At 72.9% G+C, this 57,671-nt stretch carries 45 protein-coding genes, 2 tRNA genes and 2 pseudogenes (1 of these 49 only partly in view); 28 read left to right on the plus strand and 21 right to left on the minus strand.

What is annotated here, in order from left to right; all coding sequences use genetic code 11:
- The 9 genes from HB370_RS15620 to HB370_RS15660 all read left to right on the plus strand — a co-directional run.
- Positions 1-889, plus strand: partial view of an acetyl/propionyl/methylcrotonyl-CoA carboxylase subunit alpha gene (locus HB370_RS15620; RefSeq protein ID WP_030782409.1) — the 3' portion only. It extends 1,028 nt beyond the left edge of the window; the window shows 889 of its 1,917 coding nt (coding positions 1,029-1,917); the start codon falls outside the window, past its left edge; its stop codon occupies positions 887-889.
- Positions 886-1,827: a hydroxymethylglutaryl-CoA lyase gene (locus tag HB370_RS15625; RefSeq protein ID WP_030782411.1), complete on the plus strand. Its 942-nt coding sequence runs from the start codon at positions 886-888 to the stop codon at positions 1,825-1,827. Before HB370_RS15620 ends, HB370_RS15625 begins: the two co-directional genes overlap by 4 nt.
- A 5-nt stretch (positions 1,828-1,832) precedes the next feature.
- Entirely contained in the window at positions 1,833-2,993 is a 1,161-nt protein-coding gene (locus HB370_RS15630; protein ID WP_030782412.1) for an acyl-CoA dehydrogenase family protein, read from the plus strand.
- A 1,510-nt stretch (positions 2,994-4,503) separates the two neighbouring features.
- The gene (locus tag HB370_RS15635; RefSeq protein WP_030782415.1) at positions 4,504-5,556 is read left to right on the plus strand and encodes an ABC transporter substrate-binding protein; all 1,053 of its coding nucleotides are present in this window, start codon (positions 4,504-4,506) and stop codon (positions 5,554-5,556) included.
- 52 nt (positions 5,557-5,608) lie between these two features.
- The gene (locus HB370_RS15640) at positions 5,609-6,454 is read left to right on the plus strand and encodes a siderophore-interacting protein (RefSeq protein WP_030782417.1); all 846 of its coding nucleotides are present in this window, start codon (positions 5,609-5,611) and stop codon (positions 6,452-6,454) included.
- 122 nt (positions 6,455-6,576) lie between these two features.
- Entirely contained in the window at positions 6,577-8,019 is a 1,443-nt protein-coding gene (desA, locus tag HB370_RS15645) for a lysine decarboxylase DesA (protein WP_030782428.1), read from the plus strand.
- Positions 8,003-9,289 (plus strand): lysine N(6)-hydroxylase/L-ornithine N(5)-oxygenase family protein, encoded by a 1,287-nt coding sequence (locus tag HB370_RS15650; RefSeq protein WP_030782431.1) that lies wholly within the window; start codon positions 8,003-8,005, stop codon positions 9,287-9,289. Before desA ends, HB370_RS15650 begins: the two co-directional genes overlap by 17 nt.
- Entirely contained in the window at positions 9,286-9,810 is a 525-nt protein-coding gene (locus HB370_RS15655) for a GNAT family N-acetyltransferase (RefSeq protein WP_030782434.1), read from the plus strand. Before HB370_RS15650 ends, HB370_RS15655 begins: the two co-directional genes overlap by 4 nt.
- Positions 9,807-11,576: an IucA/IucC family siderophore biosynthesis protein gene (locus tag HB370_RS15660; RefSeq protein WP_030782437.1), complete on the plus strand. Its 1,770-nt coding sequence runs from the start codon at positions 9,807-9,809 to the stop codon at positions 11,574-11,576. The genes HB370_RS15655 and HB370_RS15660 overlap by 4 nt, the downstream gene beginning before the upstream one ends.
- A 65-nt stretch (positions 11,577-11,641) precedes the next feature.
- Here HB370_RS15660 and HB370_RS15665 read toward each other — a convergent pair whose 3' ends face one another.
- Positions 11,642-13,243 carry a beta-N-acetylhexosaminidase gene (locus HB370_RS15665; RefSeq protein WP_030782440.1) on the minus strand — a complete coding sequence of 534 codons (1,602 nt, stop codon included), beginning with the start codon at positions 13,241-13,243 and terminating at the stop codon, positions 11,642-11,644.
- Positions 13,244-13,328: 85 nt separating this feature from the next.
- On the opposite strand from HB370_RS15665, the gene HB370_RS15670 reads away from it, so the two are divergent.
- The gene (locus tag HB370_RS15670) at positions 13,329-14,204 is read left to right on the plus strand and encodes a DUF4429 domain-containing protein (RefSeq protein WP_030782442.1); all 876 of its coding nucleotides are present in this window, start codon (positions 13,329-13,331) and stop codon (positions 14,202-14,204) included.
- A 21-nt stretch (positions 14,205-14,225) separates the two neighbouring features.
- On the opposite strand, the gene HB370_RS15675 is transcribed toward HB370_RS15670, so the two are convergent.
- Complete coding sequence (locus HB370_RS15675) at positions 14,226-15,791, minus strand: metallophosphoesterase family protein (RefSeq protein ID WP_208974400.1); 1,566 nt, start codon at positions 15,789-15,791, stop codon at positions 14,226-14,228.
- Between the two features lie 165 nt (positions 15,792-15,956).
- Between HB370_RS15675 and HB370_RS15680 the strand changes: the two genes are divergently transcribed.
- The gene (locus HB370_RS15680) at positions 15,957-16,214 is read left to right on the plus strand and encodes a hypothetical protein (protein ID WP_030782447.1); all 258 of its coding nucleotides are present in this window, start codon (positions 15,957-15,959) and stop codon (positions 16,212-16,214) included.
- 75 nt (positions 16,215-16,289) lie between these two features.
- Positions 16,290-18,107 carry a glutamine--fructose-6-phosphate transaminase (isomerizing) gene (gene glmS / locus HB370_RS15685; RefSeq protein WP_030782450.1) on the plus strand — a complete coding sequence of 606 codons (1,818 nt, stop codon included), beginning with the start codon at positions 16,290-16,292 and terminating at the stop codon, positions 18,105-18,107.
- A 69-nt stretch (positions 18,108-18,176) separates the two neighbouring features.
- On the opposite strand, the gene HB370_RS15690 is transcribed toward glmS, so the two are convergent.
- Both HB370_RS15690 and HB370_RS15695 read right to left on the minus strand, forming a co-directional pair.
- Entirely contained in the window at positions 18,177-18,737 is a 561-nt protein-coding gene (locus HB370_RS15690) for a GPR1/FUN34/YaaH family transporter (RefSeq protein WP_030782453.1), read from the minus strand.
- Positions 18,738-18,864: 127 nt separating this feature from the next.
- Positions 18,865-19,392 carry a universal stress protein gene (locus tag HB370_RS15695; protein ID WP_030782457.1) on the minus strand — a complete coding sequence of 176 codons (528 nt, stop codon included), beginning with the start codon at positions 19,390-19,392 and terminating at the stop codon, positions 18,865-18,867.
- Positions 19,393-19,708: 316 nt separating this feature from the next.
- On the opposite strand from HB370_RS15695, the gene HB370_RS15700 reads away from it, so the two are divergent.
- From HB370_RS15700 to HB370_RS15715, 4 genes and pseudogenes are all read left to right on the plus strand, one after another.
- Positions 19,709-19,978 (plus strand): hypothetical protein, encoded by a 270-nt coding sequence (locus tag HB370_RS15700; RefSeq protein ID WP_030782460.1) that lies wholly within the window; start codon positions 19,709-19,711, stop codon positions 19,976-19,978.
- Between the two features lie 379 nt (positions 19,979-20,357).
- Positions 20,358-21,418 (plus strand): annotated as a pseudogene (locus HB370_RS15705) (helix-turn-helix domain-containing protein); the annotation flags it as partial.
- 320 nt (positions 21,419-21,738) lie between these two features.
- Positions 21,739-22,341, plus strand: a complete 603-nt coding sequence (orn, locus tag HB370_RS15710) for an oligoribonuclease (RefSeq protein ID WP_030782466.1) — start codon at positions 21,739-21,741, stop codon at positions 22,339-22,341.
- A 96-nt stretch (positions 22,342-22,437) separates the two neighbouring features.
- Positions 22,438-22,510: transfer RNA gene (locus HB370_RS15715), tRNA-His, on the plus strand.
- Between the two features lie 123 nt (positions 22,511-22,633).
- On the opposite strand, the gene HB370_RS15720 is transcribed toward HB370_RS15715, so the two are convergent.
- From HB370_RS15720 to HB370_RS15740, 5 genes are all read right to left on the minus strand, one after another.
- Positions 22,634-23,689, minus strand: a complete 1,056-nt coding sequence (locus tag HB370_RS15720) for a LacI family DNA-binding transcriptional regulator (RefSeq protein WP_030782469.1) — start codon at positions 23,687-23,689, stop codon at positions 22,634-22,636.
- An 87-nt stretch (positions 23,690-23,776) separates the two neighbouring features.
- Positions 23,777-25,219, minus strand: a complete 1,443-nt coding sequence (locus tag HB370_RS15725) for a GH1 family beta-glucosidase (protein WP_030782474.1) — start codon at positions 25,217-25,219, stop codon at positions 23,777-23,779.
- Between the two features lie 419 nt (positions 25,220-25,638).
- The gene (locus HB370_RS15730) at positions 25,639-26,562 is read right to left on the minus strand and encodes a carbohydrate ABC transporter permease (RefSeq protein WP_030782477.1); all 924 of its coding nucleotides are present in this window, start codon (positions 26,560-26,562) and stop codon (positions 25,639-25,641) included.
- A 14-nt stretch (positions 26,563-26,576) separates the two neighbouring features.
- Positions 26,577-27,569, minus strand: a complete 993-nt coding sequence (locus HB370_RS15735; protein ID WP_030782480.1) for a sugar ABC transporter permease — start codon at positions 27,567-27,569, stop codon at positions 26,577-26,579.
- 411 nt (positions 27,570-27,980) lie between these two features.
- Complete coding sequence (locus tag HB370_RS15740; RefSeq protein WP_030782483.1) at positions 27,981-29,303, minus strand: ABC transporter substrate-binding protein; 1,323 nt, start codon at positions 29,301-29,303, stop codon at positions 27,981-27,983.
- Between the two features lie 484 nt (positions 29,304-29,787).
- Between HB370_RS15740 and HB370_RS15745 the strand changes: the two genes are divergently transcribed.
- Positions 29,788-30,837 carry a LacI family DNA-binding transcriptional regulator gene (locus tag HB370_RS15745; RefSeq protein WP_030782486.1) on the plus strand — a complete coding sequence of 350 codons (1,050 nt, stop codon included), beginning with the start codon at positions 29,788-29,790 and terminating at the stop codon, positions 30,835-30,837.
- Between the two features lie 152 nt (positions 30,838-30,989).
- A complete protein-coding gene (locus tag HB370_RS15750) occupies positions 30,990-32,414 on the plus strand; it encodes a GH1 family beta-glucosidase (protein ID WP_030782489.1) in 1,425 nt (474 codons plus the stop codon).
- A 148-nt stretch (positions 32,415-32,562) separates the two neighbouring features.
- Here the strand turns inward: HB370_RS15750 and HB370_RS15755 are convergent, their stop codons facing one another.
- Positions 32,563-32,787 carry a hypothetical protein gene (locus tag HB370_RS15755; RefSeq protein WP_244405536.1) on the minus strand — a complete coding sequence of 75 codons (225 nt, stop codon included), beginning with the start codon at positions 32,785-32,787 and terminating at the stop codon, positions 32,563-32,565.
- 307 nt (positions 32,788-33,094) lie between these two features.
- Here HB370_RS15755 and HB370_RS15760 point away from each other — a divergent pair, with 307 nt between their 5' ends.
- Positions 33,095-36,016, plus strand: coding sequence for an AfsR/SARP family transcriptional regulator (locus tag HB370_RS15760; protein WP_030782494.1), 2,922 nt, complete (start codon positions 33,095-33,097; stop codon positions 36,014-36,016).
- Positions 36,017-36,074: 58 nt separating this feature from the next.
- On the opposite strand, the gene HB370_RS15765 is transcribed toward HB370_RS15760, so the two are convergent.
- The 3 genes and pseudogenes from HB370_RS15765 to HB370_RS15775 all read right to left on the minus strand — a co-directional run.
- On the minus strand, positions 36,075-37,532 hold the full coding sequence (locus HB370_RS15765) for a cellulose binding domain-containing protein (RefSeq protein WP_030782497.1): 1,458 nt from the start codon (positions 37,530-37,532) through the stop codon (positions 36,075-36,077).
- 112 nt (positions 37,533-37,644) lie between these two features.
- A complete protein-coding gene (locus HB370_RS15770; RefSeq protein WP_030782499.1) occupies positions 37,645-39,048 on the minus strand; it encodes a HAMP domain-containing sensor histidine kinase in 1,404 nt (467 codons plus the stop codon).
- A 362-nt stretch (positions 39,049-39,410) separates the two neighbouring features.
- Positions 39,411-40,094 (minus strand): annotated as a pseudogene (locus tag HB370_RS15775) (response regulator transcription factor); the annotation flags it as partial.
- 143 nt (positions 40,095-40,237) lie between these two features.
- Between HB370_RS15775 and HB370_RS15780 the strand changes: the two are divergent.
- Positions 40,238-40,771 (plus strand): hypothetical protein, encoded by a 534-nt coding sequence (locus HB370_RS15780; RefSeq protein WP_030782502.1) that lies wholly within the window; start codon positions 40,238-40,240, stop codon positions 40,769-40,771.
- Positions 40,772-40,791: 20 nt separating this feature from the next.
- Here the strand turns inward: HB370_RS15780 and HB370_RS15785 are convergent, their stop codons facing one another.
- Both HB370_RS15785 and HB370_RS15790 read right to left on the minus strand, forming a co-directional pair.
- The gene (locus HB370_RS15785) at positions 40,792-41,655 is read right to left on the minus strand and encodes a fused MFS/spermidine synthase (protein WP_030782504.1); all 864 of its coding nucleotides are present in this window, start codon (positions 41,653-41,655) and stop codon (positions 40,792-40,794) included.
- Positions 41,656-41,749: 94 nt separating this feature from the next.
- Positions 41,750-42,157 carry a hypothetical protein gene (locus tag HB370_RS15790; RefSeq protein ID WP_030782507.1) on the minus strand — a complete coding sequence of 136 codons (408 nt, stop codon included), beginning with the start codon at positions 42,155-42,157 and terminating at the stop codon, positions 41,750-41,752.
- Between the two features lie 274 nt (positions 42,158-42,431).
- On the opposite strand from HB370_RS15790, the gene HB370_RS15795 reads away from it, so the two are divergent.
- Positions 42,432-43,892, plus strand: a complete 1,461-nt coding sequence (locus HB370_RS15795) for a hypothetical protein (protein ID WP_030782510.1) — start codon at positions 42,432-42,434, stop codon at positions 43,890-43,892.
- Positions 43,893-43,950: 58 nt separating this feature from the next.
- Here the strand turns inward: HB370_RS15795 and HB370_RS15800 are convergent, their stop codons facing one another.
- Positions 43,951-44,547, minus strand: a complete 597-nt coding sequence (locus HB370_RS15800; RefSeq protein ID WP_030782514.1) for a histidine phosphatase family protein — start codon at positions 44,545-44,547, stop codon at positions 43,951-43,953.
- Between the two features lie 248 nt (positions 44,548-44,795).
- On the opposite strand from HB370_RS15800, the gene HB370_RS15805 reads away from it, so the two are divergent.
- The 5 genes from HB370_RS15805 (at position 44,796) to HB370_RS15825 (ending at position 51,021) form a co-directional block, all read left to right on the plus strand.
- Entirely contained in the window at positions 44,796-45,740 is a 945-nt protein-coding gene (locus tag HB370_RS15805; RefSeq protein WP_030782518.1) for a phosphatase PAP2 family protein, read from the plus strand.
- Between the two features lies 1 nt (position 45,741).
- Positions 45,742-46,872 (plus strand): hypothetical protein, encoded by a 1,131-nt coding sequence (locus HB370_RS15810; protein WP_051815678.1) that lies wholly within the window; start codon positions 45,742-45,744, stop codon positions 46,870-46,872.
- A complete protein-coding gene (locus HB370_RS15815) occupies positions 46,863-48,452 on the plus strand; it encodes a hypothetical protein (protein WP_030782524.1) in 1,590 nt (529 codons plus the stop codon). The genes HB370_RS15810 and HB370_RS15815 overlap by 10 nt, the downstream gene beginning before the upstream one ends.
- Positions 48,449-49,786, plus strand: coding sequence for an AAA domain-containing protein (locus HB370_RS15820; protein WP_030782526.1), 1,338 nt, complete (start codon positions 48,449-48,451; stop codon positions 49,784-49,786). The genes HB370_RS15815 and HB370_RS15820 overlap by 4 nt, the downstream gene beginning before the upstream one ends.
- 137 nt (positions 49,787-49,923) lie before the next feature.
- On the plus strand, positions 49,924-51,021 hold the full coding sequence (locus tag HB370_RS15825; RefSeq protein WP_030782529.1) for an LLM class flavin-dependent oxidoreductase: 1,098 nt from the start codon (positions 49,924-49,926) through the stop codon (positions 51,019-51,021).
- Here the strand turns inward: HB370_RS15825 and HB370_RS15830 are convergent.
- Positions 51,000-52,805: a bifunctional diguanylate cyclase/phosphodiesterase gene (locus tag HB370_RS15830; RefSeq protein ID WP_030782532.1), complete on the minus strand. Its 1,806-nt coding sequence runs from the start codon at positions 52,803-52,805 to the stop codon at positions 51,000-51,002. The two genes, HB370_RS15825 and HB370_RS15830, sit on opposite strands and share 22 nt — an antisense overlap.
- 367 nt (positions 52,806-53,172) lie before the next feature.
- Here HB370_RS15830 and HB370_RS15835 point away from each other — a divergent pair, with 367 nt between their 5' ends.
- Entirely contained in the window at positions 53,173-54,387 is a 1,215-nt protein-coding gene (locus tag HB370_RS15835) for a M6 family metalloprotease domain-containing protein (RefSeq protein ID WP_051815680.1), read from the plus strand.
- Between the two features lie 100 nt (positions 54,388-54,487).
- On the opposite strand, the gene HB370_RS15840 is transcribed toward HB370_RS15835, so the two are convergent.
- From HB370_RS15840 to HB370_RS15855, 4 genes are all read right to left on the minus strand, one after another.
- Positions 54,488-54,561, minus strand: a tRNA-Lys gene (locus HB370_RS15840).
- Positions 54,552-55,133 carry a bifunctional DNA primase/polymerase gene (locus HB370_RS15845; protein ID WP_167512987.1) on the minus strand — a complete coding sequence of 194 codons (582 nt, stop codon included), beginning with the start codon at positions 55,131-55,133 and terminating at the stop codon, positions 54,552-54,554. Before HB370_RS15845 ends, HB370_RS15840 begins: the two co-directional genes overlap by 10 nt.
- Positions 55,134-55,267: 134 nt before the next feature.
- On the minus strand, positions 55,268-55,636 hold the full coding sequence (locus tag HB370_RS15850) for a hypothetical protein (RefSeq protein ID WP_030782538.1): 369 nt from the start codon (positions 55,634-55,636) through the stop codon (positions 55,268-55,270).
- A gap of 128 nt (positions 55,637-55,764) precedes the next feature.
- Positions 55,765-56,493, minus strand: a complete 729-nt coding sequence (locus HB370_RS15855) for a decarboxylase (protein ID WP_030782541.1) — start codon at positions 56,491-56,493, stop codon at positions 55,765-55,767.
- A gap of 201 nt (positions 56,494-56,694) precedes the next feature.
- On the opposite strand from HB370_RS15855, the gene HB370_RS15860 reads away from it, so the two are divergent.
- On the plus strand, positions 56,695-57,648 hold the full coding sequence (locus HB370_RS15860; protein ID WP_030782543.1) for a D-2-hydroxyacid dehydrogenase: 954 nt from the start codon (positions 56,695-56,697) through the stop codon (positions 57,646-57,648).
- Positions 57,649-57,671: the final 23 nt, after the last annotated feature.

Consider the following 57,671-nt stretch of genomic DNA (forward strand, 5'->3'; position numbering starts at 1 on the left):
CGGCTTCCTGCCCTCCGGCGGCACGGTCCTGCTGCTGGACGAGCCCGAGGGCGACGGGGTGCGCACCGACTCCGGGCTGAGCGAGGGCACCGAGGTGGGCAGCCTGTACGACCCGATGCTGTCCAAGGTGATCGCCTACGGCCCCGACCGCGCGACCGCGCTGCGCAGGCTCCGGGCGGCCCTGGAGCGGACGGTCACGCTGGGCGTGCAGACCAACGCCGGGTTCCTGCGCCGGCTGCTGGCCCACCCGGCGGTGGTCGCGGGGGACCTGGACACGGGGCTGGTGGAGCGGGTGGTGGACGACCTGGTCCCCGCCGAGGTGCCCGAGGAGGTGTACGAGGCGGCGGCGGCCGTACGGCTGGAGGCGCTGAAGCCGCGCTCGGAGGGCTGGACCGACCCGTTCTCGGTGCCGAACGGCTGGCGGCTCGGCGGCACCCCGAAGCCGCCCGTCTTCCACCTGCGGGTGCGCGAACCCGTCGCCTACTCCCCCCGGGGCGCCCACACCGTCACCGGTGACCGGGTGAGCGTCACCCTGGACGGCGTCCGGCACACCTTCCGCCGCGCCGGCGACTGGCTCGGCCGGGACGGTGACGCCTGGCAGGTGCGCGACCACGACCCGGTCGCCGCGTCCCTGAACCGCGCGGCCCACGCGGGCGCCGACTCCCTCACCGCGCCCATGCCGGGCACGGTCACGGTGGTCAAGGTGGCCGTCGGCGACGAGGTGACCGCCGGGCAGAGCCTGCTGGTGGTGGAGGCGATGAAGATGGAACACGTCATCTCCGCCCCGCACGCCGGCACGGTCGCCGAACTGGACGTGACCCCGGGCAGCACGGTCGCCATGGACCAGGTGCTGGCCGTCATCGCACCACTCGAGGAGGCGGCCGGATGAGCACCGAGGGACTGCCCATGACCGTACCGGCCGAGGGCCTGCCGGCGCGGGTGCGGATCCACGAAGTCGGCGCGCGCGACGGACTGCAGAACGAGAAGACGGCCGTCCCGACGGCGGTGAAGGCCGAGTTCATCCGCCGGCTGGCCGGCGCGGGCCTGACCACCATCGAGGCGACGAGCTTCGTCCACCCCAACTGGGTCCCTCAACTCGCCGACGCCGAGGAGCTGTTCCCGCAGGTCGTCGGCCTGGACGCGGCCCTCCCGGTCCTGGTCCCCAACCAGCGCGGCCTGGACCGGGCGCTGGCCCTGGGCGCCGAGTACGTCGCCGTGTTCGCCAGCGCCACCGAGTCCTTCGCCAAGGCCAACCTCAACCGCACCCTGGAGGAGTCCCTCGCGGTGTTCGAGCCGGTGGTGCGGCGCGCGAAGGACGAGGGCGTACGGGTGCGCGGCTATGTCTCCATGTGCTTCGGCGACCCGTGGGAGGGCCCGGTGCCGCTCGCCCAGGTGGCACGGGTGTGCGGGGCGCTGCGGGACATGGGCTGCGACGAGCTGAGCCTCGGCGACACCATCGGGGTGGCCACCCCGGGCCAGGTCCGGGCGCTGCTCGCCCTGCTGAACGAGCGGGGCGTGCCGACCGACGCGATCGGCGTCCACTTCCACGACACCTACGGCCAGGCGCTCGCCAACACCCTGGCCGCCCTCCAGCACGGCGTCACCACCGTGGACGCCTCCGCCGGAGGGCTCGGCGGCTGCCCGTACGCCAAGTCCGCCACCGGCAATCTCGCCACCGAGGACCTCGTCTGGATGCTGCACGGGCTCGGCATCGAGACCGGGGTCGACCTCGGCCGTCTGACCGCCACCAGCGTGTGGATGGCCGAACAGCTGGGCCGGCCCAGCCCGTCCCGTACCGTCCGCGCTCTCTCCCACAAGGACCAGTGATCAGCATGGACCACCGTCTCAGCCCCGAGCTGGAGGAACTCCGCCGCACGGTGGAGGAGTTCGCGCACGATGTCGTGGCGCCGAAGATCGGCGACTTCTACGAGCGGCACGAGTTCCCGTACGAGATCGTGCGCGAGATGGGCCGCATGGGCCTGTTCGGGCTGCCGTTCCCGGAGGAGTACGGCGGGATGGGCGGCGACTACCTGGCACTGGGCCTCGTCCTGGAGGAACTGGCCCGGGTGGACTCCTCGGTGGCGATCACCCTGGAGGCCGGTGTCTCGCTGGGCGCGATGCCGCTGCACCTGTTCGGCACGGAGGAACAGAAGCGCCAGTGGCTTCCCCGTCTGTGCGCGGGCGAGATCCTGGGCGCGTTCGGCCTGACGGAGCCGGACGGCGGCAGTGACGCCGGGGCGACCCGTACGACGGCCCGGCTGGACCCGGACACCGACGAGTGGGTGATCAACGGCACCAAGTGCTTCATCACCAACTCGGGCACGGACATCACGGGGCTGGTCACGGTCACCGCGGTCACCGGCCGCAAGCCGGACGGCCGCCCGGAGATCTCGGCCATCATCGTGCCGTCCGGCACCCCGGGCTTCACGGTGGCGGCGCCCTACTCGAAGGTCGGCTGGAACGCCTCCGACACCCGCGAGCTGTCCTTCCAGGACGTCCGGGTCCCGGCCGCCAACCTGCTGGGCGAACGGGGCCGCGGCTACGCCCAGTTCCTGCGCATCCTGGACGAGGGCCGCATCGCCATCGCCGCGCTCGCCACGGGCCTGGCCCAGGGCTGTGTGGACGAGTCGGTGAAGTACGCGAAGGAACGTCACGCCTTCGGCCGGCCGATCGGTGCCAACCAGGCCATCCAGTTCAAGATCGCGGACATGGAGATGAAGGCGTACACGGCCCGCCTTGCCTGGCGCGACGCGGCGTCCCGCCTGGTCGCGGGGGAACCCTTCAAGAAGGAGGCCGCCCTGGCCAAGCTCCACTCCTCCACGGTCGCCGTGGACAACGCCCGCGACGCCACCCAGATCCACGGCGGGTACGGCTTCATGAACGAGTACCCGGTGGCCCGCATGTGGCGCGACTCCAAGATCCTGGAAATCGGCGAGGGCACGAGCGAGGTGCAGCGGATGCTGATCGCGCGGGAGCTGGGGCTGGCGGGCTGAGCCGACGCCGCTCGCGTGGGTTACGTGGGTTGGGCTGGGCCGGGGTTGCCATGGTTGCCGTGGGGCCGCCCGCTTCTCGGTGAGTGTCGTGCTTCCGTGAGCTGAGTCAAGGACGCGTTCCGCGTCGGCTGCGCCGATGGCCCTTCGGGCCACCCTTGACACACCTCACTCCAGCACGGGGGAGAAGCGAGCGGGCGGCCCGGGGGAAAGTGGCCGGCTCAGGTTCTTCGGCCCCTGGGGCAGGCTGCGTCGCATCGTGGGTCGGGGGATGCGCGTCAGCGCCTCGCCTGCACGCCGGGTGGGCTTAGCGGCTTCCGGGCGGGTGGCGGGTCCGCGCTCGCGTCCGACCTGCACGCCGGGCTGGCCAAGCGGCTTCCGGGTGGGTGACGGGTACGCGCTCACATCTGGCCAGCACGCCAGGCCAGTTCGGCGGCCTGCGGGACGGTGACGGGCACGCGCCCGCACCTCGCCTGCACGCCGGGTCGGCCAAGCGGCCTGCGGGCAGGTGGCGGGCACGCGCCCGCATCTCACCAGCACGCCGGGACAGCCAAGCGGCCTGCGGGCAGGCGGCGGGTGCGCGGTCGCATCTCGCCAGCGCGCCGGGCCCCTTCAGCGGCCTGCGGCCCGGTGCAGGGTGCGCGGTCGCGCCTCGCCAGCACGCCGGGACGGTTCAGCGGCTTGCGGGGCGGTGGCGGGTACGCGGTGGGGGCTTGGGCGGGTGTGTGGGGGGGCGCTTCGGTGTCTTGGTGGTCGGGGGGCGGGCTTGCCGGGGTGCTTGGTGGGTGGTGGGCCTGGTGGGTTGTTTTGGAATGCCTGTCCATAACTAGCCCCCTCCTCCCCTCGCCCCTCGCCCCCTTGCCTTCTCGCCCTCTCTCCCCCTCGTCCCGCCACCCCTTTTCGTCGGCCGTCCACCATCGTCTGGAGGACCCGCCACCGGGGCGCAAGTCGCTTGGCCCACCCGGCCTGCAGACGAGGCGCGAGCGCGCACCACCCGCCGGGCCGAAGACCGCTGAACTGGCCCGGTGTGCTGGCGAGATGCGATCGCGCACCCTCCACCGGGCCGGAGGCCGCCGAACGGGCCCGGTGTGCTGGCGAGGTTCGAGCGCGCACCCATCACCTGCCCGCAAGCCGCCAAGCTGGCCCGGCGTGCTGGTGGGGCGCTGTTGCGCTCCCCTGCCTACGGGAGGGTGCAGCCCACCTATGGGTCCGGTCCCGGGCTGGGCCACTGTTCTTTCGGCCGCTCGCTCGCTTCTTACCCGTGCTGGAGCGGGGTGGGTCAAGGGTGGGCCGGAGGCCCATCGCCGAAGGCGACGCGCAGCGCCCTTGAGGCGGCCCGTGGAAGCACGACACTGGCGCAGAAGCGAGCGGCCCGGCGGCCACTTGAGGGAAGAGGTGAACGCGACTTACGCAACAGGGCAACCCCACCCCCTGGACATCAGCTGAGGTTAGGCTAACCTACCTTCGAACTTGTCCGGCGGGCGCTTCGCCCCGGTCGAAAGCAGTCATACCCATGTCCCATGCCCGTGCCACCCACCTCACCCGCCGCGGACTGCTCGCCGCGGGCAGCGCCCTCGGCCTCGGTGCCGCACTCGCCGCCTGCGGGGACGACAAGGGCAAAGACGGTGGCTCCGACGGGAGCGCGGGCACGGGCAAGTCGGGCCCTTGGTCGTTCAAGGACGACCGCGGCACGACCGTGAAGCTGGACAAGGTCCCCGCGAACATCGTCGCGTTCACCGGCGTCGCCGCCGCGCTGTACGACTACGGCATCCAGGCCAAGGGCGTCTTCGGCCCGACGAAGACCACCGACGGCAAGCCCGACGTCCAGGCCGGCGACATGGACATCAGCAAGGTGACGATCCTCGGCAACACCTGGGGCCAGTTCAACATCGAGAAGTACGCCTCGCTCGCCCCGGACGTCCTCATCACGACGATCTTCGACGGCGTCGGCACCCTCTGGTACGTCCCCGAGGAGTCGAAGAAGAAGATCTCCCAGCTGGCCCCCAGCGTCGGCATCTCCGTCTACGACCGCCAGCTCACCCAGCCGCTCCAGCGCATGTGGGACCTGGCCGAGTCGCTCGGCGCCGACATGAAGGCCGCCAAGGTCACCGACGCCAAGAAGCGGTTCGAGGACGCCGCCGCCCGGCTGCGCGCCGCCGCCAAGGCCAAGCCCGACATCAAGGTGATGGTCGGCAGCGCCAGCGACCAGCTGCTCTACGTCTCCGGCACCAACCTCTCCATCGACCTGGAGTACTTCAAGTCCCTCGGCGTGAACTTCGTCGAGCCGCCCGAGGCCGCCAAGCAGAAGAACGGCGGCGGCGGCTGGTACGAGTCGCTGAGCTGGGAGAACGTCGACAAGTACGACGCCGACATCATCATGATGGACGACCGCTCCCAGGCGATCCAGCCCGCCGACATCACCAAGGCCACCTGGAAGAAGCTGCCCGCGGTGAAGGCGGGTCAGGTCATCCCCCGCTCCCCCGAGCCGATCCTCTCGTACGACAAGTGCGTGCCGCTGCTCACCAACCTGGCCGAGGCCCTGGAGAAGGCCAAGAAGGTCAGCTGACGCCGGTCCAGCCCTCCCACAAAGCCCTGAACCCCGCCCTCAGGAGCCACACATGACCACGGCCGTAGCCGCCCCGTTCCGTTTCTTCTCCCTCCAGGTCGTACGGACGAGGCGGCTCGGCCCGTCTCTGGTCCGGGTCACCTTCACCGGTACCGACCTGCACGCCTTCCACTCCGACGGACGCGACCAGTCCCTGTCGCTGTTCCTGCCGCACCCCGGGCAGAGCGAACCGGCGGTCCCGCTGGAGCTGGGCGACGGCTGGTGGCAGGGCTGGCGCGAACTGCCGGACGACATACGGGCCGTGATGCGCTCGTACACGCTGCGGGCGCTGCGCCGCGATCCCGACGAGATCGACATCGACTTCGCCCTGCACGGCGTGGAGCCGGGTGCCGCCACCCCGGCCGGCCCCGCCTCCCGCTGGGCCGCGCGGGCCGCCGCCGGCGACCGGGTGCTGCTGCTCGGACCGGCCGTCGCCGACAACCGGGCGATCCGTTTCCGCCCGCCCGAGGACACCGACCTCGTCGTCCTGTGCGGCGACGAGACGGCCGTACCCGCCGCGACCGCGATCCTGGAGTCCCTGCCCGCCGGCACCCGGGTCCGGGCCTGGCTGGAGGTGCCGCACAGCGGTGATGTGCAGGTCGTGCGCACACAGGCGGACGCGGAGATCACATGGCTCGTCCGGCACGACGGGTCCCCCATGGCCGTCGACGCCGTACGGGCCGCCGAGTTGCCGGCCGCCGAGCGGCCGTATGTGTGGCTCGCCGGGGAGTCCGGCCAGGTCAAGGCCCTGCGGCGGCACTTCGTCGGGGAACGCGGGGTGGACCGGCGGCGCGTGACGTTCGTCGGCTACTGGCGCCAGGGCCTGACGGAGGAACAGCTCCGCGCGACGGGCGAGTAGCCCGGCAGTCCTCCCTCTTTGGCCTGATCCGGCCTTGGGTGAGGCATGCCCCCCTCCGCGAAACTTAGGTTAGGCTAACCTAAGATCATCCCGCACGGACCGTCCCCTCGGAGGACCCCCACATGCGCTCGCACCTGCTCAATGGCCTCACCGCGGAGCACTACCGCCGCTCCGTGACCGAAGGAGTCGAGCGGGTGGCGGCCAAACTCGCCACCACCGACCGTCCGTTCACCGGCGTCACCGTGGACGCCCTCTCCCCCACCATCGACGCGATCGACCTCGACCGTCCGCTGGGCGACACCACCGCCGTCCTGGACGAACTGGAGGACGTCTACCTGCGGGACGCGGTCTACTTCCACCACCCCCGCTACCTCGCCCACCTCAACTGCCCCGTGGTCATCCCGGCGGTGCTCGCCGAGGCCGTGCTGTCCGCCGTCAACTCCTCGCTGGACACCTGGGACCAGTCGGCCGGCGGCACCCTCATCGAGCGCAAGCTCATCGACTGGACGGCCGCCCGCATCGGCCTCGGCCCGGCCGCCGACGGCGTCTTCACCTCCGGCGGCACCCAGTCCAACCTCCAGGCGCTGCTGCTCGCGCGGGAGGAGGCCAAGAGCGACTCGCTCGCGAAACTGCGGATCTTCGCCTCCGAGGTCAGCCACTTCAGCGTCAAGAAGTCCGCGAAACTGCTCGGGCTCGGCCCGGACGCCGTCGTCGTCATCCCCGTCGACCACGACAAGCGCATGCAGACGGTCGCCCTCGCCCGCGAACTGGAGCGCTGCGCACGGGAGGGCCTGGTGCCCATGGCCGTCGTCGCCACCGCCGGCACCACCGACTTCGGCTCCATCGACCCGCTGCCGGAGATCGCCGGGCTGTGCGCCCAGTACGGCGTGTGGATGCACGTGGACGCCGCCTACGGCTGCGGGCTGCTGGCCTCCCTGAAGTACCGGGACCGCATCGACGGCATCGAGCGCGCCGACTCCGTCACCGTCGACTACCACAAGTCCTTCTTCCAGCCGGTCAGTTCCTCCGCCGTGCTGGTCCGGGACGCGGCCACCCTGCGGCACGCCACCTACCACGCCGAGTACCTCAACCCGCGCCGCATGGTGCAGGAACGTATCCCCAACCAGGTGGACAAGTCCCTCCAGACCACCCGCCGCTTCGACGCCCTCAAGCTGTGGCTGACCCTGCGCACGATGGGCGCCGACGGCATCGGACAGCTCTTCGACGAGGTCTGCGACCTGGCGCGCGAGGGCTGGGAGCTGCTGGCGGCCGACCCCCGCTACGACGTCGTGGTCGAGCCCTCGCTGTCCACCCTCGTCTTCCGCTACATCCCGGCGGCCGTCACCGACCCGGCCGAGATCGACCGGGCCAACCTCTACGCCCGCAAGGCCCTGTTCGCCTCCGGTGACGCCGTGGTCGCGGGCACCAAGGTGGCCGGCCGCCACTACCTGAAGTTCACCCTGCTCAACCCCGAGACCAAGGCGGACGACATCGCCGCCGTCCTCGATCTGATCGCCGGCCATGCCGAGCAGTACCTGGGAGAGTCCCTTGACCGCGCGTCCTGACAGCCCGACCAAGACCTACGACTTCGTGGGGATCGGGCTCGGCCCCTTCAACCTCGGCCTCGCCTGCCTCACCGAGCCGATCGCCGAGCTGGACGGCGTCTTCCTGGAGTCCAAGCCGGACTTCGAGTGGCACTCCGGGATGTTCCTGGACGGCGCCCACCTCCAGACCCCGTTCATGTCGGACCTGGTCACCCTGGCCGACCCGACCTCGCCGTACTCCTTCCTGAACTACCTGAAGGAGAAGGGCAGACTGTACTCGTTCTACATCCGCGAGAACTTCTACCCGCTGCGCGTCGAGTACGACGACTACTGCCGCTGGGCCGCCGGGAAACTGAGCTGCGTCCGCTTCGGCACCACGGTCACCGAGGTGTCCTACGACGACGGGCTGTACACCGTGCGCACCGAGGCCGGGGACACCTACCGCGCCCGGCACCTGGTGCTCGGCACCGGCACCGTACCCTTCGTCCCCGAGGCGTGCCGGGACCTCGGCGGGGACTTCCTGCACACCTCCCAGTACATGCACCGCAAGGCGGAGCTGCTGGAGAAGAAGTCCATCACCGTCGTCGGCAGCGGCCAGAGCGCGGCCGAGATCTACTACGAGCTGCTCTCGGAGATCGACGCCCACGGCTACCAGCTCAACTGGGTCACCCGCTCCCCGCGGTTCTTCCCGCTGGAGTACACCAAGCTGACCCTGGAGATGACCTCCCCGGACTACATCGACTACTTCCGGGCGCTGCCCGAGGAGACCCGCTACCGGCTGGAGAAGCAGCAGAAGGGCCTGTTCAAGGGCATCAACTCGGACCTGATCGACTCCATCTTCGACCTGCTCTACCAGAAGAACGTCGCAAGCGGCGACCGCGGAGTGCCCACCCGGCTGCTGACCAACTCCACGCTGCGCACGGCGACTTACGCGGACGGCACCTACACCCTCGGCTTCCACCAGGACGAGCAGGACAAGGACTTCGAGATCCGCACCGAGGGCCTGGTCCTGGCCACCGGCTACCACTACACCCCGCCGGCCTTCCTCGCCCCCATACGCGACCGCCTCCGCTTCGACGGCCACGGCCGCTTCGACGTGGCCCGCAACTACGCCGTCGACGTCACCGGCCGCGGGGTCTTCCTGCAGAACGCCGGCGTCCACACCCACAGCATCACCAGCCCCGACCTGGGCATGGGCGCGTACCGGAACGCGTACATCATCCGAGAACTCCTCGGCACCGAGTACTACCCGGTCGAGAAGTCCATCGCCTTCCAGGAGTTCGCAGTATGACTTTCACATTCCGACCCGTCGATCCCCTGAACGACGCCAAGCTGCTGCACGCCTGGGTCACGCATCCCAAGGCGGCGTTCTGGATGATGCAGGACGCGCGGCTGGAGGACGTCGAGCGGGCCTACATGGAGATCGCGGCGGACGAGCACCACCACGCGCTGTTCGGGCTGCGCGACGGTGAGCCGGTGTTCCTGATGGAGAAGTACGATCCCGCGCACCGGGAGCTGGTGGGGCTGTACGAGGCACGGCCGGGGGACGTCGGCATGCACTTCCTGACGCCGGCCACGGACACCCCCGAGCACGGGTTCACCCGGGCCGTGATCACCGCCGTGATGGCGCACCTGTTCGAGGACCCGGCGGTGGAGCGGGTCGTGGTCGAGCCGGACGTCCGCAACACGGCCGTGCACGCCCTGAACGCCGCCGTCGGGTTCGTGCCCGAGCGGGAGATCGACAAGCCGGAGAAGCGGGCGCTGCTGAGCTTCTGCACCCGCGAGCAGTTCGAGAAGGCGGTGACCGCATGACCCTCGCCGACGCCGTGGCCCATCTGTCCCCCGAGCGGTGGGCGAGGGCCAACCGCCTGCTGGTGCGCAAGGCCCTCGCCGAGTTCGCGCACGAGCGGCTGATCACGCCCGAGGAGGACGGCGGCCACTACGTGGTACGCAGCGACGACGGGCTGACCGCCTACCGGTTCGCCGCCGTGCGCCGGGCCCTGGACCACTGGCAGATCGATCCCGACTCGATCACCCGGCACCGCGACGGCGAGGAACTCCCGCTGGCCGCGCTGGACTTCTTCATCGAGCTGAAGGAGTCGCTGGGGCTGAGCGACGAGATCCTGCCGGTGTACCTGGAGGAGATCTCCTCCACCCTGTCGGGCACCTGCTACAAGCTCACCAAGCCGCCGGTGACCTCGGCCGAGCTGACGCGTGCCGGGTTCCAGGCGATCGAGACCGGGATGACCGAGGGCCACCCGTGCTTCGTCGCGAACAACGGGCGGCTCGGCTTCGGCGTCCACGAGTACCTGTCGTACGCGCCGGAGACGGCGAGCCCCGTCCGGCTGGTATGGCTGGCCGCGCACCGCTCGCGGGCCGCGTTCACGGCCGGCGTGGGCATCGAGTACGAGTCGTTCCTGCGCGAGGAGCTGGGCGAGGAGACGGTGGCCCGGTTCCGGTCCCGCCTCACCGGCCGGGGCCTGGACCCCGCCGACTACCTGTTCATACCGGTCCACCCCTGGCAGTGGTGGAACAAGCTCAGCGTCACCTTCGCCGCCGAGGTGGCCCGGGATCTGCTGGTGCCGCTCGGCGAGGGCGACGACGAGTATCTTGCCCAGCAGTCGATCCGTACCTTCTTCAACGCCAGCGCCCCGCACAAGCACTATGTGAAGACGGCCCTGTCGGTGCTCAACATGGGCTTCATGCGGGGTCTGTCGGCCGCGTACATGGAGGCCACCCCGGCGATCAACGACTGGCTGGCCCAGCTGATCGAGAGCGACCCGGTGCTGAAGGCGAGCGGCCTGTCGATCATCCGGGAGCGGGCCGCCGTCGGCTACCGGCACCTGGAGTACGAGCGGGCCACCGACCGCTACTCGCCGTACCGCAAGATGCTGGCCGCGCTGTGGCGGGAGAGCCCGGTGCCCTCGCTGGAAGAGGGCGAGTCCCTGGCGACGATGGCCTCGCTGCTGCACGTCGACCACGAGGGCGCCTCCTTCGCGGGCGCGCTGATCGAGCGGTCGGGCCTGGGCCCGGTGGAGTGGCTGCGGCGGTATCTGCGGGCCTACTACACCCCGCTGCTGCACAGCTTCTACGCCTACGACCTGGTGTTCATGCCGCACGGCGAGAACACGATCCTGGTGCTGCGGGACGGGGCGGTGCGGCGGGCGGTCTACAAGGACATCGCCGAGGAGATCGCCGTCATGGACCCGGACGCGGCGCTGCCGCCGGAGGTGGCGCGCATCCGGGTGGAGGTCCCCGAGGACAAGAAGCTGCTGTCCATCTTCACGGACGTCTTCGACTGCTTCTTCCGCTTCCTCGCCGCCCAGCTGGCCGCCGAGGGCATCCTGGAGGAGGACGGCTTCTGGCGCACGGTCGCCGAGGTCACCCGCGAGTACCAGGAGGCGAATCCGCAGCTGGCCGACCGGTTCCGGCAGTACGACATGTTCGCCCCGGAGTTCGCGCTGTCCTGCCTCAACCGGCTCCAGCTGCGCAACAACAAGCAGATGGTGGACCTCGCCGATCCGTCCGGCGCGCTCCAGCTGATCGGCACCCTGAAGAACCCCATCGCCGGGTTCTGACGGGCCGACGGGCGGACGGGCACCCCGGAGTACGGTCCTCCGGGGTGCCCGTCGGCTTTCCACCGTCAGGGCGTCGGCCAGGGCACCTGCGGCGAGTGGTAGTAGCGGATGCCGAGGGCGTCCCAGCGCGGGCCCTGTGCGGCCAGCCGCTCACGGTAGCCGTCCCAGCCCAGCCGGGCGGCCGGCGACCAGCCCAGCTCGGCCGCCCCGGCGAACCGGGGGAAGGCCAGGTACTCGATGTCGGCGGTGGTCTTCACGGTCTCCGTCCACAGGGGTGCCTCGACGCCCCGGACGGCCTGGGCGGGCACCCCGGCGAGATAGGAGCCCGGGTCCCAGTCGTAGGAGCGCCGCACCTCCACCAGGCCCGCCCACTTGGTGCCGATGGGGGTGGCCGCGGTGTACTTCATGTCGAGGTAGATCCGGTCGGCCGGGGACAGGACGATCCCGGTGCCGTTCCGGGCGGCCTGCGCCACCTGTTCCTTCTCGGCCGCGCCGGTGCGGTCCAGGCCCCAGTACTGGGCGAGGGCGCCCGTGGCCGGGCGGGCGCCGGTGAGCTGGTGCCAGCCGATGACCGTCTTGCCGTAGCGGGCGACCACCGGCTGCACCCGGTCCATGAAGGCCACGTAGTCGGGGTGGCTGGTGGAGTGCGCCTCGTCGCCGCCGATGTGCAGATAGCGGCCGGGAGTGAGGGCGGCCACCTCGCGGATCACGTCGTCCACGAAGTCGTAGGTGACCTCCTTGGGCACGCACAGCGAGCTGAAGCCGACCTGGGTGCCGGTGTAGGGCGGGGGTGCCACGCCGTCGCAGTTGAGCTCGGCGTAGGAGGACAGGGCCGCGTTGGTGTGGCCGGGCATGTCTATCTCGGGGACGACCTCCAGGTAGCGGGAGGCCGCGTACCGCACGATCTCCCGGTAGTCGGCCTTGGTGTAGTAGCCGCCGGGTCCGCCGCCGACCTGGGTGGCGCCGCCGTGGGTGGCCAGGCGCGGCCAGGAGTCGATGGCGATGCGCCAGCCCTGGTCGTCGCTGAGGTGCAGGTGCAGTTCGTTGACCTTGTAGAGGGCCACCTGGTCGATGTAGCGCTTGACCTGGGCGACGGTGAAGAAGTGCCGGGAGACGTCGAGCATGGCGCCCCGGTAGGCGTAGCGGGGGCGGTCCTCGATGGTGCCGCCGGCGATGTGCCAGGGGCCGCGCTGCACGGTCTTCTTCTCGACGGCCGGCGGGAGGAGCTGGCGCAGGGTCTGGACGCCGTGGAAGAGTCCGGCGGGGGTGCGTGCGGTGAGGGTGACGCCGCCGGCGCCGCTGTGCAGCCGGTAGCCCTCGGCGCCGAAGTCGCCGTTCTGCAGGCGGAGCCGGATGCCGCCGCTGCCGTGGTCGGTGAGCGGCAGCGGGTATCCGGTGGACGGGCGCAGGATGCCGGCGAGGTAGGCGCCTATGCGGCGGACCTCGGCGGAGCCGCCGACGCGGATGCGGGTGGCGCGGGTGATGCGGTACGGCGTGCCGCCCGGCTTGACGGAGACGGGCGCCGGGACCACCCGGTCCAGCGGCGAGGGGGCGGCGGCCTGGACGTCGGGGGCCGCTCCGACGCCGAAGGCACCGGCCGCCGCGAGCAGCAGCAGGGTGGCGAGGATGCGGAACGTCCGGGGAGTCGTGCCGTGGTTCGGTCTCACATGCGCTCCCTTCGGTTAAGGGGAGGGTGACCGTCTGACGGGGTCGAACTCCACTGTGCCGCAGATCGGGTGAAACAATCCCCGTATGGCGGACATCATCCAGAAGGACGGCACCTGGGCCTTCGACGGCGACGCTCTGCGGATCACTCCGGGCCGGGAGAAGAACATCGGCCTGCTCCGCCGTGAGCTGGGCGAACTCGTCGTGCCGCTGCGCGCGTTGGCCGGGGTCTCCGTCGAGCAGGGCCGGAAGTCGGGGCGGCTCAGGCTGCGGCTGCGCGACGGCGCCGATCCGCTGCTCCAGGCCACCCGGGGCCGGCTGACCGAGCCGCACGACCCCTATCAGCTGGTCGTGGAGCCCGACCGGTACGGCGTGGCCGAGTACGTGGCCGACGAGCTGCGCAACGCCCTGCTGCTGGAGGGGATTTCGTCCGGCCCGGTCGACGAGTACCTGCTGCCGGGCCCGTCGCTGCCGGTGTCCGCCTCGGCCGGGGACGGCACCGCGAGCTTCGACGGGGAGCGGGTGCGGCTGGAGTGGAACTGGAAGACGGAGGAGTCCAAGGCGTCGGCCGGACCCCGCACGATTCCGCTCGCCGACCTCACCGGTGTGGACTGGCAGCCGGCGGCCGGTCTGGAGAACGGGCACCTGCGGTTCCTGGTGCGCGGCGCGCCGGCGGGCGTGCCGCCGAAGCACGACCCGAACGCCGTGGAGTTGTGGGGGTTCCGCAAGGACCCGCTGATGGCCCTGGTCGCGGCGGCGGTGCAGGCGCGGCTGCCGCACCCCTCGGCCGCGCGGGAGGAGGCGGGGCGGATCCCGGCGCAGCGGGCCGGGGAGCAGCGGGCCGGGGACGACCACGACACGCTGCTGCGGCGGCTGCGGGAGCTGGGCGAGCTGCACCGTGACGGGGTGCTGACGGACGAGGAGTTCGCGCTGGCCAAGCAGGCGGTCCTCAAGCGTCTGTGAGGACCGCCCGTGCGGCGGGGGCTACTTGGCCGTGCGGGACACGGTGAAGTGGTCGATGCGGGCGCCGGTCTCGGCGATGCCCGACACCTTCAGGGTGGTCTGACGGCCCCTGGGCGCGGGGCTGACGTCCACGCGCAGGAAGGAGTAGTTCAGGTAGCGCACCCGGGACCAGGCGACGGTCTCGTGGACCTTGCCGTCCTTGGTGTTGACGAACGAGGCGACGGAGTCGGTCTCGTGCTCGTGGCCCTCGTAGGTGTCGGGGGCGGAGAAGGCGTAGAGGCTGCGGCCGGCCGCGCCGGCGGTGACGTAGACCACGCCGTCGGTCTCGGGGTAGGCCGTGCCGCCGACGGGCAGCTTCTTGGTGACCTCGCCCGCCTTGATCACGTCGGTGCGCTCGTACTGGTGGTTGTGGCCGTTGATGACCAGGTCCACGGTGTACTTCTCGAACAGCGGCACCCACTCCTGACGCACCCCGCCCTCGGAGGCGTGGGCGGTGGAGGTGCAGTAGGCGCAGTGGTGGAAGAAGACGACGATGAAGTCCACGTCCTTGGCGGCGCGGAACTTCTTCAGCTGCCCTTCCAGCCATTTGGTCTGGGTTCCGCCGGAGATGCCCAGGTTCGCCGGGATCTCGTAGGAGATGTCGTTGGCGTCGAGCGAGATGACGGCGGTGTTGCCGTAGACGAAGGAGTAGACGCCGGGGAGGTTCTTCCGGTCCGGGCCGTTGTCCGGCAGGGTCCAGCGGGCGTCCTCGCCGCCGTAGCCGTTGGGCGAGTACCAGGCCTCCATGTCGTGGTTGCCGTACGCCGGCATCCACGGGACCTGCTTGGCGACGGTCTCGGTCTGGGCGAGGAAGGAGTCCCAGGTGCGCGCGTCGAAGCCGGTGTCGGCGGTCTTGCCCGCGCCGGACGGGTCGGCGTAGGCGATGTCGCCGGCGTGCAGGTGGAAGGCGGGGTTCTGGCCGAGCAGGAGGCTGTTGTTGGCCAGGCCGTGGTAGCCGACGCCCTCGTCGCCGAAGGCGGTGAAGGTGAACGGCGCCTTGTGGGCGGGGGCGGTGGTGAAGGTGCCCACGGTGCCCAGCAGGTGCGGCTCGGCCGGATCGAAGCCCTGGTGGCCGACGCCGTAGTAGTAGGTCTTTCCGGGGCGCAGGCGGGTCAGCCTGGCGTGCAGGTAGTACTGGGTGTGGTCGCCGCTCGCGCCGACCCCGGCCGGGGTGTACAGGGTGCGGACCTCGGCCTCGATCTTCCGGGAGAGGTCCCAGGGGTGGGCGCCGATCCGGATGAACGGCTTCTTGACGGCGACCGGGACCTGCCAGGAGACGGTGATCTCGGTGCGCGGGTCGTTGCCCCAGGCCAGGTGACGGCCGAAGGGGGCGACGTGCGCGCCGTCGACCGTGGCGGCGGCGGGCGTGGTGTCCCGGGCCGGCACGGCGGCCCGGGCGGTGGCCCCCGGCACGAACGCGCCACCGGCGACGGCGCCCAGCGTGACCGCGCCGCCCCGGATCATGGTGCGCCGCGAGAATCTGGCGCGCAGGTACTCGTGCTGTTCGGCCATGCTCATGCGCTCGGCCAGCTGCTCGGGAACGCCCATACGAGGAATGTCCATGGCGTCTGAAACTCGTCGGCTCGGGCAACGGGATGCGGGACTCCGGATGGACAGGGGGCGAACAGGGCGCCATAAGAGTTTCAACAGCCCTCTGCCCGGAATCGGGCACGATTCTTGCGAAACAGGCGCCGGTACCCCAGGATCTACCGGGTGCACGACGAACTCGTAGATCATCTGACGCGGTCCACGCCCCTGAGCCGGGGCGAGGCACTGCGCGTGGTCCAGGACGTGCTCGCCTACTTCGACGAGACGACCCAGGAGTACGTCCGTCGCCGCCACCGCGAGCTCCAGGCCCAGGGCCTGGTGAACGCGGAGATCTTCCAGCGGATCGAGGCGGACCTGAAATACCGGGCGGTGGCGCCGCCGGAGCTCTCGCTCAGGCAGCTGCGCCGCATGGTCTACGGCTGAGCCGGCCGCAGCCCGGACCCACTCGGCCAGCCCCCTCCCGCCCGGACCAGCGACAGCCAAGGGATACCTCTATATATGTGCGGAATTGTCGGTTACATCGGGAAGCGTGATGTCGCCCCCCTCCTCCTGGAGGGCCTCCAGCGCCTGGAGTACCGCGGCTACGACTCCGCGGGCATCGTCGTCACCTCCCCGAAGACGCCCGGCCTGAAGATGGTCAAGGCCAAGGGCCGGGTGCGCGACCTGGAGGCGAAGGTCCCGGCCCGCTTCAAGGGCACCACCGGCATCGCCCACACCCGCTGGGCCACCCACGGCGCCCCCTCCGACGTGAACGCCCACCCGCACATGTCGGCCGACCAGAAGGTGGCCGTCGTCCACAACGGCATCATCGACAACGCCGCCGACCTGCGCCGCAAGCTGGAGGCGGACGGCGTCGAGTTCCTCTCCGAGACCGACACCGAGGTCCTCACCCACCTGATCGCCCGCTCGCAGGCCGAGAAGCTGGAGGACAAGGTCCGCCAGGCGGTCCGGCTGGTCGAGGGCACCTACGGCATCGCCGTCCTGCACGCCGACTTCCCGGACCGGATCGTGGTGGCCCGCAACGGCTCCCCGGTCGTCCTCGGCATCGGCGAGAAGGAGATGTTCGTCGCCTCCGACATCGCCGCGCTGGTCACCCACACCCGCCAGATAGTGACCCTCGACGACGGCGAGATGGCCACCCTCAAGGCCGACGACTTCCGCACCTACACCACCGAGGGCACGCGCACCACCGCCGAGCCCACCACCGTGGAGTGGGAGGCCGAGTCGTACGACATGGGCGGCCACGACACCTACATGCACAAGGAGATCTTCGAGCAGGCCGACGCCGTGGACCGGGTGCTGCGCGGCCGGATCGACGACCGGTTCTCCACCGTGCACCTCGGCGGCCTCAACCTGGACGCCCGCGAGGCCCGGCGGATCCGCCGGGTGAAGATCCTCGGCTGCGGCACCTCGTACCACGCGGGCATGATCGGCGCCCAGATGATCGAGGAGCTGGCCCGCATCCCCGCCGACGCCGAACCGGCCTCCGAGTTCCGCTACCGCAACGCGGTCGTGGACCCCGACACCCTGTACATCGCCGTCTCCCAGTCCGGTGAGACCTACGACGTCCTGGCCGCCGTGCAGGAGCTGAAGCGCAAGGGCGCGCGGGTCCTCGGCGTGGTCAACGTGGTCGGCTCGGCGATCGCCCGCGAGGCCGACGGCGGCGTCTACGTCCACGCCGGCCCCGAGGTCTGCGTCGTCTCCACCAAGTGCTTCACCAACACCACGGTGGCCTTCGCCCTGCTGGCGCTGCACCTGGGCCGCACCCGCGACCTGTCGGTGCGCGACGGCAAGCGGATCATCGAGGGCCTGCGCAAGCTGCCCGGGCAGATCGCCGAGATCCTCGAGCAGGAGGAGGAGATCAAGCGGCTGGCGGAGAGCTACGCCGACGCCCGCTCGATGCTCTTCATCGGCCGGGTCCGGGGCTACCCGGTGGCCCGCGAGGCCTCCCTGAAGCTCAAGGAGGTCTCCTACATCCACGCCGAGGCCTACCCCGCCTCCGAGCTGAAGCACGGCCCGCTGGCCCTCATAGAGCCGGCCCTCCCCACGGTCGCGATCGTCCCCGACGACGACCTGCTGGAGAAGAACCGCGCGGCCCTGGAGGAGATCAAGGCCCGCGAGGGCAAGATCCTGGCGGTGGCCCACCAGCACCAGGAGAAGGCGGACCAGACCATCATCGTTCCGAAGAACGAGGACGAGCTGGACCCGATCCTGATGGGCATCCCCCTCCAGCTCCTCGCCTACCACACGGCGAAGGCGCTCGGCCGGGACATCGACAAGCCGAGGAACCTCGCCAAGTCGGTCACGGTCGAGTAGGCACGGCCGCAGAACGGACCCCCGCGTGTGCCACCGGGCACGCGGGGGTCCTTCTCATGCCGCTCGACTTCAACCGGTGGCCGTCACCCCCCGGCCCGCGGCACGCCGGGACACCACCGTCGGCCAGTGCGCGAGCGCCGCCGTCGCCGCGTACCAGGCCACCGCCCCCGAGGCGACGGCCGCCCAGCCGCCGGCCCGGGCGAGCACGGAACTGCCGGCGAAGGCCGCGACGGCCAGCACCAGCATGGACAGGAACAGCAGCCCGTACAGCAGCCGGCCGAGGGCGTCCCGGCCGGTGAGCGTCAGGGTGAGCGCGACCAGGGCGAACAGCAGCAGGAAGAGCCCGGCGGCGTTGGCCGGTCCGCGGTCCGACACGGCCCAGGCGAACCACAGGGCGCCGAGCGTGACATACCCCGCGCCGGAGGCGGCGGCGCCGTCGTGCAGGGCCAGCAGGCCGACGAGGAAGAGGGTGACCCCGCCGACGTAGTGGGCCACGGTGACGGTGTCGGAGGCGCCCACGCCGTGGATGACGCCGGTCGTGCCGAGCCCGAACGCCAGAAGGGTCAGGGCGAGGGCCAGCCGGCCGGCCACGGCGGTGGTCACGTTTCCCGCGGAGACGTCGTTGTGCACGGCGGGCTCCCTTCGTGCAGGTGCGGTGGTGCGGTGCCCGGTATATGCCCTCCACCAGGGCCGGAACACCTGCTACGCGCCAGTAGTTCGCCTGTGCGCCAAGGGAGTTGACGGGGCGTGGGATGCGCTAGGGAATGACGATCACGGGCCGTCGCGCCCGCTTGGCGAGGCGTCCGGCGACGGAGCCGAAGATCCGGCCGACGATGCCGTGCGTGGAGCCGACCACGATCGCGTCGGCCTCGTACTCCCGTCCCACCTCTTCGAGTTCGTGGCAGATGTCCCCGCCCCGCTCGACCAGGATCCACGGCACCTCGGCCAGATAGTCCGCACAGGCCAGTTCGAGTCCCAGGACCTCGGTGCGGTGGTCCGGCACATCGACGAAGACGGGCGGTTCGCAGCCGGCCCACACGGTGGTGGGCAACCGGTTGGCGACATGGACGATGATCAGGCCCGAGCGGGAACGGTGGGCCATGCCGATCGCGTAGGCGAGGGCGCGCTCACTGGAGGTGGAGCCGTCGAAGCCGACGACGACTCCGTGCCGGAAGGCGGGGTCGCAGGAAGGACGTGGCTCTTCCGCCGCCAGGGGATCGGCCGCCGTGGGGTCGGCGACCGGCCGCTTGCGGTCCGCGGGTTCGAAGAATTCGTGACCGGCCATGGCTGTCTCGGCGTTGTGATCCTTTATGGGAAGGGACGACAGTGTGCGGCGGAGCTGTGTCCGGGAAACATCTTCCCAAGCCCATACCCCCAAGGGTACGGCGGCACGCCTCCTGAGCCCAGATCCCGCGCACGCTCCGTAAGCGATCACCCCGGCATCCGCAGGGGTTCACCGGAGCATGCACGAGCCGCGCCCGTAACGCAATGGTTGCTGCCCCGTACAGGCGGTTTGCACACCGTTCACAGATGTACGGTCGGTGACCGGCCGGTCGAACGCGCGTTGAACCGGGGTGAGCCACCGCCACAGGGAGTACGAGATGCCCGGTCCCCGATCCAGCGGCGACCCCCGCCCCGCGCCGGACCCCGTCGGCGAGGTGATCCGGTGGGCAGCCTTCAGCTGCGTGGTCGTACCGGTCGTCCTGCTCTGGTACGGCACCGCGCTCGCCGGCGCCGTCGGTACCGCACTGGGTCTCACCGCCGTCACGGCCGTCTGCGGACTGCTGTTGCGCCGGTCGGAGCGGTGCGCGGCGCGTTGCGCCGCGCAAAGAGGCGGACGTCACACCCGGGCCCAGACACCGGTCGACTGACCTGTTTTCGCGCCTCCGACCGCTGCTTTTCAGCCAACTTCTGGATATCGCCCAAGAGGGCTCCGACCCACCTTCCAATCCCCGTTCCACCTGCAAGGAAAGGGTCTGCGGGCCGCCGTGCACCCTACGCGGTTTGGCCACGACGACAAGGCGCACTTCCCTGCACGCCTCGTGAGTGCAACGCTTCGTGATCGAATGCTTCACGCCAAGTTGTCATGTCGACAATGTCCGGCGTGTCGAACTGGCCACCGCGTGATCGCGGGAACCAGTAAATTCGATCTTGACTGTCTTTACGGCGGGGGACTCGTGCAGGACCGAGGGGAAACGTGCAGGAGCGACACAACCGAGGAGCCGCGACCACCGAGGGGGGCTTAGCAGTATGAGCCACGACTCCACTGCCGCGCAGGATGCCGCAGCCCGGAAACTGTCCGGGCGACGCCGTAAGGAAATCGTCGCGGTGCTGCTGTTCAGCGGCGGCCCCATCTTCGAGAGTTCCATTCCGCTTTCGGTGTTCGGCATCGACCGCCAGGACGCCGGCGTGCCGCGCTACCGGCTGCTGGTGTGCGCGGGCGAGGAAGGCCCGCTGCGGACCACCGGGGGCCTGGAACTCACCGCACCGCATGGGCTGGAGGCGATCTCCCGCGCCGGGACGGTCGTCGTGCCGGCCTGGCGGTCGATCACCTCACCGCCGCCGGAGGAGGCGCTCGACGCGCTGCGCCGGGCGCACGAGGAGGGCGCCCGCATCGTCGGGCTGTGCACCGGCGCCTTCGTGCTCGCGGCGGCCGGCCTGCTGGACGGCCGCCCGGCGACCACCCACTGGATGTACGCGCCGACGCTGGCCAAGCGCTATCCGTCGGTGCACGTCGATCCGCGGGAGCTGTTCGTCGACGACGGCGATGTGCTGACGTCGGCGGGCACCGCGGCCGGGATCGACCTCTGCCTCCACATCGTGCGGACCGACCACGGCAACGAGGCGGCCGGCGCGCTCGCCCGGCGCCTGGTCGTCCCGCCGCGCCGGTCGGGAGGCCAGGAGCGCTACCTCGACCGGTCTTTACCCGAGGAGATCGGCGCCGACCCGCTCGCCGAGGTCGTCGCCTGGGCGCTGGAACACCTCCACGAGCAGTTCGACGTGGAGACGCTGGCGGCACGCGCCTACATGAGCCGCCGCACGTTCGACCGCCGGTTCCGCTCGCTCACCGGGAGCGCGCCGCTGCAGTGGCTGATCACACAGCGGGTGCTCCAGGCGCAGCGGCTGCTGGAGACGTCGGACTACTCGGTGGACGAGGTGGCGGGCCGCTGCGGCTTCCGCTCCCCGGTGGCCCTGCGCGGCCACTTCCGCCGCCAGCTCGGCTCCTCCCCCGCCGCCTACCGGGCCGCCTACCGGGCCCGCAGGGCGACAAGCCGGGCGAGCCGGAGCCGGCGGTGCCGGTGACCGGCCCGCAGGGCACCCCCACGGGGCTGTCCGGCCCGGGACCGGTGAGCGGCCCCGCCCCCGCGCTGCTCCACGAGCACCGCGAAGGCGGAGTACCGCTCCAGACCCGCCGCGCCCCGGCCGGCGCGGTGGGCCTGCTGCCGGGCCCGCGCAGCGGTAACTGGGCACGACGGAGGGGGCGGACATGTCCGCCCCCTCCGTCGTGCCCAAGGGGCGCGGGGAACCGCGCGACAAGCCAGGACGCACCCGCACCCGGACGACCCCCTTCGGCCCGTCCCGCGGAGCACAGGGGCACGTAAAAAGCTCAGGTGCGCTTTAGGGTGGTCGCATGAACGATCGCATGGTGTGGATCGACTGCGAGATGACCGGCCTCTCGCTGTCCGACGACGCGCTCATCGAGGTGGCCGCCCTCGTCACCGACTCCGAGCTGAACGTACTCGGCGAGGGAGTGGACATCGTCATCCGTCCGCCGGCCCGCGCGCTGGAGACGATGCCGGAGGTGGTGCGTCAGATGCACACCGCGTCCGGGCTGCTCGCGGAGCTGGAGCGGGGCACGACCCTTCAGGACGCCGAGGAGCAGGTGCTGGCGTATGTGCGCGAGCACGTGAAGGAGCCCGGCAAGGCCCCGCTGTGCGGGAACTCCGTCGGCACCGACCGCGGCTTCCTGCTGCGGGACATGCCGACCCTGGAGGACTACCTCCACTACCGGATCGTCGACGTCTCCTCGATCAAGGAGCTGGCCCGCCGCTGGTACCCGCGGGCGTACTTCAACAGCCCGGAGAAGAACGGCAACCACCGGGCCCTCGCCGACATCCGCGAGTCGATCGCCGAGCTGCGCTACTACCGCGAGGCCATCTTCGTGCCCCAGCCCGGCCCGGACTCCGACACCGCCAGGCAGATCGCCGCCCGGCACGTCGTACCCGCGCCGTAGCCGCCCGCGCGAAAACGTGTGCGCGAGCACCCCTGAAGACCCTGTAGACTTCTTCTCGGCCGGTCGGGGAAACGACAAGTTCCACCGCCGGTCGTGGTGGGTGTAGCTCAGCTGGTAGAGCACCTGGTTGTGGTCCAGGATGTCGCGGGTTCGAGTCCCGTCACTCACCCTGAGTGATCAGCCGGTGACTCCGTCGCAAGACGGGTCACCGGCTGATTCGTTTGCCCGTCACGTCTTTCCCGCACGCTCCGCCACCGGCCGGGACCCGTGCGGGCCCGGCCGGTGAGCCGTGTCACGACGACGCCCGCACCACCAGCTGCACCGGCAGCACCGCCCGGCGGGGGGCCGCCTTCCTGGCCGGGCCCGGGCCCCGGCCGGCGATCTCCGCGAGGAGCAGGTCGATCATCGCTCGCCCCATCTCCTCGATGGGCTGCCGGACGCTGGTGAGCGGCGGGTCCATGTGGCGGGCGATGGCCGAGTCGTCGTAGCCGACCAGCGCCACGTCCTTTGGGATCCGCCGGCCCGCCTCGCGCAGCACCTGGCGGGCGCCCGCCGCCATCACGTCCGAGCCGGCGAAGACCGCGTCCAGGTCCGGTCGGCGGGACAGCAGGGTGGTCATCGCGCGCCGGCCGCCCTCCTCGGTGAAGTCGCCGGGTTCGATGAGGAGTTCGTCCGCCGGGTGGCCCGCGTCGGCGAGGGCGTCGCGGTAGCCGTCGGCGCGGCGCTGGGCGCCGTAGACGTCCAGCGCGCCGGTGATGTGCGCGATCCGGCGGCGGCCCCGGGACAGCAGGTGTTCCACGGCCGCGCGGGCGCCGGCGTAGTTGTCGGAGTCCACCGAGGTGAGCGACTCGGCCGCCGAGCGCGGGCCGCTGATCACGGCCGGGATCTCCAGCTCGGCCAGCAGATCGGGCAGCGGGTCGTCGGCGTGCACGCCCACCAGCAGGACACCGTCCACCCGGTGGGCGGCCAGGTACTGGGCCAGCCGCCGCCGCTCCCGGTCGCTGCCCGCGAAGGTCAGCAGCAACTGCATCTCGGTGTCGCTCAGTCCCGCGCCGACCCCGCGCAGCATGTCGGAGAAGTAGGGCTCGGCGAAGAACCGGGTCTCCGGCTCGGGGACGACCAGCGCGATGGCGTCGGTGCGGTTGGCCGCGAGGGCGCGGGCGGCGGTGTTGGGGACGTAGCCCAGCTCGGCGACGGCCGCCTCGACGGCGGCGCGGGTGGCGTCGCTGACCCGGGGCGAGCCGTTGATCACCCGGGAGACCGTGCCCCGACCGACCCCGGCCCGGGCGGCGACCTCCTCCAGGGTCGGCCGCCGGCCGCCCCGGCCCCTCACACCGTTGCCTGCCATGGTCGCCGCCTTCCGTTCACCGCCGTCAGGCCAGGAATGTAACAGCGTGACGGCGGCGCCTTCGATTCCGCGGGCGGCGACCGGCGATCAGGCGGGCAGGGCGTTGTTCCGGATCACCTCGGCGTACCAGCGGGCGCTGGCCTTGGGGATGCGGCGCTGGGTGGGGTAGTCGACGTAGACGGCGCCGAAGCGCTTCGAATAGCCGTAGGACCACTCGAAGTTGTCCAGCAGGGACCACAGGAAGTAGCCCCGCACATCGGCTCCGTCGGCGATGGCCCGGCGCACCGCGTCCAGGTGGGAGTGGAGGTAGGCGATCCGCTGCGGGTCCTCGACGCGTCCCTCGGGGGAGACGTAGTCGTCGAAGGCGGCGCCGTTCTCGGTGACCATCAGCGGCAGTCCGGGGTGCCGGGCCGACATCTCGGTCAGCAGGGTGTGCAGTCCGCTCGCGTCGATGGACCAGTTCATGGCGGTCAGGTCGTCGTTGGCGAGGTGGAAGGCGACCTGCTCGGAGCCGGTCCACGGGGAGTGGTCGCTGGCACCGTGGCCGTCGTTGCGGGTGCTGGCGGCGCCGTCGGCGGGCAGCGACACCACGGTCGGCGCGTAGTAGTTGACGCCGAGGACGTCGAGCGGGCGGGAGATCTCCGCGAGGTCCCCGGCGCGCACCAGCTCGTCCCAGTCGACCACGTGCGCGGTGTCGCGCAGCAGGTCCTCGGGGTAGGCGCCGTCCAGCAGGGGGCCGGTGAAGATCCGGTTGCCGACGGCGTCGATGCGGCGGGCGGCCTCGGCGTCCTCGGGGCTGCCGGTGAGCGGGCGCACCTGGTGCAGGTTCAGGGTGATGGAGACCTGCGCCGAGGAGGGCAGGGCCGTGCGCAGGGCGCCGACGGCCTCGCCGTGGGCCAGGTTCAGGTGGTGGGCGGCGCGCAGGGTGGCGGCCGGGTCGGTCCGGCCGGGGGCGTGCACGCCGGAGCCGTAGCCGAGGAACGCCGAGCACCAGGGCTCGTTGAGGGTCGTCCACATCCCGACCCGGTCGCCCAGGGCGCGGGCGGCGAGGGTGGCGTAGTCGGCGAACCGGTGGGCGGTGTCGCGGTGCGGCCAGCCGCCCGCGTCCTCCAGCTCCTGCGGCAGGTCCCAGTGGTAGAGGGTGGCGACCGGGGTGATGCCCGCCTCCAGGAGGGCGTCGGTCAGACGGCGGTAGAAGTCCAGGCCGCGCTCGACGGCGGGGCCCCGGCCGGTGGGCTGGACCCGGGGCCAGGAGATGGAGAACCGGTAGGCCTTGAGGCCGAGGTCCTTCATCAGGGCCACGTCGTCGCGGAACCGGTGGTAGTGGTCGGCGGCGATGTCACCGGTGTCGCCGTTGCGGACCTTGCCGGGGGTGTGGCTGAAGGTGTCCCAGATGGAGGGGGTGCGGCCGTCCTCGGTGGCGGCGCCCTCCACCTGGTAGGCGGCGGTGGCGGCACCCCAGACGAAGCCGGTCGGGAAGGAGGTGTCCGTGGCCGGCAGGGCGGTGGTCTCGGGTCGTACGGCGGTCATGGTGAGAGCGCTCCCAAAGGCGAAGAGAAACGGATGACGGACGGCGGCCCGGCCGTGCGGGAGCCGGTCGCGGGCGGGGCGGGTCCCGGTCTCGGGTCTGCCCCGCCACGGTGCGGAACGAGCGTCGCGGCCCGCGGTGCGGACGGGGACGAGGCCGTGCCCGCCTGGGTGCGGCGGTCCGGTACGCGGTGCGGGGGCCGGTGGCGCGGCCCCGGCCGGGCGGTGGGCGTCGCGTTCGGTACGGCCCCGGCGGGGCCGGGTGGTGTCCGGTCCGGTACGGCCCGCTGCGGGGCGGATGAGGAGGTGGGCGGTACCGGACCGGACACGAGGGGTGGGCCGGCGCGCCGGGCGCGCCGGCGGTGGGACACGGGCCGGCCCGCGGTGGGCCGGTCCGGCGGGGCGGGCCCCGCGGCCGGGGGTCAGCCCTTGACCGCGCCCGCCATGATGCCCCCGACGATCTGCTTGCCGAAGATCACGAAGACGAGCAGCAGCGGCAGGGTGCTGATCAGCGCGCCGGCCATGACGATGCTCTGGTCGGGCGTGTAGGAGGCGCTGAGCTGGCCGAGAGCCACCTGGATGGTGGGGTCCTGCTGGTTCAGCGCGAGGAAGGGCCAGAAGAAGTCGTTCCATGCCTGGACGAAGGTGAGCATGCCCAGCACCATCATCGCGGGCCGGGCCACGGGCAGCACCACGCTCCACACGATGCGGATGTTGCTCGCCCCGTCCACCTTGGCCGCCTCGATCAGCTCGTACGGCAGCGCCTCGATCAGGTACTGGCGCATGAAGAAGACGCCGAACGCGCCGACCAGGGTCGGGAAGATCACCGACTCCAGCTTTCCGCCCCACCCGATGTCCGACATCATCATGAACAGCGGGACGACGCTGAGCTGGGGCGGGATGGTCAGGGTGGCGATGACCGCGGTCATCAGCACGTTCCGGCCGCGGAAGCGCATCTTGGCGAAGGCGTAACCGGCGAGGGTGCAGAAGAACAGGGTGGCGGCGGTGATGCTGCCGGCCACGATCACGCTGTTGACGATGGCCTTGCCCAGGTGCGCCTGGTCCCAGGCCGCCTGGAGGTTGCTCGCCAGTCTGCCGCCCGGCAGCAGCGGCGGCGGGCTGTCCAGGACCCGCTGCTGGTCGTGCGAGGCGGCCACCAGCGTCCAGTACAGCGGCAGGATCGAGCCGAGCCCGACGACGATCAGGGCGGCGTAGGTGAACGGGCCGCCCCGCAACTGCTGGCCGGCGCCCAGGCGGAGCCGGCTGCGGCCCTTGCCGGGGGTGGGGGGAGACGGTGTCTGGAGGAGGTCCAGCGCCGAGGTCTTGGTGGGACTGGTCGTGGTCATCGATGTCGCTCCCGTCAGGCCGCGTTCTTGCGCACGAACCGGCCGACGATCCAGTTGATCAGGGCGATCAGCAGCAGCAGGACGAGCATGGCCCAGGCCACGGCCGCCGCCGGTCCCAGATGCCCCAGCTTCCAGCCGTAGTTGAACAGGTAGATGCTGAGCGTCTCGTACTGGTGCTCGCTGCCGCCGATCGAGCCGAGGGTGCCGCCCTGGAGCAGCAGCGGCTCGCCGAACAACTGCATCGAGCCGATGGTCGAGATGACGATGGTGAACAGGATCGTCGGCCGCAGCGAGGGAATGGTCACCTTGCGGAACTGCTGCCAGCGCGACGCCCCGTCGATGGAGGCGGCCTCGTACAGATCGGTGGGGACCGCCTGCATCGCGGCCAGGTAGATCAGGGCGTTGTAGCCGGTCCACCGCCAGATCACGATGACCGAGATGGCGATCTTGGAGGTCCAGGTCCCGTTGCCCCAGTCGATGTTGCCGACGCCGAAGAAATGCAGCACCCAGTTGAGGATGCCGCCGTCGGCGCGGAAGACCAGCGCGAAGACCAGGGCGGCCGTGGCGACCGAGGTGGCGTACGGGGTGAGGATGACGGTCCGCCAGAAGGTGCTGGCGCGCAGCTTGTAGTTGAGCAGATGGGCGAGGCCCAGGGCCACCAGCAGCTGCGGCACGGTGGAGATGACACCGATGACGAAGGTATTGGAGACGGCCGTCCAGAACTCGGCGTCCTGGAGGATCCTGGAGAAGTTGTCGAGGCCCACCCACTCGGACTGGTCGAGGCCCGTCATCTCCACCCGGTGCAGGGCGATCCAGCCGGTGTAGAGGAGCGGATAGAGCCCGAAGGCGCCGAAGATCAGGAAGAAGGGGGCGATGTAGGCGTACGGCGACGCCTTGTCGTCGAAGCGCCACAGCCGGCTGCGCCATGAGCCGCGTCCGTTCGACGCGGCACCGGAGCCGCCGGACGGCGGGGTGTAGGCACCCCGGGCGGGGGTTGTCGTTGCCACGGAGGGAGTCCTTCCCTGAAGGTTTCGGCCGGTGGGGCGTACGGCGCGGTCCGTAAGGGGACCGGTCCGCCGCTCCCCGCGCGGATCGGTACGGTGGCGGACGACCCGTGCCGCGGCCTGACGTGCGTGTGGGGCGGAACCCGGCCGTCGGCCGCCGGTCCCCGCCGGTGACGCCGTGGCGGCGGCACCCGGGGCCGGGCGCCGCTCCACGTCGTCGGGCAACTCACCCGCCCGGGCCCGGGTCCTGCCGCCGGGCTCCCGTCGCCGGCCCGGAGGCCGGGCCCGGCGGGAGCCCGGCGACCTGGCCGGGATCCCCGTGCCGCGCGCCGGTCTGCGCTGCCGGCGGCGGGGGCGGGGTCGCCCGTACGGGCGGGGTGCGGGCGGCTCGGGGGCCGCCCGCACCCGGGCCGGTCAGCCGAGCGCCTTGTCGAGCGTCTCGGTCGCGGCCTTCCAGGCGTCGTCGGGGTCGGTGCCCCGCTTCTCCATGTTGTTGATCTGGTTGGAGATGGTGTCCTTGATGACGCCGTCCTTCGGGCCGAGCACCGCCTCGGGGATGGTCTTGGCCTCCTCGGCGAAGATCTGGCCGATGGGGGCGTCACTGAAGTACGGGAGCTTTCCGTTCTTCACGTCGGGCAGGTCGTATGCCTTCTGGTTGGACGGGAAGATACCGGCGGCCTTGAACACCGCGGCCTGCTGCTCGGGCGCGGTCAGCCACTTGACCAGCTCCTGGGCCTCCTTGACGTGCTTGCCGCTCTTGGGAACGGTCAGGAAGGAGCCGCCCCAGTTGGCCGCCGTGGAGCCGGGCGCGCGGGAGATGTCCCACTTGCCCTTGTAGGCGTCGCCGGAGTTGGTGGAGATCTGGGCGGCCATCCAGGCCGGGCAGGCCACGGTGGCCACGCTGCCCTTGCGCAGGGCCGCGGTCCAGGCGTCGGTGAACTGCGGCAGGCCCTGGCTGAGCTTCTTCTCGGCGGCTTCCGCGGCCAGGTTCCAGCCCTGCTTGACGGACGGGCTGTCCTTGTAGACCGCCTCGCCGTCGGCGTCGTAGTACTGCTGGGAGGAGGAGGAGACGACCGCGTTGTACATCGCGGAGGCGGAGTCCATGAAGTAGGTGCCGGAGGGCGCCTTCTTCTGGTACTGCTCGCCGAGCTTGAGGTAGTCCTCCCAGCCGCCGGCGACGGCCTTGGCGACGGCCTCGCGGTCGGTGGGCAGACCCGCCTTCTCGAAGAGGTCCTTGCGGTAGCACAGGGACATCGGGCCGATGTCGGTACCGGCGCCGATCACCGTGCCGTCCTTGGCGGTGGCCTGCTTGGCCTTCCAGGACACCCAGTCGCCGACGTTGATGGTCTTGCCGAGGTCGGTAAACTTGTCCGCCTGGGTGTCCACGACCTCCTTGATGCGCGCGACCTCGACACCGACGACGTCCGCCAGGCCGCTGCCCGTGTTCAGCTGCTGAAGGAGCTTCGGGTAGTAGTCCTGCTCGTTGGCGGTGGTCTCTTCCTTGACCGTGATGTTCGGGTGCAGCTCGTGGTACTTGGCGAACAGGTTGGCTTCCTTGTAGCCGAACTGCCCGTAGTCGGCCACCGTGAGGGTGATGTTGCCGTTGGCGTCCGTGCTGCCCGCCTCGCCGTCGTCGCTGCTGCAACCGGTCAGCAGCAGGGCGGAGGCGGTCAGGGCCGTCGTGACCGTGATCGCCGCTCTGCGGCCGTGGCCACCGCCGGTACGGGTGATGCGCATTCCACTACTCCTTGTTCCAGTGGGGAACGGGACCTCAGGATTCGGACCGCCGGGCCGGGCGGTCCGGACCTGCCCTCTCGGATCGAGCAGCGGCTAGCCAACAGCACACGGTGTGCGATGGAAACGTGCTGGTCAACGGTGTGCCATGCAAGGTAGAGGGGAAGGCCATGGGTGGTTTCGTCCGAACGGAAGAGAGCCCCGGTCACCCCGTGGGACCGCTCCCACGCGGCATGCCGGAAGACTCGTCCGTGCCGGGGCCGGGTGTCAAGACTTGAAGACGGCGTTGTTGCGCAAGCGTGTTCCGTACGTCACGGGAACGTGTCGCCCCGCTCACCTCGGCCGGGCACGGTCCGGCCGGCGTCGCCGCAGGTCACCGGCGGGGGCGACGGCTTCCCGCGGGCAACCGCCCGCCACCGCGGGGCGGTTGCCGGAATTCCTGGGCCAGAATGAAGCGCCCCCGACCCGGACCGCCGGAAGGTGAACGATGAGCCCTGCCGAACAGCCGCAGCCGCCCCGGACGGTGGACGTGCGGCGACCGACCCTGAACGCCGTGGCCGCCCGCGCCGGCGTGGGCCGGGGCACGGTCTCCCGGGTCATCAACGGCTCCCCCAAGGTCAGCGACCGCTCCCGGGCGGCCGTCGAGCGGGCGATCGCGGAACTCGGCTACGTCCCCAACCGCGCCGCCCGCTCGCTGGCCACCCGCCGCACGGACTCGGTCGCGCTGGTCGTGCCCGACGCCGAGAGCCGCCTGTTCGCCGAGCCGTACTTCTCGGAGATCATCCTGGGCGTGTCCGCCGGACTCTCCAGCGCGGGCATGCAGTTGCTGCTGGTGCTCACCGGCGACGAGACCGAGTACGGACGGCTGGCCGGCTACCTGGCCGCGCAGCGGGTGGACGGGGTGCTGCTGATGGCGGTGCACGCCGAGGACACCCTGCCCGACCGGCTCGCGGAACTGGCCGTGCCGACCGTGCTCGCCGGGCGCCGAGGCGAGGCGGAGCGGCTCGGCCATGTCCGCGCGGACAACCGGGGCGGCGCCCGGCTCGCCGTACGGCACCTGCTGGCCGGCGGGCGGCGGGCCGTCGCCACCATCACCGGACCGCTGGACATGGACGCGGCGCGGGCCCGGCTCGACGGCTACCGGGACGCGCTGCGGGACGCCGGGGTCCCGGTCGCCGAGGAGCTGATCGCGGCGGGCGACTTCACCGAGCAGGGCGGGCGCGCGGCCATGCGGGAACTGCTGCGCCGGCGCCCGGACCTCGACGCCGTCTTCGCCGCCTCCGACGTGATGGCCTCCGGCGCGGTGCAGGAACTGCGCGCGGCGGGCCGCCGGATACCCGGGGACGTGGCGCTGGTCGGCTTCGACGACTCCATCGTGGCCCGGCACATCGACCCGCCGCTGACCAGCGTCCGCCAGCCGCTGGCGGAGATGGGCCGCACGATGGCGAGCCTGCTGCTGGAGGAGATCGCCCAGCGCGGCACCGGGCAGCGCGGGGTGGTGCTGCCCACGGAACTGGTGGTGCGGGAGTCCGCCTGACGGGCCGTCCGCCGCACCGCGCCCCCGTACGCCCCCTGTCGCGTCGCACCCCCGCACGCCCCCCTGCCGCCTCGCACCACCGCACCCTCCCCCTTCCGTCGTGGGAGCGCTCCCATGCATAATGCGTGCACTCGACCCCTGGGAGAGCCTCCATGCCCGAACCGATGACACCGACCTTTCCGCCCGCCTTCCTCTGGGGCGCCGCGACCTCGGCGTACCAGATCGAGGGGGCGGTGCGGGAGGACGGCCGCACCCCGTCGATCTGGGACACCTTCAGCCATACGCCGGGCCGCACGGCCGGCGGTGAGACCGGGGACGTCGCGGTCGACCACTACCACCGCTACCGCGACGACGTGGCGCTGATGGCGGAGCTGGGCCTGACCGCGTACCGCTTCTCCGTCTCCTGGAGCCGGGTGCAGCCGACGGGCCGGGGTCCGGCGGTCCAGCGCGGCCTGGACTTCTACCGCCGGCTGGTGGACGAGCTGCTGGAGCACGGCATCAAGCCGGCGCTCACGCTCTACCACTGGGACCTCCCGCAGGAGCTGGAGGACGCGGGCGGCTGGCCGGAGCGGGACACCGCGTTCCGCTTCGCCGAGTACGCGCGGCTGGTCGGGGAGGCGCTCGGCGACCGGGTGGAGCAGTGGATGACCCTCAACGAGCCCTGGTGCAGCGCCTTCCTGGGGTACGGCTCCGGGGTGCACGCGCCCGGCCGCACCGATCCGGCGGCCTCCCTGCGCGCCGCGCACCACCTGAACCTGGGGCACGGGCTGGCCGTGTCCGCACTGCGCGCGGCGATGCCGGCCCAGAACCGGATCGCGGTCAGCCTCAACTCCTCGGTGGTGCGCCCGCTCAGCCAGGACCCGGCCGACCTGGCCGCCGTCCGCCGCATCGACGACCTGGCCAACGGGGTCTTCCACGGCCCGATGCTGCACGGGGCGTACCCGGAGACGCTGTTCGAGGCCACGCGCGCGGTGACGGACTGGAGTCACGTCCTGGACACCGACCTGCGCACGATCAACGCGCCGCTGGACGCGCTGGGCCTGAACTACTACACGCCGGCGCTGGTATCGGCCGCGTCCGGGGAGGTGAAGGGGCCCCGGCTGGACGGGCACGGCGGCGGCGAGCACTCCCCCTGGCCGTGCTCCGAGGACATCCTCTTCCACCAGACGCCGGGCGAGCGCACGGAGATGGGCTGGACCATCGACCCGACGGGCCTGTACGACCTGATCATGCGCTACACCCGTGAGGCGCCGGGCCTGCCGCTGTACGTCACCGAGAACGGCGCGGCCTACGACGACAAGCCCGACCCCGACGGCCGGGTGCACGACCCCGAGCGCATCTCCTACCTGCACGGGCATCTGTCGGAGGTGCGCCGGGCCATCGCCGACGGCGCCGATGTGCGCGGCTATTACCTGTGGTCGCTGATGGACAACTTCGAGTGGGCGTACGGCTACGGCAAGCGGTTCGGCGCGGTCTACGTGGACTACGCGACGCTGGAACGGACCCCGAAGTCGAGCGCCCGCTGGTACGGCGAGGCGGCCCGCAGCGGGGCGCTGCCACCGGTGCCGGCGGTCTAGCTCAAAGGACCCGGCCTGCCGTGGGGGCGGGCCGTTCGGCCCGGAGGACCCGGCCTGCCGTGAGGGTGGGCCGTTCGGCCCGGAGGGCGCGGCCTGTCGTGGGGGACGGGCCGCGCCCTTCGTCGTCCCCGGTGGGGGACGCCGGGCGTCAGGCGATCACTTTGAGCGCGGAGTACAGCGCGTAGAGGATGGCCGGGAGGGCTCCGACGAGCCCGGTCAGCGCCGCGATCACCACGGGCAGCCGGTGTGCCGACTTCAGCGCCCGGGCGAGATAGGCCACGAGGACGAAATAGGCCAGAGTCACCACGACTCCGGCCGAGAGCAGGACAGCAGGACTCATCGAGTGCATACGGCGCTCTTCTCTGTGCGACATGCCCAGTCCGGTGCCGGCCCCGCCGTGAGCAGGCCATACGCGTCCCTTGGCGGGGGACATGGACAGTCACGGGGAGGTGCCGGTGATATGACGGTAGCTCAAACCGAGCCCCGTGGGCCAGAGTTGGCCGAGACGACGAGAAGAGCAGGGGTCCCAGGGAGCCACCCCTGGGTTCCCCCGCTCAGGTCAGCTCCGGACTGGGCAAGTCGCGGAAGACTGCTCGTCAGATATTCGCGCGCCGAGATATACGAACGATATACGCGCCGTCCGCGCCGGTTGTTACCCTGACGTGCGGGAAGGGGGCGTCATGCGTGAATCGATATCCGGCAACCCGGAACCGCGGTTCACCCTCCTCGGCCCGGTACGCGCCTGGCGGGGCGAAAATCCCCTGCCCACGGGCAGCCCCAATCAACGCGCCCTGCTGGCGGCCTTGTTGATGCGTGAGGGCCGCACGGCGACGACCGCCGAGCTGATCGACTCCCTGTGGGGCGACAAGCCGCCGTCCTCCGCACTGGCCGTCGTGCGCACATACGCCTCCCGGCTGCGCAAGATCCTCGACCCCGGGGTCCTGGTCAGCGAGTCGGGCGGGTACGCGATGCGCGCGCTGCCCCGCGACGCGGTCGACCTGTGGGTCGTCCGCGATCTGACCGAGGAGGCGGAGCGGGCGCGCGCCGCCGGGGATCCGGGCCGGGCACGGGACACCCTGGACCGGGCGCTGGCCCTGTGGGACGGCGAGGCGCTGGCTGGCGTGCCCGGCCCGTACGCGGAGGCACAGCGCACCCGCCTGGAGGAGTGGCGGCTGCAACTGCTGGAGTCCCGCCTGGACTTGGACCTGGAGCAGGGCCGACACGCCGAGGCGGTGGCCGAGTTGACCGCGCTGACGGCGGCCCACCCGCTGCGCGAACGGCTGCGCGAACTGCTGATGCTGGCGCTGTACCGCAGCGGCCGGCAGGCGGAGGCCCTCGCGGTGTACGCGGACACCCGTCGGCTGCTCCGGGACGAACTGGGCGTGGACCCGCGGCCGGGCCTCAGCGACCTCCAGCAGCGGATCCTCCAGGCGGACCCGGCCCTTTCGGTGCCCTCCGCCCCGGTGACCGGACCGGCCGCCCTGCCCGTCGTGCCCGCTCAACTACCCGCGACGGTATCCGACTTCACCGGCCGGACCGCCTTCGTGGAGGAGCTGCGCGACGTGCTCGCGTCGGGCGCGGGCGAGGTGATGGCCGTATCGTCCCTCACGGGCATCGGCGGGGTCGGCAAGACGGCACTGGCGGTGCAGGTGGCGCACCGGGCGAGCGACGCCTTCCCGGACGGGCAGCTGTACGCCGACCTCCAGGGCGCGGGGCGGCATCCCGTCGAACCGGCCACGGTGCTCGGCTCGTTCCTGCGCGCGCTCGGCACCCCGGACACGGCGATCCCCGACTCGGCGGAGGAGCGGGCGGCGCTGTACCGCTCGCTGCTGCGCGGCCGGCGGGTCCTGGTGGTCCTGGACAACGCCCGGGACGCGGCCCAGGTCCGCCCGCTGCTGCCCGGCACCCCCGGCTGCGCGGCCCTGGTGACCTCGCGCGTGCGGATGCCGGACCTGGCGGGCGCCCATCTGGTCGACCTGGACGTCATGTCCCCGGAGGAAGCCCTGGCCCTGTTCACGCGGATCGTGGGCGAGGAACGGGTGCGGGCGGACCGCGAGGCGGCCATGGACGTGGTCGCGGCCTGCGGCTACCTGCCCCTGGCCATCCGCATCGCCGCCGCCCGCCTGGCGGCCCGCCGCACCTGGACCGTCTCGGTGCTGGCGGCCAAGCTCGCCGACGAACGGCGCCGGCTGGACGAACTCCGGGCGGGCGACCTCGGGGTCAAGGCCACGTTCGAACTCGCCTACGGGCAGCTGGGCCCGGCTGAGGCCCGCGCCTTCCGCCTCCTCGGCCTGGCCGACGGCCCCGACATCTCCCTGGCCGCGGCGGCAGCGGTCCTGGACCTCCCGGCCGAGTACGCCGAGTACCTGCTGGAGTCCCTGGTCGACACCTCCCTGCTGGAGTCGGCCGCGCCCGGCCGCTACCACTTCCACGATCTGGTCCGCCTCTTCGCGCGTGCCTGCGCGGAGCGGGACGAGGGGCCCGCCGAACGGGAGGCCGCCCTCGCCCGTCTGCTGGACTTCCACCTGGCCACGGCCACCCGGGCGTACGCGGCCGAGCGGCCCGGGGACCGGCTGGTGGAGCACCTGCACGGCGCCGGACGGCCGGGGCTGTCCTTCACCGGCGCGCGGGAGGCCCAGGACTGGCTGTACACGGAGGCCGGATCCCTGCTCTCCGTGGTACGCCAGTCGGCCCGGCCGCCGCTGCTCGGCCGCGCGGTGGACACCCTGTGGGCCGCGCTCGACCTGTCCGACGGCAGCGGCGCGCGGGCGTACGAGGAGACGGCCCTGGCCCTGTGCGACGCCGCCCGCGCGGCCGGCGACCGGCGGACCGAGGCGCGGGCGCTGGTCACGGTGGCGCACGCCCATGTGATCAGCGGCCGGTTCGAGGAAGCGGACGAAGCCGCCGCGCGGGCCGTCGAACTGAGCACCGGCACCGACCCCCTGACCACGGCCTGGGCCTGCTACCGAAGGGGCGTCATCGCGCAGTACCAGCGCCGGCTCGCGGACGGTGACGGGTATCTGGCGCACGCGGCCGACGGCTTCCGCGCCTGCGGCGACCGGCCCGGCGAGGCGATGGCGCTGTCCCTCCTCTCCCGCCTCCGCATGGCGGCCGGCCGTCCCGAGGAGGCCGTCCGGCTCGCCCGGCAGGGGATGGAGATGTACGACGCGATGGGCCACGCCCTGCGCGGGGCGAACGCGCGTTACGCCCTGGCGCTGGCGTTGGCCGCCACCGGGGAGCCTGCCGCCGCGCTGCGCCTGCTCGGCGAGGCACTTGAGGTGTTCCGGGGCGGCAGGCTGCTGTTCTGGCAGAGCATGACCCACTACCGGATGGCGGAGATCCACCTCGCCCAGGACGCCCCGGCGGCTGCCGCGGCCTCGGCGGAGGCCGCGCTGATCCCGCTGAACGAGGTCGGCGGGGACGTGTGGCGGGCGAACGCGCTGACGCTGCTGGGTCGCGCGCTCTCCCGGCTCGGCCAGTCCGGCCGGGCCGAGTCCTGCTGGCGGGAGGCGCTCGCCCTGTACGAGGAGCTGGGCGCGGACGAGGCGCGCGACCTGCGGGACCTGCTGCACGAGGGCGCCGCGTCGGCGCCGGCCTCCTGAACCGGCACCGCCCCGGCCGGAACCGTCCGGCCGGGGCGGATCCTCCCGTGGGGGAAGGTCACTTGTAGGCGCCGAACGCCTTCGAGAAGGCGTACGGGTCCTGGGCGACGGAGCTGCACGTGGGGTCGGCGGCGGGCTTGGGGCCGCCCGCGCAGCTCTTGTCCCGGGTGGCGGACCACATGGACAGCCAGCCCAGGCCCTTGGACTGGGCGAAGTTCACCAGCTGGGTGGCGTCCTCGACCTTGAAGACCTCGGAGGAGACGTCGTTGACGCCGATCATCGGGGTGACGGCCACGGCCTTCCAGGCGGCGGCGTCGGACAGCCCCAGCACGCTCTTGACCTGGGCCTGGGTGGCGGTCGCGGCCTGCTCGGCGTAGGTTCCCATGTCCCCGCCGTACGAGGCGCCGTAGTCCATCGCCATGATGTTGACGGCGCCGATCCGCACGCCGTTGGCCTTGGCGTCGGCGAGGAGGTCGACGCCGGCCTGGGTGAGGCCCTCGGGCATCACCGGCAGCGTGAAGGAGACGTCCAGGCCGGGGTGCCGGGCCTGGAGCTTGGCGATGGCCTGGGCACGGCGGGTGTTGGCGGCCTTGTCGGGCAGCGCGCCGCCCTCGACGTCGAAGTCCACCTTGGTCAGCTGGAAGGCGTCGACCGCCTTTCCGTACGCCGCCGCCAGCGCGTCCGCGGAGGAGCAGGTGGTGGCCAGCTCGGAGCCGGAGGCGCCGCCGAAGGAGACCCGGACGTCACCGCCCTTGGCCCGCAGCGCGCCGATCTGCGCGGCCACACCGTCGCCGGTGAGGTCCGTGACCCCGCCCCACTTGGGGGTGCAGCCGCCGCCGTCGGTGAGGAAGGCGAGGTTGTAGTTCTTCACGCCGGTGGCGTCGGCCGCGCCGAGGAGGTCGAAGGCCGGGTAGAGGGAGGTGTCGACGTAGGGGGCGAAGCCGGCGGGGGCGGTGTTGCCGGTGCCGGTGCTCTGCGACGGGGTGGGGGTCGGGGTGGCGGTCTGCGTGGGCGTGGCCGTCCTGGTGGGGGTGGGGTCCGGGGCCGGGGTGGTCTGGGTCGGGCGGCCGCTCGGCTCGGGGGTGGCGCCGCCGTCCGCGGAGCACGGGGCGCCGTCGATGCGGCAGCCGGCCGGGTCGCCGCCGCCGCTGACCACGAAGCCGACGGTCACCGACTTGCCGGGGGCCAGCCCGGCGGTGTCCCAGGCGGCCGGCTTGACGGTGACGTGCCGGCCGCTGACGCTCGACTCGCCGTTCCAGAGCGAGGAGAGCGTGGCGCCCGCGGGCAGGTCGAACTCCAGCGTCCAGGTCTTCTCGGTCTGACCGGTGTTGTTGGTGACGACGTACTGGGCGGTGTAGCCCGTGGACCAGTCGCTGGTCCTGGTGTACGCGGCGTTCACCCCGGCCGCGTTGGCGGTGCCGGTGAGCAGGACCGCGCCGCCGCCGATCACGGCCGCGGCCAGCAGGCCGCCTATCGCCTTGTTCCTGCCACTGATCCTGCGCCGGTGCGTGCTCATGCGCGTGCCTGCCTTCGCTGTTCACGGGGGGGTGGGGTGCGGCAGCACGCTAGCGATCCGGAAACGGACAAACCGCTTGTCCGGGGCGCCCGTCGCGGACCTTAGGGTTCGCTTAAGGAAGCGATCGGGAACGGTTAAAGGCCAAGACCGATTTGCCCGGGCGGCGCCTGCGCACGGCCCCTCTCCGGCCACGGCCCACCGGCCTCCGGCCGCCTTGCTGGAGCCAGACCCGCACCTCCGTGCCGCCCAGCACCGAGGAGCCGATGCGTACGTCCCCGCCGGTGGACTCGGCGAGCCTGCGGACGATGTCCAGGCCCAGCCCGGTGGAGCCGGTGTGCCCGGAGCCCCGGCCGCGGGCCATCGCCGCCCGGGGGTCGGGTATGCCGGGACCCGCGTCGGAGACGAGCACGATCACCGCGTCCTCGCCGTTGTGCACGTCGACCGCGAAGGCGGTGCCCTCGGCGGTGTGCCGGAAGACATTGCCGAGCAGGGCGTCGAGGGCGGCGGCCAGGTCGGCGCGGGCCACGGGGACGCGCACCGGCCGGTCCACCCCGGCCACCCGCCACTTACGGCCCTCGTCCTCGGCCAGCGCGGACCAGAACTCCATGCGCTCGCGCACCACTTCGGCCGCGTCGCAGCCGGCGCCGTGCCCCGCGGCGGCCGTCTGCGGCTTGGCCTCCCGGGCGGTGCGGATGATGGTGTCGACCTCGCGTTCCAGCTGGGCGACGGCGGCCCGGGTCTGCTCGGCGGCCGGTCCGCCGCCGAGGGAGGCCGCGTTCAGTCTGAGGACGGTGAGCGGGGTGCGCAGCCGGTGCGAGAGGTCGGCCGCCAGCTCGCGTTCGTTGGCGAGGAGTTGGACGACCTGGTCGGCCATGGCGTTGAACGCGCTGGCGGCCAGCCGCAGTTCGGTCGGGCCGTCCTCGGGCACCCGGGCGCCCAGCTTGCCCTCGCCCAGTTCGTGCGCGCCCTCCACCAGCCGGCGCGCGGGCCGCACCATGCGTACCCCGAGCCGGTCGGCGACGGCCACCGAGCCGACGATCAGCGCCAGGCCGACGGCGGCGAGCACCGCCCAGGCCGTGCCGACGCCGTTGGTCACCTCGGACTCGGGGACGTACACCTCGACCACGGCGATCGCGCCCGAGCCGAGGGCGACCGGCTGGAGCAGCGTGGAGCCGCCGGGCACGGTGGTGGTGGAGGCCCGGCCGAGTCCGCGGACGGCCCGGATGTCCCGGGCGGCGGCGCGCTGCCGGCCGAGGTCCAGCGCGGCCCGGCCGCCGTCGGCGGGCAGGTGGACGGCCATCCGGGAGCCGGCGCCGGCCGAGGCCACGACCCGCTCCAGCTGGTCCCGGTCGGTGGTGATGGACAGCGCGGGCGCGACCGCGGCGGCCTCCCGCTCGGCGTTGGAGAACGCGCGGTCACGGGCCATCTCCTTGACGACCAGGCCGAGCGGGACCGCGAAGGCGACGACGACCATCGTGGTCACCGCGAGACAGACCTTGACCAGCGCCCACCTCATCGCGGCCCGCCGCCGAAGGGGGACGGGGGAATGCGGGAGCCGTGGTCGGAGGGCGCGTGAACGGAAGGGCCAGGCGCGGAGGTGCCGGGCGCGGCCGGCCGGGGCACCGAAGGCCGGGACCTGTCCGGTCGGGACACCGGGAGGTCGGGCATGGGGTGGCGGGGCGCCGGGGGCTCGGGCATGGCCGGCCGGGACTCCGGAGGCTCGGGAGCGGTCGGCCAGGCCGCCGTTGGATCGAGCATGACCGGCCGGGGCCCCGGGGGCTCGGATCCGTCCGGCCGGGACACCGGGAGGTCGGATCTGTCCGGCCAGGTCATCCGAGGTCCGCGCGTGGAGTGTTCGTGTGCGGAGCTTTCGGGTGCCGGGGGTTCGAGTTTGACGCCGACGCCGCGGAGGGTGTGCAGATAGCGCGGGCGGGCGGCCGTCTCACCCAGTTTGCGGCGGAGCCAGGACAGATGGACGTCGATGGTCTGGTCGTCGCCGTAGGACTGCCGCCAGACCTCGGCGAGGAGTTCCCGGCGCGGGACGACGACCCCGGGCCGGGCGGCGAGGAAGGCGAGCAGGTCGAACTCGCGGCGCGTGAGGTCGAGCCGGACGCCGTCGAGTTCGGCCTGGCGGCGCAGCGGGTCGACGGTCAGGCCACCGACGCGGAGCACGGGCGAGGCCGGTGTCTCCCCTCCGCCGGCCCGGGCCCGGCGCAGCACGGCCGCCATCCGGGCGCACAGGTGCTCGACGGAGAACGGCTTGGTCAGATAGTCGTCCGCCCCGGCGTTGAGCAGCCGGACGATCTCGGCCTCGTCGTCCCGGGCGGTGGCGATGATGACCGGCACGTCGGTGACGCCCCGGAGCATCTTCAGGGCCTCGGAGCCGTCCAGATCGGGCAGTCCGAGGTCCAGCACGACCACGTCGAAACGGACGTGGGCGACCTCGCGCAGCGCCTCCAGCGCCGTGCCGACGCTGCGTACCGTGTGGGCGGCGTCGGTCAACTGCCGGATGAGCGCCGAGCGCACGAACTGGTCGTCCTCGACCACGAGCACACTTGCCATGCGCCGCACCGTACGCCATGCGGCCGGGCCCGTCCGGAGCCTGTGGACAACTCCGCGCTTGTGGACAACTCCCCACGCCCGGAGTGACTGCTGTGCCTGCCGTGACTGCTGTGACCTGTATCCGGTGAGGCAGTATGGCGCCGATGCGCAGAGGACTCGTACACGTACTGGCCTGGCTGCTGGCGACGGGAGCGGCGGTCACGCTGTCCTGGTGGGGCGTGCACACGGTGCTGGCCGGGACCGCGTACGAGCCGCCGCGCGCCCTGCCCGTCCCGGCGGCCGGCGCGTCGGCCCCGCAGACGCCTTCCGAGCCCCCGGCGCCCGCCGCCTCCCCGGCCCCGCCGTCGACGGAGGAACCGGCCCGGCACACGCCCGCCCGGACGGCCACGGCCACCCCGGCCCGCCCCCGGACCCCGTCCCCCACCGCCACCGCGTCCGTCACCGCCGGCACGTCCGGCCGGGTCAGGTCGTACGACACCGACGGCGGCCGGGCGGTGTTCGACCTCGGTCCGGCCGACGCCACGCTGGTCTCGGCGACCCCGGGCACCGGCTGGTCGATGCAGGTGTGGAAGACGGCGAGCTGGATCCGGGTGGAGTTCGTCCGGGGCGCGGACCGGGTGTCGGTGTTCTGCACCTGGCACGACGGGCCGCCACGGGTCGAGGTCGGCACGTACTGAGCGGGGCCTGAACAGCGGCCCTAGCGGAACACCGAAGGCGGCGGGGCCGGGGACGCCACCGCGACCTCGTCCGTCACGGGCGCCGCGCCGCCGGTGAAGTCGGTGAGCGCCCGGCCGTGTTCGACCCGGCCGGGGTGCGGGTCGGAGGCGGCGCGGCGGGTGAGCTCGGCGAGCGGCAGCGGGGCGTCGGAGGCGACCAGGACGGCGTTGCCGAAGCGCTTGCCGCGCAGCACGGCCGCGTCGGCGATCAGCGCGAGTTCGCCGAACCGGGCGGCGGCGGTGGCGATCTGGCCGCGCAGGTGGGCGAGCGGCGGGCCGTCGGCGAGGTTGGCCGCGTAGCTCCCGGTGGGTTTCAGGGCCCGGCGGACCTCGTCGAGGAACTCGGTGGAGGTGAGGTGGGCGGGGGTGCGGGCGCCGCTGAACACGTCGGCGATGACCAGGTCGGCCCAGCCGTCCGGCACCTTGGCCAAGCCCTCCCGGGCGTCCGCCGCGCGCACCCGGACGCGCGCGTTCGCGTCCAGCGGCAGCTCGCGGCGGACCAGCCGGACCAGGCTCGCGTCGCGCTCCACGACCTGCTGGGTGGAGCGGGGCCGGGTCGCGGCGACGTACCGGGCGAGGGTGAAGGCGCCGCCGCCGAGGTGCACGGCGTGCACGGGCCGGCCGGGCGGGGCGGCGAGGTCGATGACATGGCCGAGGCGCCGCTGGTAGTCGAAGGAGAGGTACGCCGGGTCGTCCAGGTCGACGTGCGACTGGGGCGCCCCGTCGATCAGCAGGGTCCAGGCCCGGCCGCGATCGGGGTCGGGGACGAGCTGCGCGAGACCGCCGTCGACCGGCTCCTCGACGGTGACGGCCGACCTGCGCCGGGTGTTCCTGGACCTGCCCATCCGCCCATTTTCGCAGGTGTCACGGCAGGGCGCGGACCCGCCGGCGACCGGTCGGGGGCGCGGGGCACGCGCCTCGGCAGCGCGTGCCGACGCCTCAGCAGCACTTGTCCGCCACCTCGATCAGCCGGGCCGCCTCCCCCAGGGCCCGGCGCAGTACCGCCGGGTCCGTGGCGGGGTCGGTCTCGCCGGGGGGCAGCAGCCAGTCCGAGCCCGCCACCGGGGGCCCGGGGTCCAGTCTCAGCCCGCGCCCGTCCGTCTCGGTGCAGGTGCTGCCCGGCACGTCCCAGCAGGCCGCCGTACCGGCCGGCACCAGGAAGCCGAGGGTGTCGCGGTCGTCGTCGTGCAGGACGGGCCCCACCGCGTCCGCTCCCGCTCGCCGCAGGATGTCGACCGCCTCCAGCCCCTGCCGGGCCGGTACCGTCACGAGGTCGCATGCCGGGTCGCCCGCACACGCGGACGACGACGGCGACGTACAAGGTTCGTTGCTCTGGCTGGTCTCCATGCCGGCCTCCACACAGCCCTGTTGCGGTCCACGGGGTTCAACGCGACAACGCGTCAACAGGCACGGCCCGAGTGCGCCGCAAAGGATGGCACTTCATGGCAGATCACACGGGAGATACCCGGTTTGTGGCCAAACACCGCGTGCCGGACCCCGTACAGCGGGTACGTTCATGCCCGCCGGAGCCGGAGCGTCAGCCAGGCGTCCCGTCCCGGTACCACCCCGGAACCGCCCCGGTCCCGGCATGGTTCGACGGTTCGCACGAGAGGACCCGGCCATGACGTCGTCAACGGTGACCTCGTCACAGCCCGACCGGACGCCCCGGCCGAACCTCGCCTTTCGCCGGCTGCGGGGCCCGCGCTCCCCGGCCGAGTTCGCCGCGCTGGTCCGGCGGGCCGCGCGCGAGATCGGCGAGCGGGTGAGCTGTGACGCGCGCTACATCGGCCGGGTCGAGGCGGGCGAGATCCGCTGCCCCAACTACGCCTACGAGCGGGTGTTCCTGCACATGTTCCCCGGCCGCACCCTCACCGACCTGGGCTTCGTGCCTCGTTCGTCCGTCCGCGGCCGGGCGGCGCGTACGGCCGTGGCGGCTCCCCGGGGGCCCGCACCCGGGGAGCCGCCCGGGGCCGGTGGGCCGTACGACCTGCGGGACCCCTGGCAGAACGATCCCCCGAACCACGCGAACCACGAGGAGAGCGACGTGCTGCGTCGCGCATTCATGACCGGCGGAGGCGCCACGGTGGCCGCCGCCACCCTGGCCCCGCTGGGGCTCGCCCCGGCCGCCGAGGCGGCGGACCGGCTGCCGCGGCGCGCCGGGATCCCCGAGGCCATGGCCCTGGAGGAGGCCGTCCGCCGCATCCGGCTGCTCGACGACCGGCACGGCGCGGACGGCCTGTACCGGCGCGCGGCGGCCCCGCTGCGCGCCGCCTACGCGCTGCTCGACGCCGGCGCCACCCGGCAGACCACCGCCGACCGGCTGCACGCGGGCGCCGGTGAACTGGCCATCTCCGTCGGCTGGCTGGCCCATGACTCCGGCCGCTTCGACGACGCGCGCTCGCACTACGCGGAGGCGCTGGCCACCGCCCGGATGACCGGGGACGCGGGGCTGGAGGCGCACGCGTTCTGCAACACCGCCTTCCTCGCCCGGGACGCGGGCCGCCCCCGGGAGGCGGTCCGGGCCGCGCAGGCCGCGCAGCGCGCCGCGCGGCCGCTCGGCTCGGCCCGGCTGCTGTCCCTGCTGGCGCTGCGCGAGGCGGGCGGCTGGGCGGGGCTCGCCGACCGCACCGGCTGCGAGCGGGCGCTGGCGCGCGCCCAGGCCCTGTTCGAGCGGGGCCGCGCGGACGCGGACCCGGAGTGGATGAGTTTCTACGGCGAGGCCGAGCTGGCGGGCCTGGAGGCGCAGTGCTGGTCCACGCTGGGCGACTGGCGGCGGGCGTCCCGGCAGGCGCGGCGCGCCGCGCAGGCGCAGGATCCGCACTTCACCCGCAACATCGCGCTCTACACCGCCGAACTGGCCGACGACCTCGCCCGCGAGGGCCGTCCCGACGAGGCGGCGGAGGCGGGACTGCGGGTGCTCGCGCTGCTGGACCAGGTCCAGTCCTCGCGGATCCAGGGCATGCTGGCCGGGACGGCACGGGTACTGCTGCCGCACCGGCGGGCGTCGGGAGTGGCGGAGTTCCTGAACCGGCACGCGTCCTACAAGGGGCCGCGTCCGGTACGGGACGGGGAGCCGGTGTAGTCACCGGCCCGGGCGGGGCAAGCGGCGTACCCGCACCACCCCGCCACGGCTCCCCCGGTCACCCGGCGAGGTGCCCCACGTCGTTCCAGTTCTCGATCGCCGGCTCGCCGTACGCCCAGCCCAGGACGGACAGCGACGTGGGGTTCAGCCGGATGCGGGCCGCGAAGTCCAGGGGCAGGCCCAGCCACCGCGCGCCGATCGACCGCAGGATGTGCCCGTGGGCGAAGACCAGGACGTCGCGGTCGGCCGAGCGGGCCCAGGACACCACCTCGTCGGCGCGCGCGGCGACCTCGGCGACGGACTCGCCCTCCGGGACGCCGTCCCGCCAGATCAGCCAGCCCGGCCGGACCGCCTGGATCTCGGCCGGGGTCATCCCCTCGTACGCGCCGTAGTCCCACTCCATGAGCGTGTCCCAGCGCTCGGCCCGCTCGCCGAACCCGGCCAGTTCGCACGTCTCGCGCGCCCGGGAGAGCGGGCTCGTGCGTACCTCCACGTCCGGCAGCCCGTCCAGCGGAGCGCGGTGCAGCCGCTCGCCGAGCAGCTTGGCCCCGTGCCGGCCCTCCTCCAGCAGCGGCACATCGGTCCTGCCGGTGTGCTTGCCGGACAGCGACCAGGCCGTCTGTCCGTGCCGGGCCAGCAGGATGCGCGGTGCCATGGGAGACCTCTCCGGAAGAGGTGGCGCCCCGGGGACGCCACGGAAGCTACGAGTGTTGTCGGCCACTCCATCATCGCGCACCCCACCGGCAGGCAACCCCGCGGGCGGTCCCGGCGTCTTCCAGGTCCGGACGCACACCGGGCATGGCCGACGGGCCCCTCATGGGCGCGGTAGGGACACCGTAAAGTGGCACGGTCGCCCGCCGGGGCGCGCGTACCGCACACAGCAGAAGGGGGAGGGCGATCGGATTGCCGCAGACCGAGACACCGGGCACCGAGGTGGCCCTCCGTCCCCGGCCGCGCTGGTGGACCGAGCTGCCGCTGATCCTGCTGGTCTACGGCTGCTACTCGGCCGGCCGGCTCCTCGCGCGCGGTGACGTCTCCGGCGCCGTGGACCACGGCCTGGCGATCCTGCGCATCGAGAAGACCCTGCACCTCAACGCCGAGCACCCGCTGAACCGGCTGTTCACCCGGGAGGCCTGGCTCGGCGTGCCGGCCGACTTCTGGTACGCCTCGCTGCACTACCTGGTCACGCCCGCCGTCCTGGTATGGCTCTTCCGCGCGCGTGCCCCGCACTACCGGGCCGCGCGCACCTGGCTGCTCGCGTCCACCTTCATCGGCCTGATCGGCTTCACCCTGCTGCCGACCTGCCCGCCCCGGCTGCTGGACGCCGGCCACGGCTTCGTGGACACCATGGCCCAGTACAGCTCGTACGGCTGGTGGGGCGGCGAGGCCAGCGCCCCGCGCGGCCTGGGCGGCATGACCAACCAGTACGCGGCGATGCCGAGCCTGCACGTGGGCTGGGCGCTGTGGTGCGGGGTGCTGCTGTGGCGCCACGGCGGCACGCGCCTGACCAAGGTCCTCGGCGTGGTCTACCCGCTGGTGACCGCGATCGTGGTCATGGGCACCGCCAACCACTACCTCCTGGACGCGGTCGCGGGTGTCGCCGTGATGGGCGTCGGCTACCTGCTGGCGGCGCCGCTCATGCGGGCGGTGGACCGGCTCCGGGCCCGGCTGTCGCGCCCCGCCGCCCCGGTCGCCTCCGGCACGGGTTCCCCGATTGTCAGTGCCGGATGCCAGACTTCGGCGGGTGAGCGAATTCCACGGCAGCGCGAGTCGCGGCTCGGCCCCGCGGCCGGACCGGACGCCCCCGCCACCGACGCGGGCGAAGGGGCTCCGACACCGGCTCGCTGAGCTGCGCGGTCCCGACGTACCGGCCAAGGCCCTGGACGCCCGCGCCCTCGCGGCGCTCGCCGCGAACCCGGGCTGCGCCCGGCGGGCGATCCTGGACGGCGCCGGGGTGGACAAGGCCCGGCTGGCGACGGCGCTGGGCGCCCCGTCCGGCTTCGGGCAGTCGCAGTTCGCGCTGACCCGGGGCAACGCGTTCGAGGCGCGGGTGAAGGCGGACGGCGGCGCGGAGCTGCTGCGGCTGGTGCACGCCCGGCTCGACCCGGGCGCCGAGCCGCCCGCCGGCGCGGCCGTGCCCGACCTGACCGCGCACGGCCCCGAGGGGCGTACGGCCCGTACGGCGCTGGCGCTGCGCGAGGCCACCCGGGCGGGCGGCTGGACGCTGCTGGACCATCCGATGCTCGCCCTGGACGTGGCCGGTTCGCTCGCCTTCCTGGAGCCGGACGCGGTGGTGGTGCACCCGGACGGCGGCTGGTCGGTGGTGGAGATCAAGTCCTTCCCGATGGTGGACGGCGCCGCGGACCCGGCGAAGGCGGGCGCGGCGGCCCGGCAGGCGGCGGTGTACGTGCTGGCGCTGGAGCAGGTCGCCGCCCGTCTCGACCCCGTTCCCGAGGTGCGCCACCAGGTGCTGCTGGTGTGCCCGAAGGACTTCTCGAACCTGCCCGCGGGCTCCGCCGTGGACATCCGCAAGCAGCGCGCGGTCACCGCCCGCCAGCTCGCCCGGCTCACCCGGATCGAGGAGATCGCCGACACGCTGCCCGAGGGCACGTGCTTCGCGCCCGACCGGCCCGCCGAGGAGCTGACGGCGGCGGTGGAGGCGGTGCCGGCGGCCTACGCCCCCGAGTGCCTGTCCGCCTGCGAGCTGGCCTTCCACTGCCGGGAGCGGGCCCGCGCGGCCGGTGCGGTCACCCGGCTGGGCCGGCCCCTGCGGGCCGAGCTGGGCGGCCTGGCCACCGTGGCGGAGGTGCTGTCCGCCGCCCGGGGCGTGAGCGGCGACCCGGCCGACCCGGCGGTGGCGGCGCTGCGCCGCGCGGCGGCCCTGCGCGCGGAGGCCCTGCGGACGGCCGCCGAGAGGGCGGCCCCGCTCCCGGCCGACGACCCCTCGGTGAGCGCCGGGGAGGTGCGCGCGTGTCCCTGATCACCACCCTGGCCCGGCTGGAGGCCGTGGACAGCGGCCGGGCCCAGCCGGCGGCGACGGTCCGGCACCGGCATCTGTCCGACCGCCCGCTGGTGTTCGTGCCGCTGACCACCTCCGGTGAGACCGGCGCCCCGCTCGGCGCGCTGGTCGGCACCGACCGGGACGCGCCCCGGCTGCTGGTCGTACCGCAGCCCCGGGACCGCGATCTGCGCTTCACGTTCCTCGCCGACCTCGCCGACGTCGTGCTGCCGCACATCGAGTCGTACGCGGACGCCGTGGAGGCGGCCGAGCGCACCGAGACCGACCCGGAGACCGGCAAGCGGGTCAAGGTGGCGGCCGAGCTGTGCGCGGACGCGCCCCAGCTGATCGTGCCGAGCCGCACCGGCCTGGACTTCGTACGGCTGCTGGGCCGCTCGATGCGGTTCAGGCGCACCGCCGAGCAGGACCCGGACGCGCCCTACCCTGCGCCGCCCCGGGTGCCGCTGCTCGGCCGCTGGCTGACCCACTACGGCGAGCGGGCCCGCGTCCCCGGCTCCTCGCTGCTGCTGGCCCTGACCGATGTGCTGTCCCGGCACTGGGCGACCGGCCAGTCCGGCCTGGAGGACGAACACCTGGGCGCGCTGCTGGCCTGGATCGATCCCCCGGAGGGGACGACCGGCGCCGAGGCGGCCCGCCGGGCGGAACTCGCCCGGGACGCCGACGGACAGCTGCTGTGCCCGCCGGCCGGTCCCGCGACCGATCCGGCGTTCGACAACAAGCTGCTGGCCCCGGCGATCGAGCGGTACGACCGCGCGCGGACGGCCCTGGCCGCCGCCGAGGACCCGCTGGCGGCCGACGCCCGGCTGGCCGCGCTCACCGCCGCCGAGCGGGAGATCCGCGACCTGGTCGCAAGCCGCACCCGGCCCACCTGGGACGCGGTGTGGCGGGGCCTGGACCTGCTGCGGGCGCTGCCGGCGGGCGCGCACGTGGAGGGCCGCTGGACGCGGGACCGCTGGTCGTTCACCGCGCACCGGGACCGGGTGCGGGCCGGCGAGCCGCCGCAGCCGCGCCGGGACGACGCGGTGACGGCGGCGAACAAGCTGGCCACGCGCGAGCGGGAGCAGGCCCGGCTGGAGGCGCAGGAGGCGCTGGACGATCCGCTGGTGATGGCCGGGCGGCGACTGGCCGGGGAGGCGTTCGCGGGCGAGGTGACCGATGTCGTGATGGCGTACAGCGAGGGCAGGCGGCCGAGCCCGCGCCCGCTGGTGACCGTTCGCACGGACGACCGGCCGCACCTCGCGGAGCGGGCGCGGGTGTACCGCTCGCTGGACGGCCGGCCGCAGTCGGCGGAGTTCGTCGGGTACGAGGCGGAGGGGGTGCTGACCCTGCGCGTCCTGGACCGGATGGGCCGGGGCAAGGAGCCCGAGCCCGGTTCGGTGCCGGAGAAGGGCGACCGGGTCTGCTTCACGCTGTTCGAGCACGAGCAGCGCGGCGGCGCGAAGCTGCCCGACCCCGAGGACACCCCGTGGACGCACGGCGGCCCGCCGGGCGAGGCGGCGCCGGAAGCCCCCGACCCCGTCACCGAGGAGGACGTGCTGTGACGACCGTCGACTTCGATCCCGGCACCGCGGCCGGCCGCGCCACCGAGGCGATCCTCCACGACACGCTGCACGGCACCGAGCGGGGTGTCGTGGTGGACTCCCCGCCGGGCGCCGGCAAGTCGACGCTGGTGGTGCGCGCGGCCCTGGAACTCGCCGCGGCGGGCCGCCCGCTGATGGTGGTGGCGCAGACCAACGCCCAGGTCGACGACCTGGTGCTGCGGCTGGCCGAGAAGAACCCGGAGCTGCCCGTCGGCCGGCTGCACAGCAGTGACACCGACGCCTACGACAAGGCGCTGGACGAGCTGCCGCAGGTGCGTACGTCGGCGAAGGCGGCCGACCTCGCCGGGCTGCCGGTGGTGCTGTCCACCGCCGCGAAGTGGGCGCATGTGAAGGTGGACGAGCCGTGGCGGCACGCGATCGTGGACGAGGCGTACCAGATGCGCTCGGACTCCCTGCTCGCCGTGGCCGGCCTGTTCGAGCGGGCGCTGTTCGTAGGCGACCCGGGCCAGCTGGACCCGTTCTCCATCGTGGGCGGCGAACAGTGGGCGGGGCTGTCCTACGACCCCTCGGCCTCGGCGGTCACCACGCTGCTGGCCCACAACCCGGGTCTGCCCCAGCACCGGCTGCCGGTGTCCTGGCGGCTGCCGGCGTCGGCGGCTCCCCTGGTGTCGGACGCGTTCTACCCGTACACGCCGTTCCGCAGCGGCACGGCCCACGGTGACCGCCGGCTGGCCTTCGCCGTGCCCTCGGACGGCTCCGGCCCGGACCGGGTGATCGACGAGGCCGCGGAGTCCGGCTGGGGCCTGCTGGAGCTGCCCGCCCGGCACACTCCGCGCACGGACCCGGAGGCGGTGCGGGCGGTGGCGACGGTGGTGCGCCGGCTGCTGGACCGCGGTGGCGCGGCGACCTCCGAGCGCTCCGCCGACCCGACCCCGCTGACGGCCGACCGGGTCGCCGTGGGCACGGCCCACCGCGACCAGGCGGCGGCGGTCCGGGCGGCCCTGGCCGAGCTGGGCGTCCGGGACGTCACGGTCGACACCGCGAACCGGCTCCAGGGCCGGGAGTACGACGTGACGGTCGTCCTGCACCCGCTCTCCGGCCGGCCCGACGCCACCGCGTTCCATCTGGAGACCGGCCGGCTGTGCGTCCTGGCCTCCCGCCACCGCCACGCCTGCATCATGGTCTGCCGGGCCGGCGTCCCCGACCTCCTGGACGACTACCCCGCCACGGAACCGGTCCAGCTGGGCACGCTGGTGAAGTTCCCGGACGGCTGGGAGGCGAATCACGCGGTGCTGTCCCACCTGACCGAGCACCGGGTGGTCTGGCGGCCCTGACCGGCTACAGCCCATCCCATCGAGTACCGGGTGGTCTGGCGACCCTGAGTGAAGGGCACCACCTCCGGAATAAACGGGGACTCCCTCCTGTTAGCGCCCGGAGGACAGCGCAGTGCTCGGAAACAGGAGGCCATACCGTGGCGGCAGACGAGGTAGACGAGATCAGGGGGGTCACGCGCGGCAGCGCCCCCGTGCCCCTCTCCGTGCTGGACCTGGTGACCGTCGGCGCGGGCAGTACCGCCACCGACGCCGTGCGCACCAGCGTCGCGCTCGCCCGGCTCACGGAGTCCCGCGGCTTCCACCGGTACTGGGTCGCCGAGCACCACTCCATGCCCGGCGTGGCCTCCTCCTCCCCCGCGGTGATCCTCGCCCACCTCGCCGCCCACACCGACCGCATCCGGCTCGGCTCGGGCGGCGTCATGCTGCCCAACCACGCCCCGCTGGTGATCGCGGAGCAGTTCGGCACGCTGGAGGCGATGGCCCCGGGCCGGGTCGACCTGGGGCTGGGGCGGGCGCCGGGCACGGACGGCGCCACCGCCGCGGCACTGCGCCGTACCGAGCGGCTGAACGAGGGCGCCGACGACTTCCCGCAGCAGCTCGCCGAGCTGACCCGGTTCCTGGACGACGACTTCCCCGACGGGCACCCCTACCGGCGCATCCACGCGATCCCGGGTCCCGTGCAGGGCAGCTCGCCCGGCGGGGTGCAGTCCCCGCACCGCCCGCCGGTCTGGCTGCTCGGCTCCTCCGGGTTCAGCGCCCGGCTGGCCGGACTGCTCGGTCTGCCGTTCGCCTTCGCGCACCACTTCTCCGCGCAGAACACCATCCCGGCCCTGGACCTGTACCGGGAGACCTTCCGGCCGTCCGCCGTGCTGGCCGAGCCGTACGCCCTGATCGGCGTCTCCGCCCTCGCCACGGACGACCCGCGGGAGGCCCGCCGGCAGACCCGGGCGATGGCGCTGAACATGCTCCGGCTGCGCACCGGCCGGCCGGGCCTGTTCCCCGACCCGGAGGAGGCCGAGCGGCATGAGTTCGGCCCGATGGAGGAGGAGTTCATCACCTCCTGGACGGCGAACATCGTGCACGGCACGGCCGACGAGGTCCGCACCGGCCTGGACGATCTGCACAAGCGCACCGGAGCCGACGAGCTGATGCTCGTCTCGCACGCGCACCGCGGCGAGCTGCGGCTGCGCTCGTACGAACTGATCGCGGACGCCTACGGGTTGCCGACCGCGTAGGTCCGCGTCCCGAGCAGCTCGGAGATACGATCCGGCGGCACCGGGCGGGAGTACAGCCAGCCCTGCCCGGTGTCGCAGCCGATCCGGCGCAGCCGGCTGGCCTGGGCCGAGGTCTCCACGCACTCCGCGGTGACGGTGAGGCCCAGCCGGTGGGCGAGCTGGATCATCGCCTCCACGACGACCTCGTCGGCCGGGTTGGGCATGGCGTCCCGGGCGGCCTCCTCGTACTGGAAGCCCCGGACGAAGGAGCCGTCCAGCTTCAGCGCGGAGACCGGCAGCCGGCTCAGGTAGGCGAGGTTGGAGTAGCCGGTGCCGAAGTCGTCGATGGCGATGCGCACGCCCATGTCGCTGAGCGCCTGCAGGGCTTGGAGCGGGCGGCCGGCCGAGCCCATCACCGCGGACTCGGTCAGCTCCAGCTGGAGCAGGTGCGGGGCGAGCCCGGTCTCGGCGAGGGTCTCGGCGACGTCGGCCACCAGATCGGAGTCCCACACCTGCCGTACGGCCACGTTGACGCTGACGAAGATGGGCGGTTCGCCGGGGCGGTCGAGCTGCCAGCGGCGGGCCTGCCGGCAGGCGGTGACCAGCGCCCAGCGGCCCAGCGGCACGATCGAGCCGTCCTCCTCGGCCAGTCCGATGAACCGATTCGGCGTGAGCGTGCCGAACTGCGGGTGGTGCCAGCGGATCAGCGCCTCGACGCCGTTGAGCCGGCCGTCCTCCATGGCCACCAGCGGCTGGTACTCCAGGGCGAACTCGCCCCGTTCGATGGCGGGGCGGAGGGTGGAGGACAGGGCCTGGCGGGTCATGCGGTGGGCGTTGCGCTCGGGGTCGAACAGGGTCCAGCGGGCCTTGCCGTCGGCCTTCGCCCAGTACAGCGTCGTATCGGCGGCCTGCATCAGCCCGGTGGCCGTGGTGCCCGCGGTGTGCCGTTCGACGACGCCGATGGACGCGGTCAGCGACAGCCGCTGTCCGGCCAGGTCGAAGGGTTCCTGAAGGGCCTTGAGCGCGGAGTCGGCCAGGTCGGCGAGTTGTTCGGTGCCGGTGGAGTCCTCCACCAGCAGGGCGAACTCGTCGCCGCCGAGCCGGGCCACCAGGGGGGTGGCGGCGCGGGCGTAGCCGGCCGCGTCGGCGACCCGGGTGAGCCGTCCGGCGACGGCCGAAAGCAGCCGGTCGCCGACACGATGGCCGAGAGTGTCGTTGACGGCCTTGAAGCCGTCGAGGTCCAGATAGCACAGGCCGATCCGGCCGGTGCCGCCCTGTTCGTACGGCTCCGCCTCCAGCGCGGCCGTCAGCCGCTCGAAGAACAGTGTGCGGTTGGGCAGCCGGGTCACCGGGTCGTGCATCTGCAAATGCCGCAGTTGCGCCTGGAGTTCACGGCTGGCGCTGATGTCGGTGACCGACATCAGGGCGCCGGGCTCGCCGCCGCTCAGCGGGGCGAGGGTGATCTGCGCCCATACCGAGTTCCCTCCCGGCTGTTTGAGCCGGCGGGTGCAGCGCAGCCGGGTCTGGCGTCCGCCGAGCACCTCCTGGAAGGCGTGCCGGCCGCGGGCGTCCGCGGCCAGGTCCACCAGGTCGGCGGCGGACCGCCCGACGACCGTGTCCGCGTCGATGCCGAGCAGTTCGCCGAGGGCGGTGTTGGCGGTGACGACGAGCCCTTCGGGACCGACGACCGCCATGGCGAGCGGGGCGGTCGCGAAGACACGGTGGTAGGTGGTGTAGTGACTGTCTGTGACGGCTGACCGGTCGAGGTCTGCCGCGGGCGTCGGCCCTTCGGACGTTCCGCTCACCGCTCGCTCCCGCAGTGCACTCGATCTCTGTCCGTGCCGGAAAGTGTGCCGATCATAGAGGCTGGCCCCGGGCCCTTCCAGCCGATGTCCAGTGTCCCGGACCGAGCACAGGTTCTGACAGATCGTTTCTGCCCGCACCTGGGCAGCTTCTTCAGCCCTCCGACAAGTTGTGACGTTCCGTGAATGTTTCCGGATATCGAGCGCCGGGGCGCGCCCGGCGCTCAATGGGCGCGCGCTCACCCTTCTGGTGCAGACAAACAGGGCATAAACCAATGAATACCAGCAATCTGGGTGCGGGTCCCGCGAACCACACCCGGAGGTCACGTCCGTGCCCAAGCTGCGCAGCACCGCCGCCGTGTGCACCACGATGTCGGCGCTCGCCGCGACCTCGATCCTCACCGGCCCGTCGGCCGCCGAGCCGTTCTCCACCGCACCCTGCGCGCTGCACCGCACCGAGGCCCACCACTCGGAGGGCGTGGACACCTGGAACACCGCCTACCCCCGCCCGGCCGGCACCCTCGACGCCGTCCTGGTCTTCCTGTCATTCCCCGACTCCGCCCCGCGCACCACTCCCGAGGAGCTGACGGCCGACCACTTCCCGGCCACCACCGGCTTCTACGCGCAGTCCTCCTACGGCAGGTTCACCCTGCGCCCGCACCCGCTGGACCGCTGGCTGCGCATGCCGCGCCCCTCGACGTCGTACGCCATACGGCGGGACTGGAGCGCCAAGGACCGGGCCGACTATCTGCGCGACGCGTTCGCCGTGGCCGACAAGGAGGTCGACTTCTCCCGCTACCAGGTCGTCTACCTCGTCGCCGACCCGGACGCGCCCGGGGTCGACTCGGACGCCACGAAGGTGGTGAACCTCGACGCGCCCCTGCGCGCGGACGGCACCGACATCCACCGGGTCGTCACCGTCTTCGAGGACCACCCGCCGGACCGGCTGGTCCTCGCCCACGAGACCGGCCACGTCTTCGACCTGCCCGACCTCTACCACCGCCCGGCCGACGGCAAGGGCGACTGGGACACCCATGTGGGCGACTGGGACCTGATGGGGAGCCAGTTCGGACTCGCGCCCGATCTGCTGGGCTGGCACAAGTGGCGGCTCGGCTGGCTGGATCCGCGCCAGGTGGTGTGCGTGCGCGGTGCCGCGCCCAGCCGCCTCACCCTGGAGCCGCTCGCGGCCGGGCCGGGCGCCCCGCTGCCGGTGGCCGGCGGCGGGTCCGCCTTCGGGCTGGGGCACGGCGTCAAGCTGGCCGTGGTGCGCACCGGGCCGGAGAGCGCCCTCGCCTTCGAGGCGCGCGGCCCGGCCGGCGCCGACCACGGGGCCTGCCGGCAGGGGATCCTGGTCTACCGGGTGCGCGGCGGCGCCGCCTCCGGTGACGGCCCGGTCCAGGTGGTCGACGCCCATCCGCGCACCGAGGCCTGCTGGGAGGACTCGGTCTACCCGCCGCTCGCGGACGCGCCGGTCTTCCTCGGCGAGCGCTTCACCGTGCCCGGGGAGGGCGTGCGGGTGGAGGCGGAGGGCAGGACGGCGTCGGGGGCGTGGACGGTGACGATCACCCCGGGGGTGCGTGGCTGAGCCCCTCCGGCCCTGTTCGTACGCAAAGGCGGCGAGGGCCGTTCGTATACAAAAGCAGCGGGCCGAATTCTTTCGAATTCGGCCCGCTGCTTTTCGCATGTGCGCCGCCAGGGACTCGAACCCCGGACCCGCTGATTAAGAGTCAGCTGCTCTAACCAACTGAGCTAGCGGCGCCTGCTGACGTCGTAGACATTAGCACCCTGGTCGCGGTGAGGAGAAATCGACGGCCGTCCGGCGGACCGGGCGGCCCCCACGGCCGCCCACAGCACCACCTCCGGGCCCGGCAGCCAGGGGTGCCGGCCCTCCGGGGCGACCAGCCAGCGGGCCGCGCCGGGGGCGTCGTCGCAGCTCAGGGGCGCCAGCGGGGGCACGGTCACGGCGTCGCCCGGACCGTGGCACAGCAGCGGCGGCACCTCCCGGGCCCGCCGGGTGCCCCATTCCTCCCAGGCCAGCAGGGAGGGCAGCCGCTGGGCGGTGCCGGGGGCGGCGAAGAACAGCGTGCGGCCCCGGAACACCGCGACCGGGCCCGACCGCGAGCCCGCGCCCCACAGCCGGCCCAGCATGCGGCGCCCGAACACCACCGGGGCACTGACCACGTCGAAGACGGTGCCGCAGGGCAGGACCACGGGGGCGTCCGGGCGCTCCTGCCACAGGGCGAGCGTGCTGCGCGGGTGGGTTCCCGCCGAGGCGAGCCAGGCGACGGCGCCGGGGCTGTCACAGGTCACGTTCGGGGCACTGGTCGTCATGGCACCCAGGTGTACAGCCCGTCAGCGAGCGGCTTCGCTGAGTTGCGGAAAACCGGGACAGGACGGCCGAGGAGGAGTATCTTGCCCACCCGGCATATGCCCCTGGCGGTCGGGAAGCGACGCCGTGCCGCGCGCTACAACGAATCGGCCGACGTCCGCCCCTCGCCCTCCCCGCGCATCAGGTCCCGCCCGAACTCGACCATCTTCTTGGCATAGTCCTCGGTCCACTCCGCCCGCTCGGCGATGTCCGCCGGGGTCAGCCGGTCGAACCGGCGCGGGTCGGCGAGCTGGGCCGCCGCGACGGCCTGGAACTCCACGGCCCGGTCGGCCGCCGCGCGGAACGCCTGGGTCAGCTCCGTCGCCCGGGACAGCAGCTCCCGCGGATCCTCGATCGACTCCAGGTCGAAGAAGTGCTCGGGGTCCGCGGCCGCCTCCGCGGGCTCGAAGAGCAGGGGCGCGGGGCGTAGCCGCGGTTCGTTGCGACGCGGCGTGGGCTCCGCCATGTCTTGTCTCCTCCTCGTACGGTTCGCCGGCACCGCCTTCGGGTGGGCCACCGTCCATTGTCCCGCGCCCGCGCAAGGGGCCCGGTGCGACGAGGAGATCCCGGGGTCACGGACGAGGAGATCCCGGGTCACACCTGCACGAGCGGCTCCCGGGTGAACAGGCTGCCCAGGGTCGGCGCGTTCACCCGGCGGTCCGCCAGCCGCAGGGCCTCCCAGACCGTGACCTGGCTGGCGGTGAGCACCGGCTTGGCCAGCGCCTTCTCCAGCGCGCCGAGGTGGGCGGCGGTGTGCAGCGCCGTGTCCGGCAGCAGGACGGCCTGGGCGTCGGGGGTGTCCGCCGCGCGCGCCAGGGCGAGGACCTCCTCCCGCCCCCAGCCGGCGACCTCGGCCGGGGCGGCGGCCGGGGAGCGCGGGCCGGTCACCTCCAGGCCGCCGGCCCGCAGGAAGTCCGCGAACAGGCCGGCGAGGTCCTCCGGGTAGGCCGCGGCGACGGCGACCCGTCGTACGCCCAGTTCGCGGGCCGCGTTGACGAAGCCGAAGGAGGTGGAGGAGGCGGGCATCCCGGCCAGCCGGGCCAGGGTGCGCACCTGCTCCTGGGCGCCCGCGAGGCCGTGCACGAAGCCGCCGCCGGCGCTGGCCCACACCACCGTCTCGGCGCCGGTCAGCCGCAGTGCCTCCACGCCCTCGGCGAACCGCTCGGCGGAGCCCAGCCCGCGCAGCGCCGCCGGTTCGCGGGTGTCCTCGCCGGGGTCGGTGTGGATCAGGTCCACCCGGATGTCGCTGCCCAGGAGCTGCTCGATGCGCGGATAGTCGTCCTCGGCACGGTGGCCCGGGTAGAGGAATCCGAGTGCGGTCATGTCCAGCCTTCCTGATGGTGGTCCGGCGGTACGGGCCGTCCCCGGGCGGGCGTGCCCGGCGGGCCCACGGCCCGGGTACCCCGTCGGCGCGGCACCGCGCCTTTCACGGGTACGCGGCCGTGTTGACGCCGCCGCATCCGGGTGCGAGCGTGGTCGGTCCGTGCACGGTCCGCGCAGGTCAGACCTTCGGGAGCCGCCCGCATGACATCGTTGTCCCCCACCGTGCTGGTCCTCGACGCCGATCCGCCGCCCCGGCTCGGCAGCCTCACCGGACGCGCCCGGATCGTGCATACGGACGAGGCGCACCTGGCGGAGCGGCTGCCCGCCGCGGATGTCCTGCTCGTGTGGGACTTCACCTCGCACGCGGTGCGCGAGGCATGGCCGGGGGACGGACCCCGGCCGCGCTGGGTGCACACGGCGAGCGCGGGCGTGGACCATCTGATGTGCCCGGAGCTGGCCGCGTCGGACACGGTGGTGACCAACGCGCGCGGGATATTCGAGCAGCCGGTGGCCGAGTACGTGGCGGCGCTGGTGCTGGCGGTCGCCAAGGACCTGCCGCGCACCCTGGCCCACCAGCGGGAGCACACCTGGGTGCACCGGGAGACCCGGCGGGTGGCGGGCACGCACGCGTGCGTGGTCGGCTCGGGGCCCATAGGCCGGGCGATCGTGCGGGCCCTGAAGGCCCTGGAGGTGCGGACGGCGCTGGTCGGGCGGGTGCCGCGGACCGGGATACACGGTCCCGACGACCTGGACCGGCTGATCTCCCGCGCGGACTGGGTGATCGCGGCGGCTCCGCTGACCGAGCGGACGTACCGCATGTTCGACACGCACCGGTTCGGCGTGATGCAGCCCTCGGCGTTCTTCGTGAACGTCGGCCGGGGCGGCCTGGTGGACGAGGAGGCCCTGGTCCGGGCGCTGGAGCGGCGCTGGATCGCGGGCGCGGCGCTGGACGTGTTCGCGGCCGAACCGCTGCCCGGGGACAGCCCGTTGTGGGAGCTGCCGGGGCTGATCGTGTCCCCGCACATGAGCGGCGACACCTTCGGGTGGCGGGATCGGCTCGGTGCCCAGTTCGTGGAGTTGTACGAGCGGTGGGCGGCGGGCAGACCTCTGCCGAACGTGGTCGACAAGACGCGCGGCTATGTGCCCGGCCGCTGAGGGCCCCGCGCCGATCCCCTGGA

This window comes from Streptomyces sp. DSM 40868, from assembly GCF_011820545.1.
In the GTDB taxonomy this organism is placed as follows: domain Bacteria; phylum Actinomycetota; class Actinomycetes; order Streptomycetales; family Streptomycetaceae; genus Streptomyces; species Streptomyces eurythermus.

Coding starts and splice junctions, on each gene's coding strand:
- HB370_RS15740 (WP_030782483.1), bottom strand. CDS start 29,303: ATGCGCATCACCCGTACCGGCGGTGGCCACGGCCGCAGAGCGGCGATC.
- HB370_RS15730 (WP_030782477.1), bottom strand. CDS start 26,562: ATGACCACGACCAGTCCCACCAAGACCTCGGCGCTGGACCTCCTCCAG.
- HB370_RS15625 (WP_030782411.1), top strand. CDS start 886: ATGAGCACCGAGGGACTGCCCATGACCGTACCGGCCGAGGGCCTGCCG.
- HB370_RS15845 (WP_167512987.1), bottom strand. CDS start 55,133: ATGACGACCAGTGCCCCGAACGTGACCTGTGACAGCCCCGGCGCCGTC.
- HB370_RS15640 (WP_030782417.1), top strand. CDS start 5,609: ATGACCACGGCCGTAGCCGCCCCGTTCCGTTTCTTCTCCCTCCAGGTC.
- HB370_RS15630 (WP_030782412.1), top strand. CDS start 1,833: ATGGACCACCGTCTCAGCCCCGAGCTGGAGGAACTCCGCCGCACGGTG.
- HB370_RS15635 (WP_030782415.1), top strand. CDS start 4,504: ATGTCCCATGCCCGTGCCACCCACCTCACCCGCCGCGGACTGCTCGCC.
- HB370_RS15765 (WP_030782497.1), bottom strand. CDS start 37,532: ATGAGCACGCACCGGCGCAGGATCAGTGGCAGGAACAAGGCGATAGGC.
- HB370_RS15770 (WP_030782499.1), bottom strand. CDS start 39,048: ATGAGGTGGGCGCTGGTCAAGGTCTGTCTCGCGGTGACCACGATGGTC.
- HB370_RS15785 (WP_030782504.1), bottom strand. CDS start 41,655: ATGGGCAGGTCCAGGAACACCCGGCGCAGGTCGGCCGTCACCGTCGAG.
- orn (WP_030782466.1), top strand. CDS start 21,739: ATGAACGATCGCATGGTGTGGATCGACTGCGAGATGACCGGCCTCTCG.
- HB370_RS15835 (WP_051815680.1), top strand. CDS start 53,173: ATGTCGGCGCTCGCCGCGACCTCGATCCTCACCGGCCCGTCGGCCGCC.
- desA (WP_030782428.1), top strand. CDS start 6,577: ATGCGCTCGCACCTGCTCAATGGCCTCACCGCGGAGCACTACCGCCGC.
- HB370_RS15860 (WP_030782543.1), top strand. CDS start 56,695: ATGACATCGTTGTCCCCCACCGTGCTGGTCCTCGACGCCGATCCGCCG.
- HB370_RS15750 (WP_030782489.1), top strand. CDS start 30,990: ATGCCCGAACCGATGACACCGACCTTTCCGCCCGCCTTCCTCTGGGGC.
- HB370_RS15780 (WP_030782502.1), top strand. CDS start 40,238: ATGCGCAGAGGACTCGTACACGTACTGGCCTGGCTGCTGGCGACGGGA.
- HB370_RS15700 (WP_030782460.1), top strand. CDS start 19,709: ATGCCCGGTCCCCGATCCAGCGGCGACCCCCGCCCCGCGCCGGACCCC.
- HB370_RS15800 (WP_030782514.1), bottom strand. CDS start 44,547: ATGGCACCGCGCATCCTGCTGGCCCGGCACGGACAGACGGCCTGGTCG.
- HB370_RS15675 (WP_208974400.1), bottom strand. CDS start 15,791: ATGGGCGTTCCCGAGCAGCTGGCCGAGCGCATGAGCATGGCCGAACAG.
- HB370_RS15695 (WP_030782457.1), bottom strand. CDS start 19,392: ATGGCCGGTCACGAATTCTTCGAACCCGCGGACCGCAAGCGGCCGGTC.
- HB370_RS15760 (WP_030782494.1), top strand. CDS start 33,095: ATGCGTGAATCGATATCCGGCAACCCGGAACCGCGGTTCACCCTCCTC.
- HB370_RS15745 (WP_030782486.1), top strand. CDS start 29,788: ATGAGCCCTGCCGAACAGCCGCAGCCGCCCCGGACGGTGGACGTGCGG.
- HB370_RS15850 (WP_030782538.1), bottom strand. CDS start 55,636: ATGGCGGAGCCCACGCCGCGTCGCAACGAACCGCGGCTACGCCCCGCG.
- HB370_RS15725 (WP_030782474.1), bottom strand. CDS start 25,219: ATGACCGCCGTACGACCCGAGACCACCGCCCTGCCGGCCACGGACACC.
- glmS (WP_030782450.1), top strand. CDS start 16,290: ATGTGCGGAATTGTCGGTTACATCGGGAAGCGTGATGTCGCCCCCCTC.
- HB370_RS15755 (WP_244405536.1), bottom strand. CDS start 32,787: ATGTCGCACAGAGAAGAGCGCCGTATGCACTCGATGAGTCCTGCTGTC.
- HB370_RS15790 (WP_030782507.1), bottom strand. CDS start 42,157: ATGGAGACCAGCCAGAGCAACGAACCTTGTACGTCGCCGTCGTCGTCC.
- HB370_RS15795 (WP_030782510.1), top strand. CDS start 42,432: ATGACGTCGTCAACGGTGACCTCGTCACAGCCCGACCGGACGCCCCGG.
- HB370_RS15670 (WP_030782442.1), top strand. CDS start 13,329: ATGGCGGACATCATCCAGAAGGACGGCACCTGGGCCTTCGACGGCGAC.
- HB370_RS15655 (WP_030782434.1), top strand. CDS start 9,286: ATGACTTTCACATTCCGACCCGTCGATCCCCTGAACGACGCCAAGCTG.
- HB370_RS15660 (WP_030782437.1), top strand. CDS start 9,807: ATGACCCTCGCCGACGCCGTGGCCCATCTGTCCCCCGAGCGGTGGGCG.
- HB370_RS15855 (WP_030782541.1), bottom strand. CDS start 56,493: ATGACCGCACTCGGATTCCTCTACCCGGGCCACCGTGCCGAGGACGAC.
- HB370_RS15720 (WP_030782469.1), bottom strand. CDS start 23,689: ATGGCAGGCAACGGTGTGAGGGGCCGGGGCGGCCGGCGGCCGACCCTG.